We start from the raw sequence: 40,657 nt of genomic DNA on the forward strand, positions 1-40,657 counted from the left end.
TTAAATTGCTTTAAAAAATCTTCGTTCAATAAATCTTCTGGTTTCATAAATGTGTAAAATTTAAAATTAATAAATAAAAAATCTCAGGCTAAATATTAACCTGAGATTTTAAAACTTACACAGTTTATGAGATACTGCCTAAGAAAATAGTTGGTTAGTTACTAAACTATTGGTTGGCATATTTTATTTTGGTGAATAGGATAAATCTGGACGCATTTCGCCACTCAATTCTTCCATTCGTGTTGTATACTCCATAACTTTATTAAAAACGTCCCATCTATCTGGTCCTAAAACGTCTTCATTCGCCTTTCCTCTTGTAGCTGAATCTATTTCGTTTTTAGCAGAAACAGAAACCATATAAAAGTTTTCCATTTGCCCGAAACCGTTTCTATATACACGATAATATTCTTTAGAGCCTTTTGCAGCAAAGAATTCTTTAACCGCTTTCATGCCTTCTCGCATGGCTTTAGCATTTTCGGGCGTATAATACATATAAAACCATTTTCGGTAGTTTTCGCCTTCTGGAGCTTCTGCAACACCCTCAGGCATGTATGATAGTTTGGAATCTCTTAATATTATATAAGAACCATGTGTGTCATAACAGGTATCGAATTCTTCAAACATTTTACCAAAATCATCTCCCATGGCCTCTGCCATATCTGCCATAGGACGCTTATCTACATCTGCCATGTTCTCTATAGGAGTAATATAATAATACTTTAAATCATTTGTGCTGGCAGCAGACCAAGTGCTTTGTACATTGTGTTTTACACACGCTGCATTAAATGCTTTGGCAATTTTCTCGTATTGCATTATTTTAGAAGGCTTTACATTATCTTGATGGATAAGATAGGCTTGTTGTGCTTGAGTAATATTAAAAGTGAAGCATAAAAATAATGCGAGTATTAGTATGGATTTAATTGTTTTCATAATTGGTGGTTTTAATGGGTATTGGTTAAAAAGTTATTCTTCCTTGGATTCGTTCTCAGCTAACGTAGCCTCAATTTCTGATATCGTTGTACCAATTCCAGCAGTATCATAATAGGCGTATTCTTGAACAATTTTACCATCGGCAAACTCAACGGTTAAATGCACAGGTATGACTAATTGTTTTTCAGTAACTTTTGCTTTTCCACCCCAGTTACCCCAATAGTTAACCCAAGTTTTACCTTGTTTATCAACTACCATTTCATAGATATTTCCTTCTTTTCCAAATCCATAAGAAGAAAAATTTGAAAGCATGCCCTTCATCCCTTCTATCATTTGATCAGGCGAAGCGCCTTTGTTAGTGTTGTGGAATATTTTGGCAGTATCTGCAAAATTAGATTTCCAAGTCGTCCAGTCTTGATCTTCATAGGCTTTTATACCTGCTTTTACAGTTTCAATTTCTGGGGAATTTTCGAAGTAACGTTGTTGTGGCTTTTCTTGACAGGCTAGAAAAAGGACAATGACAAGTACTAATAAAAAAAGTTTTTTCATTTGATTTATGGTTTAAAAGGTTAGTATTCATATTTAACCATAAACAAACACAAAAAATATTTTTTTTGGAAGGCAAAATTAATATGTAGAGCCGGGGAGACTCTTAGGGAGTTCCTAAAGTAATTAAAAAAAATGAATTATGGAAATAATATATTTTCTAACCCTTTTCAAAAAAACTAAAAACATTACCGCCATAACTTTTTGAATATGAAAAGTTTTCAAGTTTTGATAGCTCAGTATGTTTTGAATGTTCTACGATGAGTAAGCCTCCATCAAGGAGTAAATTATTTTGGAAAATAAGCTCTGGAATTTTAGCAAATTGCTCATCAGAAAAATTGTAAGGCGGATCTGCAAAAACGACATTAGCAGGGTTTAATCCCTTTTCTAAAAACTTAAAAACATCACTTTTAATGGTTTGAATGGGCATATCAAAAGTTTCAGCTGTTTTATTTATAAACTTAATGCATCCAAAATCTTGATCTACACAAGTAATTTGCTCTGTCCCTCTAGAGGCAAATTCGTAGCTAATATTACCGGTACCAGCAAATAGATCTAAAACAGAAATATCATCAAAATAATACAGGTTGTTTAAAATATTAAACAGGGATTCTTTCGCCATGTCTGTAGTTGGGCGAACCGGTAAGTTTTTTGGTGCTATAATTTTTCTACTTTTATATAATCCTGATATAATTCGCATTAAAAACTTTTTAGTAAAGTGAAATTAGAATAGTTTGCTTTTGGTTTATCTACATATTCAAAATCATATTTTATAGTGCCTAAACTTACATTTCGGATATATTTATAAATGATGTTATACAATTCATCATGTTCATGAATAGCGCCAATTAAAATTAAATTTAGCGTTTCTGGGTCAAGATTTAATTGTTCTGCTGTGAAGAGTAAATAATAAATAAAATCTTCTTTTGAATTGTAAGTGAAGTTATTTGAAAGCAATAACTTGTTTTTTTCAAGGACTAATATTTCAAAATGATCAAAACTAACATTCACATAAACCTTAGTGGATACTGAATCTACTTCCATTTTTAAAATAGATTCTATTAAAACAGAAGTAACATGCTTGAATGTAAAGGTTCCGAATTTATCATAAATAAAGTTGTTAATATTTATGTATGGTACATAAACGTTAACGCTATTATTTTCTGCAATAACATCGTAAGCAATAAAATCTGATTTAAGAATCTTAGCGTTAAATTTTAAATAATCAGCTAAATGATTTTTATTAAATAATGACTTTGGAACTAATGTAGATAACTCATTATCATGAATAATGGTAACGTTAGAAAAATCATTATTTAAAAGGGCTTCATTTGTAAATATAGTTTTCAATTCATCTAAAACCTTTAAAGGATTTAATTGTTTTTCAAAATGAAACTCGTTTAAGGAAACAATAGTTTTAGAAGCTGTGTTTAGTATACAAAAAGAAAGTCCACTCAAACCTAGTTGAATGGACAAATCTAAATGCGGTAGTTTATTAGAACTATTATTCGTTTTCGCCATAAGTTTTTGGCCAGTTTCCGTTGGTTTTAACCTCATCCATCGAACCTACTTTTAAAGCATCACCGTTAACACCATCAACAGATACAACTTGATTCTCTTGACTTATTAAGTCTTTATTTTGATCACTTAAAATAACACTCTTTTTAACTGATACTTCAAACACAGGTATGTTTAAAGAATTTTGTTGAATTAATCCAGATTGCAATTTAAATTTCGCACCTTCTTCGCCTACAGGTACATTCATCATGGTTTTATAGCGGTCAGAATTTTTAAATAATGAATCTTTTACAGAAACAGTTCCTAATGTATCAACAATTAAAATATCTTTAAATGTATCAACCCCGTATCTTTTAGTTAAGTCTACATCAATAATACTAGAGTCTCTACGTTGTGTAATGGTATATTCAGCAGTATCAATAAACTTTACAAGCTTATCAAAATCATTTGCGAATGAACCAGTAACTTGTTTATGGGCTAATTGAGCATCTCTAATATCCTTTAAGCTTTCAATAACAACAGCATAACGCTTATTTTTTAATTTGTTAAATTGTATAGGCTCGTAAATAGACATATATGTCTGATAACCTAAAAATGCAATTAACAACCAAAGTGCAATATTTAAAAAAGGTTTAAACTTGGTAGGAATAAATTTGTCAACTAACTTAACTAAGCCAATTGTAACTAAAATAACTGCAACCGCAATAAGAATAAAATTTAACATAGTATGTTATTTAATTTAAAGTTTAATGAATGGTATTTAGCAAATCTACAATTTTTTTTTATTCGTTAAAACCAAAGTACATAAAAATCATTTCTATATTTGAATAAATTATTAATAGTCTCCTTACTAAATGACTTCATCGGAATTTTATTCGCTTATAAAACAACAGTTTCCGTTTCAACCTACAGTAAAACAAAACATTGTTTTGCAGCAATTATCAGCTTTTATTTTTTCTAAAACCCCAAACGCCCTCTACCTTTTAAAGGGCTATGCCGGAACGGGGAAAACAACCATAGTTGGTGCTATAGTTACTAATTTATGGAAAGCAAAAAAAAGTGCTGTTTTAATGGCGCCAACAGGGCGAGCTGCCAAAGTAATTTCTAATTATTCGAATAAAGAAGCATTTACCATTCATAAAAAAATATATTTTCCTAAAAAAGAAAAAGGCGGTGGTGTTAAGTTTATTCTTCAACCTAATAAGCATAAAAACACTATTTTTATAGTAGATGAGGCTTCTATGATACCTGATACTCCCGGAGAATCAAAATTATTTGAAAATGGCTCTTTGCTGGATGATTTAGTTCAGTATGTTTATTCTGGTCATCAATGTAAATTACTTTTAATTGGAGATACCGCTCAATTGCCACCTGTTAGATTAGATTTAAGTCCTGCTTTAAACGAAAATACATTAGCACTTAATTATAACAAAGAAGTCACTAGAATGGAACTTGATGAGGTGGTAAGGCAAGAAGAAGGTTCTGGTATTTTAGCTAATGCCACCATGTTAAGAGAAACGCTATCTGGTAGTTTTTTTGAATCATTTAAGTTTGATTTATCTGGGTATAAAGATATTATTAGGCTAGTAGATGGTTATGAAATTATGGACGCTATAAACGATTCGTACAGCCATTTAGGAAAAGAGGAAACAGCCATTATAGTTCGAAGTAACAAGCGCGCCAACCTTTATAACCAACAAATTAGAAATAGAATTCTCTTTAACGAGCATGAATTAACCGCAGGAGATTACTTAATGGTTGTTAAAAATAATTATTTCTGGATAAAACCAACTAGTGATGCTGGATTTATAGCAAACGGCGATATTATTGAAGTTTTAGAGATTTTTAGTATCCAAGAACTTTATGGTTTTCGCTTTGCGGAAGTAAAAATACGCATGGTAGATTACCCAAAAATGATCCCTTTTGAAACCGTTTTACTTTTAGACACTATTCATGCAGAAACACCTTCGTTACCCTATGAAGATTCAAATAGATTGTATCAAGAAGTTATGAAAGATTTTGAAGAAGAAACCACTAAGTATAAAAAGTTTTTAAAAGTAAAAGGCAATAAACATTTTAATGCTTTACAAGTAAAATTTTCTTATGCCATAACCTGTCATAAATCTCAAGGCGGGCAGTGGCGCACCGTTTTTGTAGAACAACCTTATCTGCCAAATGGTATCGATAAGGAATATTTACGCTGGTTGTATACAGCCGTAACCAGAGCCAAAGACAAATTGTATCTCATTGGTTTTAAAGATGAATTTTTCGAGGAAAAGTAAATAAAATCTCTAGTTTTTCTGTCTTCCGTCATTTGTTATCTGTCAATTTTATTTTTTTTGGCGCACCCCAAAAGGGTCGGGCTATACGTTACAAGTCCGCGCACCTCCTTCGTCGGGCTGTGGGCTTTCCACTGCTATCCCTTGCGCACTTATCCGCTAAATTAAAACTCAAATTAAAGCGTAATTGTCATTTAAAAGCTTTCAGTCTTTACCACTTAAAAAGAAAACCTTAAAAATCTTTGTAAATTAGCAATCTATCTCAGTCTTAAATAATTATTAATTTAAAAAATTCCGTTTTATAATTAATTGCCTTATGACTTTCGAAACCATAATAAGTATTTGCCTCGGTGTTGGTTTATCAGCATCCGTAGGTTTTAGAGTGTTCTTACCATTATTTGCGTTAAGTTTAGCAGCTTATTTTGATGTTTGGCAACTTAATGAAACTTGGGAATGGATAGGTAGTACAGCTGCTTTAATTACTTTAGGCGTCGCTACAATAGTCGAAATATGTGCTTACTTCATCCCATACATTGATAATTTATTAGACAGTATAGCCATTCCGTTAGCAGCATTAGCAGGAACTGCCATTATGTTATCAACTGTTGCAGATTTAAGTCCTGTAATTACTTGGGCGTTAGCAATAATTGCTGGTGGTGGCACAGCGGCTGCAGTAGCAGGTACCTCAGGAACAACACGCTTAGCATCTACAGCAACAACAGGTGGATTAGCAAATCCATTAGTTTCAATTTTAGAAACCGGAACTTCTGTAGTCATGTCGGTTATTTCAATATTTCTTCCTATTCTAGCAGCAGTTTTAGTAATTATTATACTATTTGTAATTTTTAAATTATATAAGAAGTTTAAATTCCAAAACCAATAATAATTGGCTATTTTTGATTTTAGATTTAACAAAAAACAAAATTTAAGCTCGTGAAAATAATCTCAATGATTCCAGCTCGATATGCTGCTTCGCGTTTTCCTGGAAAACTTATGCAAGATCTAGGGGGTAAAACCGTTATTCAAAGAACTTATGAAGCTACCGTTGCTACAAAATTATTTGATGATGTATTTGTGGTTACTGATAGTGCTATTATTTACAACGAAATTGCTAATAATGGCGGGAAAGTTATAATGAGTAAAAAGGAACACGACTGTGGTAGCGATAGAATTGCTGAAGCTGTTGAGTCTATGGATATTGACATTGTTATTAATGTTCAAGGCGATGAACCTTTCACTGATAAAGAATCTTTAGCAAAACTTATTGAGGTTTTTAAAAACGACGATAATAAGACCATAGATTTAGCCTCTTTAATGGTACATATTACTGATGAAGATGAAATTAATAATCCAAATACAGTAAAGGTTGTTATAGATCAATCAAATTTCGCACTTTATTTTTCACGCAGTCCAATTCCATTTCCAAGAGATAAAAACACAAGAATAAAGTATTATAAACATAAAGGTGTTTATGCGTTTAGAAAAGAAGCTATTTTAGATTTTTATAAACTACCCATGCAATCTTTAGAAGCCACTGAAAAATTAGAGCAATTACGATATTTAGAATACGGAAAGCGGATTAAAATGGTTGAAACCAATGTTCAAGGTGTAGAAATAGATACGCCTGAAGATTTAGAACGCGCAAAGAAACTATGGAAATAGATTATCAAAATATTAAAGTTATTGGCTTTGATGCTGATGATACACTTTGGGTTAATGAAACCTATTTTAGAGAGGCTGAAATAGCATTTACTAAACTTTTATCTCAATATGAAACACCAAACAAAATAGATCAAGAGCTTTTTAGAATGGAAATAGATAACTTACCGCTATATGGTTATGGTGTTAAGGCCTTTACACTATCTATGGTTGAATCTGCTTTAGAATTATCCAATTACAATATTTCAACAAAAACTATTGAAGCGATATTAAACATCGGAAAAGATATGTTGGATAAACCTGTTGAATTATTAGATGGTGTGGAAGAGGTTTTAAAAGTATTGTCAAAAAAATATAGACTAATATTAGCTACAAAAGGCGATTTATTAGATCAAGAACGAAAGTTAGAAAAATCTGGACTAACCGATTATTTTCATCATATAGAGGTATTAAGCGATAAAAAAGAGAAAAATTATTCAAGATTATTAAATCATTTAGATATTAATCCTTCTGAATTTTTGATGGTAGGAAACTCTTTAAAATCAGATGTTTTACCATTGGTAAATATAAAAGCACATGCGATTCATGTTCCTTTTCATACCACTTGGGCTCATGAAGAAGTAACTGAAGAAGAGAAAAACGGTAAAGCCTATAAAACACTTAATAGCCTAAGGGATATTATTAAATTAATAGATTAATTTTTGTATTATTATATTTAACAAGTTAATTTGACTTAAAATGATTAAAAATATTATTGTAAAAGTGCTGTTATTTTTAATGAAATTCTGTGCTAATAAATCCTAGTAGAATTTAAAATAATAGTATTTTTACAAATCGTAATAGAAATATGTTAGATGGGATATAAAAACTTTCCAATGGTGCCAAGAGTTATTTTTGGCAGAGGTAGTTTCAATCAAATAAACGAAGTTTTAGCGTTAAAACGCTTAAGCATAAACGCTCCTTTTATTTTCTTAGTTGATGATGTGTTTAGAAATAATCCGAACATCACTTCAATACTATCATTATCATATGATGATAGGATTATTTATGTATCTGCAAAAGAAGAACCAAAAACCTCACAAGTAGATCAACTTGTTGAAGACATCATATTAAAATCAAAACAACGCCCTTCAGGTATTATAGGCATTGGTGGTGGTACTGTTTTAGATCTAGCTAAAGCCGTAGCTATCATGTTAACTAATGAAGGTGGAGCAAAAGATTATCAAGGTTGGGATTTAGTAAAAAATCCAGCAATATACCATGTAGGTATTCCAACCATATCTGGTACAGGTTCTGAAGTCTCAAGAACTACAGTATTAACGGGGCCAGAAAGAAAACTAGGAATTAATTCTGATTACACCCCTTTTGATCAAGTTATTTTAGATTCAGAACTTACTAAAGAACTTCCAAGAGACCAATGGTTTTATACAGGAATGGATTGTTATATTCACTGCATTGAATCATTAACTGGAACATATCTGAATACATTTAGCGAAACCTATGGCAACATGGCTTTAGATTTATGCAAAGAGATATTCTTAGATGGCAATCTTACTGAAATAGAAGCACGGGATAAACTCATGATGGCCTCATGGCATGGAGGCATGAGTATTGCATATTCACAAGTTGGTATTGCACATGCCATGAGTTATGGCTTATCCTACTTACTAGGTACAAAACATGGGATAGGTAATTGTATTGTGTTTGACCATTTAGAAGATTATTATCCAGAAGGTGTTAAAGTTTTCAAACAAATGAAAGCTAAACATAACATTACTTTACCTCAAGGTATTTGTGCTGATTTAGCCGATAGAGAATTTGATATTATGATTAATGTAGCTTTAAGTCTTGATCCACTTTGGGAAAATGCCATTGGTAAAAACTGGAAAAAAATTATCACAAGAGAAAAATTAAGAACATTATATCAAAAGATGTAATATGCAATGGTTAGCCAAATTTTTTTATTTTAAAATTTTAGGTTGGCAAGTTGTTGGTAACACTACTTTCTCTAAAGAAACTATAAAAAAAGCCGTAATTATTGCTGCACCCCATACCAGTTGGCATGACTTCTACATTGGTGTTCTATTGCGGGCTGTAACTGGAGTAAAAACAAATTTTATTGGAAAAAAAGAGCTTTTTGTTTTTCCTTTAGGGTGGTTTTTCAGAATACTAGGAGGCGCTCCAATAAACAGACAATCAAACGAGAATAAAGTTGAAGCTATCGCTAAATTATTCGAGGAATACGATGAATTTAGAATGACACTAGCTCCAGAGGGTACAAGAAAAAAAGTAACCACGTGGCGAACAGGTTTTTACTATATTGCAAAACAAGCTAATGTTCCGATTATTATGTTTACGCTCGACTTTGAAAATAAACAGAATAAAATTTCAGAGCCGTTTTATCCAACCAATAATGTTGAGGCAGATTTTGAATATATGCGTAGTTTTTACAAAGGCGTAAAAGGCAAGATTCCTGAGTATTCTTAATGTCATTTTTAATTTGGCACAGAAATTGCAGAAAAAAGTATGAGCACATGAAACATAAAGTAAACAATTGATTGTTCCTAAAAAGAAACATGAGGCTACCCCAAAACAAAAGCTACTCCAATTACGAAGTAGCTTTTTTGTTTTTAGTATAAATAGGATTTTTACTATTTTATTTCTTTAACAGCATTATCTATGAGTGTTCTTAAATGTTGTTTGTGAGCTCTAGAAGCTATATTCCCAGAAGGTGCAGCCATAGTTCTAATCGCTTTTAAATTATATAAAGCCATAGATTTAGAATTATGTGTATATCTGCTACTTTGTTTTCCAGTTAATATATTAATCAACATATTGGTGTATTCCAATTGTAGGTTTTGTCTAAATGAATTAACAGAACTATAGATGTCAGATTTAAAAATAGCATGATTTAAATCTGTCATAAAAGTAGACAACTTATATGTATTCCCATAAAGTTCAGAATCTGTTATACGTTGTAATGTATTGGGGTGTAAAAGATGACCTAAGACTCTTTTTTGATAATTTAAAACTTGATTATGAATTTTTGGATCTTCTTGAGAGTAATCAAAACCACGGCGTTGTCTAGCTATATAATTGTATAAATCATTAGGTACATCAAAAGCATCAGGTGCAAACATATAGGTCTTTAAAGCGTTCATAGCTCTTTTTTGATCTTCTAAGCTTACTGGAGTGTAAGGTTGTGTTTCTCCTTCTTGTCCTGCCATAGCACGATCTACATAAACTCCACCAATATATCTAGAAAAAACATTTCCAGCGATTGCTTTTTGATTACTAAGTGAATAATATACACGTCTTAATTCATGATAGGATTGTCCTTCTCTAGTGAATTTAGTTTTTGCTTCTTTTAAAAGCTCATTAGATAACTCAATACGATCAATAAAATAGGTGACTGGATCACTTGATTGATCAAAAACCATAACTCTTGGGTCTATACCTGTGCTGGAAGAACGCATATCATCCGCATCATTACCAAATATATGTTCTGGTTTTGTAGATTCATTTAATAAGGCTTGACGATCCGCTTCTGTTTTAAATGGGGTATATCCTAATTGAATTGCCCAAACATCATAAGGACCAACAGTAACATCATCATATTGTCCTTGCTTGCTTCTGTCTTTAGTAACGTTTGTAATAGCATAATCCATTATAGAGGCGGTTAAACATTTACCTTCTATGAATTCAGGATCAGCTAATTGAGCAGGAGTAAATAATTGGCTGGCCTTCATATTATGGTTTAGTCCTAACGTATGGCCGACTTCATGTATAATTAATCCAGTAATAGTTTCTTTTTGTAAACGTTTTATTTGGGTATCCGAAGCGCTAAAAATCATTGCTGCCGATTTTGCAAAATGATAATTTTGTATTACGCCTTCCCTTAGTGTACAATTCATTTCAGTTTCATAGTCATCAGATTTAAAATCGTTATTACCTCCGCTAGATTCATATAGTTTCGAGTTAAAACCACTACCAGTTATCATTGTATATTCTAACATAATATCTGCTCCAAAAATCTCACCTGTTTTTGGGTTTTTCAAACTTGGCCCATAGCCACCAAAAGGAGGTTGTGGTGAAGCCGTCCATCGTAATACATTATACCTTATATCGCCTGCATCCCATTCCGCATCGTCAGGTTGTTGTTTAACTACAATAGCATTTTTAAAGCCTGCTTTTTCAAAAGCTTTGTTCCATTCTAAAACTGCATTTTTAATAGTTTCTCGCCATTCTACAGGTGTAGAGTTTTCCATCCACCAAGTAATTGGTTTTACCGGTTCAGAAAGCGCTTGTTCAGGATTTTTCTTTTTTAAATGCCACCTATTAATTAAATCCCGATAGGGTGTTGAACTTGCAGAAGTTTGGTCAGTCACTTCATTTGTAAAATAACCCACTCTAGGGTCATCAAATCGCGGTTCATAATCATTTTTGGGCATTGCAATTAAACTATGAAACACTTTAATACTTACGTTCCTACCATCTGAAACAGCATTAGAACCAGCATTTAATAAAGATGATGTCGAATAAACATATTCCACTTCTAAATTTGTGTTTTCAGGATAACTTTTAATATCGTTTATTTTAGTTTTTCCTTTATCCAAACCTCCTAATTTAAAAGCAGTGGGAGAGGTTCCTGGTCTTGCGGAAGGTTTTATCTGTATAAACGTTTCTTTTAAAAACAAATCATCGGCTTTTATTAAATAGAGTCCACGCTCTTTATCATGAGCTTCAATTTTTAAGCTAGCCATAATGCCTTTACTGATATTAGCATCTTTCGATTTTGAAATGGCATTATCAGGATCAAAATAAAAGGATGTATTTTGAGTTATGAATTCAATTTTATCAAAAAACTTTTCAACCTTAAATACTTTAGATCCTCTGTAAGACCCTCTGTTTATTCTACCTGCATCCATTACCCCATCAGCAATTTGTGCAAAATGAATATACTCTTTTTCTAATTGATTTTTAGAGATTACCATTTGTGTCGAACCAGTAATCGTATCCTGATAAATAGTAAATAAACCTTCAATTTTTTTACTTGATTTTGTTAAGTCCTTTATGCTTTTCTTTTTAGCTTTTTTGGGAGCTTTTGTAACAACTTCTGTGTCATCTTTTTTCTTTTTTTTCTTTTTCTTTTGAGCTTCTGTGTTTTGAGGTATCAGAAATAAAACCATAGCCATAATTAAGCAACAATACTTAATAGCATTTTTTGTAAACATCATACTTTTAAAAGATTATTAGGGAAAACCCTTGATTATTTAAATTAGTCGGTTTAAAAGTAAAAAGAAATAAATCCATTTGTATTTAAATAAAAGTTAAAATATTTATAGGTCGGTTTAATTATATATCTTTATAAACTATGATTAAAGACACAAAAATAGCCGTATTGATAGATGGAGATAACATTCCATCAAAATATATAACAGAGATGATGGAGGAAATCACTAAATATGGTACACCTACGATAAAACGTATTTATGGTGATTGGACAAAACCGCACTTAAGCAAATGGAAAAATGTATTGTTAGAAAATGCTATTACACCTATACAGCAATACGGGTATACTACGGGTAAAAATGCGACCGATTCTGCTATGATAATAGATGCCATGGATATACTATACTCCGAAAAAGTTAATGGGTTTTGTTTAGTGTCTTCTGATAGTGATTTCACAAAACTAGCTACGCGTTTACGTGAAGCTGCCATGGTAGTTTATGGAATGGGTGAGAAGAAAACACCAAATCCATTTATAGTAGCATGTGATAAATTTATTTATTTAGAAATTCTTGCAAGTGATGAGGATGTTGAAAAGGATAAAAAAGGAAGTAAAGCTAAAAAAGCAAATTTATATAACATTACACCTAAAGTAATTAAACTTCTTCAACATTCTGTTGATGATGCTTCAGATGATGATGGATGGGCATTCCTTGGTGATGTTGGCTCTTTAATACTTAAAAAACAACCTAATTTTGACGCTCGTAACTTTGGATTTCAAAAACTAACACCACTTTTTAAATCGCTTCCACAATTTGAAATGGAAAGACGTGACCAAGCCAATACGCGTTTCAAATTGATTTATGTTAAAAATAAAGATTAGATTTCCCCTAATATTTTATCCATTATCCAACTGGTATGTAACGCAGTTTTTCCAGTAGAGGGGTGCAGTTTTATTTTGCTATTAAAAAAATCACTTATATTTTGAACATGGAATTCCTGAATGTGTTTTGGGTTTTCTATAAAAAGTTCTTCATTTTTTGTATCACTTTTTAAGATGATTGGATTATCGTGAAACACGGAAAATTCAATTGTACCTTTACTTCCAAATATGGTTACGGTATCTAAGTGGCTATTACTTCCAAAATTCCAAATTCCAGAACCTGTAATCCCTTTTTTATGTAACCACGAAGCCGTTACAGCATCTTTAGAAGAATACAACCCTTGTTGATTTAAGCTAAATCCTTTCGCATCAACAACATCTCCTAAAAAAAAGGTAAATAAATCTAATCCATGGCTAGCTAAATCGTCAAAATATCCAGCAGGAGCCACTTTAACATCTGTTCGCCAATTATAAATTTTAGATGTATCTATTTTACTAGCTGGTTTACTTAAATGTGCACTTATATGTCTTACATCACCTATATAATTATTAGCTAACCATTCTTTAACTTTTAAAAAACGAGGTAATGAACGTCTGTAATATGCAACAAACAAAGGAATACTTCTCGCTTCAAAAGCTTTTTGAATTTCTAAACTTTCAGCATAACTAGGTGATAAGGGTTTTTCAATACAACATGGTTTACCAGCTTTTGCAACTTTTAAAGCGTAGTATTGATGAGTATCTGGAGGTGTGGCAATGTAAACAGCATCAATATTTGGGTCGTTTATTAAAGCTTCAGCATCGGTAAACGTCTTTTGTATGTTATGGCGTTTTGCATAGTCTTCAAGTTTTTCTTCATTACGACGCATCACTGCTACAACATTAAAACCTTCTGTTTGTTGAAAAGCTGGACCACTTTTAACTTCTGTTACACTTCCGCAGCCAATAAATCCCCAATTCATAATATTACGATTTTAAAAATATTCCTAATGTCACTTCGAACGCAGTCATGAACTTCAAAACATAGAAATATTATAGGTTTAAACTGCGCGCTCAACAAGATCCTTCGTTTTTGTAAGTATAAAATGTATTAATCTGTACTTTCTTCCATAGTATGATATACGTTTTGCACGTCATCATCTTCTTCAAGTTTTTCTAGTAACTTTTCAACATCTGCAGCTTGTTCTGCTGAAAGCGGTTTAGTAACCTGCGGTATACGCTCAAATCCAGATGATAAAATTTCTATTTCGCGGTTTTCCAATTCAGCTTGAATAGCTCCAAAACTTTCAAAAGGAGCATATATTAAAATTCCATCATCATCAGCAAAAACCTCTTCTGCTCCAAAATCAATAAATTCTAATTCAACTTCTTCAGGGTCTAAACCTTCAGCATCAATTCTGAAATTACAGGTATGGTCGAACATAAAAACCACAGAACCCGATGTTCCTAAACTACCATCACATTTATTAAAATAACTGCGTACATTAGCTACAGTTCTGGTATTATTATCAGTGGCCGTTTCAACTAAAACAGCAATACCATGAGGTGCATAACCCTCAAAAATAACTTCTTTATAATCGCCTTGCCCTTTTTCACTTGCTTTTTTTATGGCGCGTTCTACATTATCCTTTGGCATGTTTACAGATTTTGCATTCTGTATAACCGCTCTTAACCTAGAATTACTATCTGGATCTGGACCACCTTCTTTTACTGCCATAACAATATCTTTACCAATACGTGTAAAGGCTTTGCTCATAGCAGACCAACGCTTCATTTTTCTCGCTTTTCTAAACTCGAAAGCTCTTCCCATAATTTGAAGTTTTATTTTTTTTATTCCCTTAAAAAAAAGAATCTTTAATTTTATTCATGCAAATTTAAAAAAAACTAGTAATCAAAATAGAGCTTACCTAGTTTAATTTTTTTGAATGTTTTGACGGCTTATTACCAAATGTTTTATTCCTCATCGGGTTCAACAATATGTTCAATGGCTTCGGCTAATTTAAAATCTTTATTTGTTACACCTCCAGCATCATGCGTAGATAATGATATGGTAAGCACATTATAGACATTGCTCCAATTTGGATGATGATTTAAGGCTTCACATTCAAAAGCTATTCTACTCATGGCACTAAAACAATCTTTAAAGTTTTCAAATTCAAACTCGCCGTGTATAGCGTTATCATAATATTCCCAATCAGGAAAACGAAGTATTTTTTTTTCTATATCTTCTTGTGAAAGTTTACTCATAATATCTAAGGTTTATTTTGAATTACAATGTAATCATTTCAAGAATTATTATCAATTATAATTTTAAATCAGCTAATATAGCTTCACTTTTAATTTGAAGATGCTTTGGCAGTTTATTAAACTTTGGAAGCACAGCTAAATATCGATCATCATTGGTGGTATAAACACGTTTATAAATTGGTTTATTTTCAAATTCTAATGATGCAATAATTTCTTTGATAAAATCCTCATGATGAACCAAATCGTTACTTCCTAAATGAAAAATACCGTATTTATTTCTATTAATGATATAATGAATTTGTTGCGTAACTTTTGAATCTGTAGTCACATTCATTATTAAATTAGGAAACACTTCGATAGGTTCTTTTTCATTTATAAACTTAATTATTTCTTGAACTCTTGGAGATTGCGCACCAAAAACCATAGGTAGCCTTAAAATAGCAACTTGTTTTTTGGGTAAGCGTAACAACATGTTTTCGATTTTTATTTTAAAATGCCCATAAATACTATTGCTATAGGTTTTATCTTCCTCGTAACTTGGATATTTAATATAAGCATCAAAAACGTTGGCAGATGATAGAAAAATAATTCTAATTTTATTTGCAAAAACATATTCTGTAAGATGTTGATGCATCAATACTTGCTTTGAAAAATCACCCCGAATCGTTGAAATAATTATAGTAGGTTTAACAATATCTAAAATTTCATAAATATCATCTTCTTCAATATTATATTGAAAAAATTGATGATTTTTTTCAAACTGTTTACTGGTTGTATAGTAAGTGGCAAAGGCTTTAAAATAGGGGTAAAGCTCTTTATAAATAGCGCTTCCTAAAAAGCCACTAGCACCTATAATTAAAATTCTATGTTTATTTTCTCGTTTTATCATACATCATAATCTACATCTAAAACACTTTAAAAAACAGATAGTTTTGCTTTAGTAGTAAATTGCTCTAAAGCTAACATACCTAATTTAGAATTTCCTTTTTTATTAAGCCCTGGAGCCCATGTTGTAATTACAAAATGATCTGGTAATAATGCTACAATACCACCACCAACACCACTTTTTCCTGGTAAACCAACCTCGAAAGCAAACTCTCCAGCTTCATCATAAAACCCACAGGTAAGCATTAATGCATTAATACGTTTTACTTGTTTATCATTTATATGCAGTTTATTTCGCAAACATTTGCCATTATTTGCAAATAAATAAAATGCGTTGGATAATTGACTACAGGTCATCTCTAAAGAACATAGATGAAAGTAGAAATCTAAAACATCCTCTACCAGATTATTCAAGTTTTTGAAAGATTTTAAAAGGTTAGCCGCTGCATAATTTTTAAAACCCGTTATTTTTTCTGAATGCGCTACATCTTTATTAAAACTAATAGTAACATCACCAGTAAGTTCTCTTACATACTTTAAAAAATCTTCTTTAGGATTTTTTAAATTTGAAACTAAAATATCCGCAATAACAATGGCTCCTGAATTGATTAGCGGATTTCTAGGAATCCCATGTTCAATTTCTAATAAGGCTAATTGATTAAATGGATGACCTGAAGGTTCTACACCTACACGTTCCCAAGTTGATTCGCCAATAAGAGCCATGGCTTTTGATAATGCTAAAACTTTTGAGATACTTTGAGTAGAAAATGGTTTTTTATAATCGCCAACACCATAACTCTTCCCATCTGAAGTTCTTAAATGAATACCGAAATTTCCCTTATCTATATGCGCTAATTCAGGAATGTATGATGCTATGGTTCCTTTATCAGAAACATTTATAGTGTCTTGATAGATAGCCTCTAAAATCGCTTGAAAATCTGGCATATTAGTGTTTGTAGAATGGTAATTTAACTACTGTTGCAGGAATAGTTTTTTTTCGAATTTGAATATTAATTTTACTATTTATATCAGTAAAAATCGTTGGAACATAACCCAAACCGATACCTTTACCCAAAGATGGACTCATGGTACCCGAAGTTACTATACCAATAGTTTTTCCATGGCCATCAACGATATCGTAACCATGACGAGGAATCCCTCGCTCATTTAACTCGAAAGCAATAAGTTTACGTTCTGGTCCACGTTCCTTTTCAGCTTTTAAAGCTTCAGAATTTGTGAAGTTTTTTGTGAACTTTGTTATCCAACCCAAACCAGCTTCAATAGGTGAGGTGGTGTCATCAATATCATTTCCGTATAAGCAATACCCCATTTCTAAACGTAAGGTATCACGCGCTGCAAGTCCAATAGGTTTAATACCAAAATCTGCTCCAGCTTCTAGAACTTTCTCCCAAATTTGTTTTACTTCAGAGTTTTTACAATAAATTTCAAATCCGCCACTTCCAGTATAACCTGTAGCAGAAATAATAACATGCTCAATCCCTGCAAAATCACCAACTATAAAATTATAAAATTTAATAGCAGATAAATTATGACTAGTAAGACTTTGCATGGCTTCAATAGCTTTAGGTCCTTGAATAGCTAATAAAGAATAGATCTCACTTAAATCGCGCATCGTAGCACCGTTTTCATTTTTAGATCTAATCCAATTCCAATCTTTTTCAATATTGCTCGCATTAACAACTAATAAAAAAGCGTCATCTTTAATTTTATAAATAATTAAATCATCTACAATACCACCATCATCATTAGGTAAACAACTGTATTGCGCTTTTCCAATGATTAATTTTGAGGCGTCGTTACTTGAAATTCTTTGAATCAATTCGAGTGCATGTTTACCTTCTATTAAAAACTCCCCCATGTGCGATACATCAAATACCCCAACTGCATTACGAACGGTTTCGTGTTCTGCATTTACACCTTCATATTGTACAGGCATATTGTAACCTGCAAAAGGGACTATTTTAGCACCAAGAGCTTTGTGAGTTTCTGTTAAGGCTGTGTTTTTCATTTACAGTTGGTTTATGATTAAGATGAAAACAAATGTATTGAAAATTTATATGAACGCTTTCGCGGAAAGATTAAAAGGTTTGTTAAAGTTGTGATGGCTATTTTGCTTTAGCTAGGGGTTATAAAAGACTAATATCTTAAAACAAGAGTTAGTAAGATAATCCTCAATTAGAGACTTAACCTGAAAGTTTTAACAAGTAAGCGAGTACTAATTGCAAGGATTCTAAAAAAATCAATTCTATAATTGCTCATAAATTAAAGAATGACAAAATAATGCTATTTTAGTAAAAAAGATTTCAAATCATCATAAGTAGAAATAACAACAGATTCTTTTTTACCACCCATAACCGATTGAATTTGTTCTGGTAAAGGCTGCTCTTCTTTAATAACATCTTCAACCACATCTAAAAATTTAGTTGGATGAGCGGTTTCTAAAAAGACACAATGTGCGTTTGGGTTTTCTTTTAAATGCGATTTACAACCTAAATAACCAACAGCACCGTGAGGATCGGCTACGTAATTGTAATTGTTGTAAATCTCCAGCATTGCTTCACGAGTTTCATCATCGGTAAAACTGTATGACGAAACGTTTTCTTTTAAGGTTTCAAACTTATTTTTATAAATCTCTTGAATACGTATAAAATTACTTGGCGCACCAACATCCATGGCATTACTTATAGTTTGCACTGATGGTTTTGGTTCGTATAATTGCGATATTAAATAACGCGTTACGACATTATTTGCATTGTTAGAAGCTACAAAATGTTTCATTGGTAAACCTAATTGCTGTGCCATCATTCCTGCACAAACGTTTCCAAAGTTTCCGCTTGGTACAGAAAATACAATATCATTATGTTGCTTATGGAGCTGCTTGTAAGCAAACATAAAATAGAATAATTGCGGTAACCAACGCGCCACATTAATAGAATTCGCAGATGTTAATTGCATTTTGCTAGTAAGCGTTTCATCCAAAAATGCCGTTTTAACCATGGCTTGGCAATCATCAAACGTACCGTTTACTTCTAAGGCTTTAATATTTTGACCTAATGTAGTTAATTGCATTTCTTGAATATCGCTCACTTTTCCGCTAGGGTAGAGTATCACCACATTTACACCTTTAACACCCAAAAAGCCATTGGCAACAGCTCCACCAGTATCACCAGAAGTCGCCACTAACACGGTAACTTCATTTGTGTTATCCTTATTGAAATAACCTAAACAACGCGCCATAAAACGTGCTCCTACATCCTTAAATGCCATGGTTGGGCCGTGAAACAATTCTAAGGTAGAAATATTATCATTTAGTTTCACAACAGGAAAATCAAAAGATAAGGTTTCTTCAACTATCGTTTTTAAAATACCTTCTGGAATTTCTGGAGACACAAATTGTTTAATAGCCTCAAACGCAATTTCAGAATGCGATAAATTATCAAAGTTGTCCCAAAATGCTTTTGGTAAGGGTGTGATACTTTCAGGAAAGTACAATCCTTTATCAGGCGCTAAACCTTTTATAACGGCATCTTTAAATGTCGTGTTTGGTGCTTTATGATTGAGTGAATAGTAATTCATTTTATTCGATTATTTTTACACCTTGAGTGTTTATTTTTGATACGTGCATTTCGAATTTAATTCCAGTTTCAGAATAGATATTCTCAATTGCATCTTTCACATTTAAAGCAGTTTGCATACTTTTACTTAATGAAAATATAGAAGGGCCAGAACCTGATATTCCAGCGCCTAATGCACCACTTTCCAATACTGCTTTCTTAACATTATCAAAATGCGGAATTAATTTACTTCTATGTGGTTCGACAATCACATCGTTTAATGAATCGCTTATTAATTCATAATCGCTAGTATGCAACGCATGCACTAAACTTCCTAAATTTGCCCATTGCGTAATCGCATCACTTAAATCCACTTTTTGTGGCAGTAAAGCACGAGATTCTGAGGTTTTAATTTCAATTTGCGGATGAATAATGGTAGCGTATAAATCATCGGGTGTTGGGATTTCTAATATCTGCAAGGGTGATATGCTTTTTACTAATGTAAAGCCACCAAAAAGGGCAGGAGCAAGATTATCAGCATGTTCACACTTACTTGCTAAAGCTTCACCTTTAATTGCAAATGCTGTAAGTTCTGTTTTATTGAATGGTCTTCCCAAAAGCTCATTCATACCAAAAACACTACCAACGGCACTCGCAGCACTACTGCCAATACCACTTCCAGGTTTTATATTTTTATAAATCTCAATTTCGAAACCAAAGTCAATATCAAGCGTTTCGTACATCGCTAGAGCCGAAACACCGGCAACATTAAGTTCTGTCGCATAAGGCAAATCAAAACCCTCAATACGGGTTATAGCAATCCCTTTTTTCTCAACTTTTCTGATCACCATTTCATCTCCAATACTGTCTAAGCAAAAGCCCAAAACATCAAAACCACAAGACACATTGGCCACGGTAGCAGGAGAAAATATTTTTATTTCATTCATCTTTTCTATTAAATAACCTTCGGCTGCACTAGAGCAGGAAATAGCACTTTCTTTGTGTAATTCCATGATATTAGTCGTTTCCTAATCTAATAATATCTGCAAACAAACCAGAGGCCGTTACATCTGCACCCGCACCAGCGCCTTTAATTATCATGGGTTGTTTTGGGTAACGTTCTGTATAGAACATTACAATATTATCACTTCCTTCTAAATTATAAAAAGGATGGCCTTCTGGAATTTCTTGCAAACTAACACTTGCTTCGCCATTATCAAATTTTGCTACATATTTTAATTGACAATGGTTCGCTTTCGCGGAAGCATACAATTGTTGGTAGTGTGCCTCATCATCAATTAAAGTTTGATAAAAATCATCAACAGTATCACTTTTTAAACCTGCTTCAGAAAGGAACGATGTGTTTTCAATATCTTCTAAATTCATTTCAACACCACTTTCTCTTGCTAAAATCAAAATCTTACGTGCTACATCAACACCACTTAAATCAATTCTCGGATCAGGTTCTGTATAGCCTTCAGCTCCAGCTTGCTTTACCACATCATGAAATTTTGTAGAATTATTGAAATTATTAAAGACAAAATTTAAACTTCCAGATAAAACGGCTTGAATAGAATTAACTTTATCACCAGACGCTATTAAATTACTCAATGTGTCAATAACAGGTAAACCGGCACCAACATTTGTTTCAAATAAGAATGGCGCATTATATTCTAACGATAATCTTTTTAATTCTTTGTAATTATTGTAATCACTAGAACAGGCAATCTTATTACAAGCCACAATTGCAATACTTTCTTTTAAATACTGTGCATATAAATCGGCTACATTCTTATTTGCTGTAACATCGACAAAAATACTATTACGTAAATTCAATGCTTTGGTATTTTCTAGAAAGCCTTGCAATGATGCTTTTTCACCATTTGCTAATTGCGTTTTCCAATCTTTTAGATTAAGACCAGTTTCATCAAAAATCATGGTCCTAGAATTTGAAAGTCCAGCAACTCTAAGATTAATTTTTAGGTTTTCTTTTAAATATTTTTTCTGCTGTTTTATTTGTTCAACCAAACGCTCACCAACATTACCAACACCCGTTATAAATACATTAAGTTGTTTTGTTTCAGATTCAAAAAACCGCTCATGTAAAGTATTTAAGGCTTTCTTGACATCCTTTTCATCTATAACAGCAGTAATATTTTTTTCTGAAGCCCCTTGAGCAATAGCCCTTATATTAATATTGTTTCGACCCAAGCTACTAAACATTTTACCACTAATGCCTTGGTGATTTTTCATGTTATCGCCAACCAAAGCAATTATGGATAATCCAGTTTCAACAATAATGGGTTCAATCTTTCCTAGTGCAATATCATTTTCAAAAATAACATCAATTGCTGCCTTTGCGTTTTCAGCTTCTTTTTCGTCAATACCCAAACAAATGGAATGTTCTGAAGACGCTTGCGTAATCATTATCACATTTATTTTTTCTTGAGACAAGGTTTCAAATAATCGCTTCGAAAACCCAGGAATACCTACCATTCCAGTACCTTCTAAAGTCAACAACGCAATATTACTTATGTTGCTAATGCCTTTTACTGGTGACTTAGATATTATTTCCTCATTCGAAATAACCGTACCAATAGCATTAGGTTCCAAAGTGTTTTTAATATGAATTGGAATATCTAAACTCAATACCGGTTGTACCGTTGGTGGATATAATACTTTAGCCCCAAAATGCGATAATTCCATAGCCTCTTGATATGAAATTTTATCAATTGGGTAGGCTTGTTTTACTAATTTTGGATTCGTTGTATACATGCCACTTACGTCTGTCCAGATTTCTAATTGCTCAACATGTAAAGCCGCCGCTACTATGGCTGCTGTAAAATCTGAACCTCCACGACCAAGCGTCGTGATTTCTCCTAGTCTTGATTTTGAAATAAACCCAGGCAGGATTGTAATATTCTCTTTAGCAGATTTAAAATAATCGCGGATATTTTGGTTTGTTATACTGTAATCAACTTCTGCTTTGGTAAAGTTAGAGTTTGTAATAACCAACTCTTGAGAATTTTTTCTATCAGCAGAAAGCCCTCTGTTTTTCATGGTTTCTGCTATAACAAAAGATGATAAAAGTTCGCCATAGCTTACCAATTTATCTGATGTTTTAGGAGATAATTCATTGATTAAATAAATACCTTCTAATAAACTTTTTAAAGCGTCTAACTTCCCTTCAACATAACTTAAAATTGAATCATTATTACTAGGATTTAGTTTATTTATGATACTGAAATGTCTTTCTTTGATACCCTCAAAAGTCTCAATAAAAGAGCGGTCTTTGTTTTGAGCTTGCTTTCCTGCTAGAAGTAATTTATCAGTGATGCCACCAACAGCAGAAACCACGCAAACTACGGCATCAGTTTTGCCATAATTTTCTAAAATACTAATAACGTTATTTATGTTTTTTGAAGAACCTACTGAAGTTCCTCCAAATTTTAAAACCTTCATGTTTTAATGCATTGAAAAATTAAAAATAATACTTGAAATATTGTAATTTTTGAAATTACAAAGATAGCCTGAAGAATATATAACTAGCAACCCCAAAGGGTTGTTGTATTTGTAGTTGAACCAAAACAAGCAACTGTTCCTTTTGTAAAAAAAGAAATAACTGTACTTATATTTTGGTTTAAATGATTCATTATAGTGTTAAAATATATTTCAAAAGTATTACTTTTAGCCTTATAAAAAAACTAAAATAAGTTTTTTACAATATTCTTATCTTCAATCACAATTCGTTTATAAATAACGACTAATTGTTATAAGAAATGAAAAATCTATAATTGCATTTACATGAAACTTCCATAACAAGAATTCGATATGAAAGCGAATGACTAAATGGAAGTATAGTGTGACCACCAAAAAAAGAATAATATAGCATATGAAAGTATTTTCTAAAGAACAGATTTACGAAGGAGACGAACTAACTGCCGAGCGCCAAAAGATTACGTCAACCGATTTAATGGAACGTGCTGGAACTCAAATTTTCAACTGGATGCACGCTAGAATGCAAGGTGCACAGGTGCCCATTCATGTATTTTGCGGAATAGGAAATAATGGGGGTGATGGATTAGTAATTGCTCGCCATTTAATAACCCATGGTTATAACGTAAATACTTTTGTAATTAATTGCAGTAATAAACGCTCAAAGGATTTTTTAGTTAATTATGATCGTATTAAAAATGTTACTAAAAAATGGCCTGTTCTTTTAAATTGTGCTGAAGATTTTCCAGAAATACAACCTGATGATATAATTGTTGATGCTGTTTTTGGTATTGGTTTAAATAGACCAGTGGATCAATGGGTTAAAAAATTATTTATGCATTTTAGAGCTAGTAAAGCGTATACATTATCTATAGATATTCCTTCTGGACTATTCGTTGATAAATGTGTAGATGATGAAGATGCCGTAGTTTGGGCTGGTTTTACTTTAAGTTTTGCATCTCCAAAATTAGTCTTCTTTTTACCTGAAACGGCAAAATACACGGTGCAATGGGAAGTTTTAGATATTGGACTAGATCAGGAATTTCTTTTTAAGACAGAGACAGAAGTTGAATTAATAGGGAAACTGGAAGTACTACCTAATTATATTCCTCGTGAAAAATATTCGCATAAAGGACAATTTGGTCATGCATTAATTATTGGTGGTAGTTATGGTCAAATAGGGGCGGTAACATTGGCAAGTCGAGCAACGCTATCTGCTGGCGCTGGTTTAGTTTCTGCTTATATACCAAAATGTGGATACCATGCTATTCAATCTTCATTTCCGGAGGCCATGGTGATTACGGATAGTGATGAAGAAAAAATCACATCGATAAAATTTGATATTAAACCTACAGTAGTTGGGTTTGGAATAGGAGCAGGGACGGATACCCAAACGGTATCGGCATTTACTGCTTTTTTAAAAACTAATAAGTCACCATTAGTGATTGATGCTGATGGTGTAAATATACTTTCAAAAAAGAAAACTTTATTAAAATTATTACCTGAAATGACCGTTTTAACACCACATCCTAAAGAGTTAGAGCGTTTAATTGGCACTTGGAAAGATGATTTTGATAAATTGAAAATAGTAAAAGCCTTTTCAAAAAAACATAACGTTATTATCGTGATAAAAGGAGCAAATAGCATTACTGTTTTCGACAATAAACTTTATATAAATACCACTGGAAATCCTGGACTATCCACGGCTGGTAGTGGTGATGTGCTTATGGGAATCGTTACTGGATTAATTTCTCAGGGTTATAATCCTCTAGTAGCAACAATTTTTGGTGTGTATTTACATGGAAAATCTGCTGATATTGCTGTTGAAGATTTTGGATATCAAAGCTTAATTGCTAGCCATGTTATAGATTATTTAGGAGAAGCATATATAGACTTGTTTAAGCAACCAGAACAACCACCACAATCTCAAGAGGAAGAAGAACAAGAAGACGTACAGGGATAAAAAAAGCCGCAACATGCGGCTTTTTAGACAGTCTCTTTTTATAACACTAAATTAAACTATATGTTGAGTTCGTTAAACAGTTCAATTAATTTTTTACTTGATGGTCTTGGTGCATTCGAATCTACAATATTTCCTTTATCATCAATTAAAATAAATCTTGGAATCCCTTGAATTTGATAGTCTTGAATAAATTTAGATTTCCAATCGTTATCTGCAAATAATTGCATTCCAACCAATTTTTTTTCATCAATCATAGCTTTCCATTTGTCATGATCTTTAGCTTGGTCTATAGAAATACTTACGAACTCAATATTTTTTCCATGATACTTTTCTTCAACCTCTTTTAAAAATGGAATTTCTTGTTTACATGGTCCACACCAAGTTGCCCAAACATCAACATAAACATACTTTCCTTTTAAATCATCTAAAGAAGTTTTTCCTCCAGCATAATTTTCATAACCAACAAACTTAGGAGAAGGTTTTCCTTCTGCAAGAGCAGTTAAGTTTTCATACTTCTTAGTTATCAATTTATTATTCTTTTCATTTGAAGAGTTTTCAGAAAACAACTTATAAAAAGCATCTACATCTTTAGAATAAGACATATTATAATTGGCATAATCAAACAACAATGTATTTTTTATATACTCACTTTCAATCAAACTTACAGTTTTTAGAAAAGCCATATCATAAGCTAAAGAATCTTTTTCGCTTAATTTAAACGCTTTATCTCCATAGTAATCGTTTACAATTCCTTTATAATTGTTTGAAAACTTAAAATCTTCATCATTAGTATAATCTACATTTTTAACTTTTTTCAAAAACTCATCAGATACTTTAAAATCTTGTTTTTTAGTGAAATAACTATGCGCTCTTTGATAACTATTCAATTTACTTAAATAGCCATAATTGATGTCTCTTTTTTCTTTTGCTATAAACTCACTCGGTAAGTCTTTGGTATTATTCAATAAATCTTCTTGAGATTTTTTAAAAACCAACATACTTTCTTTGTAATCTCCTTCATTCTTCACAAAAATTTCAGCGCTCTTTTTCGAAAGTTCAATTTCTCCATTTCTTTTAGAAACTAAATAGTTGTTAATTTCAGAACCAACTCCAGTAATTGTTAATGTATTTGTAAAGTCTTTTGCATCATAGGTAATGTTTAAATTATAACCAGGTTCAACTTTAAGGAATACAGGGTTTTTACTATCAAAAAGTATGTAGGTATTTAAATCTGTACTTAATGTATCGGTAAAAGTACCATCAGGAGCAACATCTATTTTTTCTTCAACTGTTCTATCTTCACTATTTATAGTCAAGTTTCCAGCCTGTTTATTAGTTATTTTACCAGAAATAATGGCATAATCAGGTTGTGTTTCTTCTTTACATCCAATTAGAGCTATTGCAAAAGCAATATAAAATATTTTTTTCATTTTTATATTTTTTTCAAGTTCAAAAGTAGGGAATTGCTAAATCGCTTCAACTTATTTTTATAAATTATTAACATTTAGCTATTAGGAAAAGTTACTATAGATTATGAGTTAATTGCTCATAATCAACAATTTTAGGTATAATATTCAAAGTGAATAATTTTTCCTGAACATTCATTATTGTTTTTTCATCAATTAATTCTTGAGACCACTCCGTAATATTCAACCATTCCTGTACATCCTCTAACTGTTGTTCATAACGATTCGCAATAGTTTTATCAATGTAAGGAATGTCTTTAAATTCTATAGTTGTGTTGTTTATAATATTTAAAATCGATTTTAATTCCTTCTTATTAGATTCAATAAAATCTTCTCTCACGGCAATCACAAAACAGGGCCACGGAGAAGGGCAGTTATCAATACGTCTAAATATACCAGTATCTACTAAAGGTTTGGTTGTGAATTTTTCCCATAAAAAATAGTCAGCGACCCCTTCAGTTAAACCCTCTACAGCGCCATCTAAGTTTTTTATGACTTCAAAATCTAAATCTTTTTCTAAATTCCATTCATTATTTTCAGCATTTATATAGGCCATTAAGTGAGACCCAGATCCATATCGACTAATAGCTGCTTTGGTGCCTTTTAATTCTTCTACCGTTTTGTAATTTGAATGATTTGCCACATGAACTCCCCAATTTAGTGGTGTTTGTACAAAGGTTTGCACAATTTTACTCGGGTTTCCGTCTATAATATCTTTGATGATGCCTTCTGTTAAAATAACAGCAATATCGATATCACCATCACGCAACGCTTTACACATTGCTCCAGTACCACCATAATAATCGTGCCAGCGTAAGTTTATATTTTCCTCTTTATACTCGCCATTTTTTAATGTTAAATACCAAGCTAAATTAAAATGTTCTGGCACACCGCCAACGTTTACTTTCTTCATTAAATCAATTGGTTTATTCTGTAATTTTGTTTAGTGTATAAAAGATAAGATTATCTATAGTCTTTGCAGGGTTTTTACTGAATGTGCCAGATGCTCTATTAGCAATAATTGCATTTATAGACATGGCTTCATGCCCTAATAGTTTGGACAACCCATATATAGCTGACGTTTCCATCTCAAAATTTGAAATCATTACATCGTTAAATTTAAAAGCATCCATTTTAGAATTCAATTCGGAATCTTGAATGGGTAACCTTAAAATTCTACCTTGGGGGCCATAAAAACCACCAGCAGTAGCGGTTAACCCTTTATGTGTTTTATTGCTTTCTAGTTTCTTTAGAAGTTTTTGGCTGCCTTCAACAACAATAGGTCTTGCCTTGTATGTATGCCAATTAGTTTGCTTTATAAAAGCATCCTCTATATCTGGATTATTAATGGCGTTTATTTGGTACGCATGCAGCATCCCATTAATATCTAGCCCATGGGTGCTTAAAACAAATTCATCTACAGGGATATGTTTTTGTAAAGAACCCGAAGTTCCAATTCTAATAATATTTAAAACAGTAAGCTCTTTTTTTACTTTTTTTGTTTTTAAATCAATATTAAAAAGAGCATCTAATTCGTTTACAACAATGTCTATATTATCTGGTCCAATACCTGTTGAAATAACACTAATTCGTTTCCCCTTATAAGTCCCTGTATGTGTTTTAAACTCACGTTTCTGTGTTTTGAACTCGATGGTATCAAAAAGTTTTGATACTTTACTTACACGGTCTTGATCGCCAACAAAAATAATTGTTTTTGCAATCTGCTCAGGTTTTAAATTTAAATGATAAATACTACCATCTGGATTTAAAATAAGCTCGGATTCTTTAATGGGCATTTGTTGCGGATTTAATCAGTTTATTTTCAGGTTTACTAAATTGAAATTCTATTTTTTTTACGCCTCCGTATATCATGCCATTATCAATCTCTAGCGCGAAATTATGTTGAGCTAGAATGGCTTCATGACCTTTTCTATTAAGTTCTATCTTTTCGTCTGTGATATCGTAGAATACTTCCAATTGATCTATAATTCTAGATAACTGAAGATCGCCATAACCATAATACCCTTGATAATTTAGGGCATAACCCAGCAAATGATTTTTAGATGTAATACTATATTTATTAATAATTTCAAGGATGTTTCTTTCTAAATTATTTAGACCATCAGAAGAATCTGGAAAGCGTTCTAAATGTGCTTTTAAGCAATTGCTTAAGTATTCAAACGATGAAGGTTTTACAATATATGGTTTGAGTAAATTATGATCTATTCCGCAGTAAATTCCCCAAACTGTTGTTGCTATATCAATATCCTCTTTTTTAAGAAGTACTTTGTTTTTGTAGTGATTAAATAGTTGAGCTGAGTTTAATTCTAATAAAGACTTCAAGTTTTTGCTGCCTTCAACTCGACCACTACAAACAAGGTAAATAGGGAGTTCGATTTTTTTCTGTTTTATAAAACTTATAACTGCAACCATATTAATGTGGCAAAATAAATCATAATCAAACCATAATACAATTTCAGAATAATGTTTAGTATGATTTAATTTATCGAGTTCTGAAGTAATCAAATCGAGGTCTAAATCAATTCCATAAAATTTATCGAAAAAATCTTTTCTGGTTTCTAAAAATGATTCAGAAGCAACCATTTCTGAAGTTGGACCTTCACATAATAGCTCTTGCCATGTTAATTTTTCGCCTTGTATCTTTAAGTCATCAATAATAGTATTTAACTTAGTACCATTAGTTATATGTAATGTTTGATTGCTCATAATTTATCCACCTACTCGTTTCACACTAAATCCTTTATCTTTTAGCATCTGCATGATTTTGTCTCGAAAATCACCTTGGATAATAATTTTATCATCTTTAAAACTTCCGCCAACACTAAGTTTCTTTTTAATCTCTTTTGCAAGTATTTTAAAATCTTCTGTCGCTCCAGTATAGCCTTCAAGTATTGTAATTGGCTTGCCTTTGCGCTTTTCGTATTTACAGAGTATAGGGTCATCCTGTATCCAAATACCAGAAGTGTCATTTATATCAGAAATTGTCTCTTCTTCGGTATGCTCAGGAAATAAATTTTTTAATTGATCTTTTAAATCCATGAATTATTTTTTAATAAGGCCTAATTCAATTAAGCGTTCGTTTAAAAATTCCCCAGCAGTGATATCATCAAAGCGTTTAGGATTTTCTTCATTTATACAACCTTCTAAAACATCTAATTTCATTTCACTAATAGGATGCATGAAAAAAGGAATAGAATAGCGTGATGTTCCCCAAAGTTCTTTTGGTGGATTTATGACTCTGTGTATTGTAGATTTTAGTTTATTGTTGGTATGTCTTGAAAGCATATCCCCAACATTTATCATGACTTCGTCTTTTTCTGCAATAGCGTCAATCCATTCACCTTTATGATTTTGAACTTGCAAACCACGTCCTTGAGCTCCCATTAAAAGCGTGATTAGGTTAATATCGCCATGTGCAGCAGCACGAACAGCCTCCTCTGGCTCTTGGGTTATTGGTGGATAATGAATGGGTCTTAAAATAGAATTTCCATTATAAATATATGCATCAAAATAAGTTTCCTCTAAACCCAAGTGTAAAGCCAGAGCTCGTAAAACGTACTTAGCTGTTTTTTCAAGCATTCTGTAAGTTTCCTTACCAACTTTATTAAATTCTGGTAACTCCTTTACAATAACATTATCAGGGTATTCAGCTTTTAATTTTTCATCATCGTCAACATATTGCCCAAAATGCCAAAACTCCTTTAAATCTCCTTCTTTCTTACCTTTTGCACTTTCTTTTCCAAAAGATACATAACCGCGCTGTCCGCCAATACCTGGTATTTCATATTTACGTTTTTGCTCAGTTGGTAAACTAAAAAAGTTTTTAACCTCTTTGTATAAATTATCGACTAGCGTATCATCAAGAAAATGACCTTTAAGTGCCACAAAACCAATCTCTTCGTAAGCTTTTCCTATAGCATCTACAAAGTTTTGTTTTCTAGTAGGATCTTCAGATAAGAAATCTTTTAAATTAACACTGGGTATAGCGTTCATAAGATGTAATTTTTAAAATGTCGATTAAACAAATGTACAAAAACAATCAAATTAATATATGCTGAGTTATATGCAATTTTTAACATTAATAAATCCTATTTATACTATATTTGATAGTCAAATAAGTATTTTTTTATGAAAATAACAAAAACTTCATCTAACATAAACTACTCCATCGAAATGCTAGATGCAGATACACTTCTATCATTATACAGGAACATGTTAAAACCTAGATTGATAGAAGAAAAGATGCTTATTTTATTAAGACAGGGTAAAATTAGTAAATGGTTTTCTGGTATTGGTCAAGAAGCCATTGCTGTTGGCGTTACTATGGCGATGCATAAGGATGAATATATTTTACCTATGCATAGAAATTTAGGTGTTTTTACTACTAGAAATATTCCGCTTTATAGATTATTTGGCCAATGGCAAGGAAAAGCATCTGGTTTTACAAAAGGTAGAGATAGGTCCTTTCATTTTGGTACACAGCAGTATAAGATTGTGGGTATGATTTCGCATTTGGGTCCGCAATTAGGTGTTGCAGACGGTATAGCATTAGCTTCAAAATTAAAAAACAAACATCAAGTTACAGCTGTCTTTACAGGCGAAGGCGCAACTAGTGAAGGCGACTTTCATGAAGCTTTAAATGTAGCTTCAGTTTGGCAATTACCTGTTTTATTTTGTGTTGAGAATAATGGTTATGGTTTATCAACACCAACAAATGAACAGTACAATTGTAAGGATATTGCAGATAGAGGTTTGGGTTATGGAATGGAATCTCATATTATTGATGGTAATAATATTGTTGAAGTATATACCAAAGTGAATGCATTAGCTGAAACTATTAGAAAAAATCCAAGACCTATATTATTAGAGTTTAAAACCTTTAGAATACGAGGACATGAAGAGGCGAGTGGGACAAAATATGTGCCTCAAGAGCTTATGGATATTTGGGCTGCTAAAGATCCGCTAATAAATTTTCAAGCCTTTTTAAAAGAAAATAATATTTTAACTGAGAATGACGAAGTCGCAATTAAAGAAAAAATCGTTCATGAAATAAATGAACATTTAGAAGTCGCTTTCGCGGAAGAAGATATTATTCCTAATAAAAATGAAGAGTTAGGTGATGTTTATAAATACAATGATTATCAAGAAGTTAATTCTAAATCAAATAGAAAAGAAGTCCGATTTATAGATGCTATTTCTGATAGTTTGAAACAAAGTATGTCGCGTCATGAAGATTTAGTAATCATGGGGCAAGACATTGCTGAATACGGAGGAGCTTTTAAAATTACACAGGGCTTTTTAGAACTATTTGGAAAAGCACGCATACGAAATACACCTATTTGCGAATCAGCTATTATTGAAGTTGCTATGGGGTTATCCATTGCTGGAATAAAAAGTGTTGTTGAAATGCAATTTGCAGATTTTGTGACCTCTGGGTTTAATCCTGTAGTCAATTATTTGGCTAAATCGTATTACAGATGGAATCAAAATGCAGATGTAGTTATACGAATGCCTTGCGGAGGTGGAATTGCTGCTGGACCGTTTCATTCGCAAACAAACGAAGCTTGGTTTACAAAAACCCCCGGATTAAAAGTTGTATACCCAGCATTTCCTTATGATGCCAAAGGGTTGTTAAACACCGCAATTAACGATCCAAACCCCGTATTGTTTTTTGAGCACAAAGGGCTATATAGAAGTATTCGTCAAGAAGTTCCTGTCGATTATTACACCATACCCTTTGGTAAAGCGGCACTTTTAAAAATGGGACATGACATCACTATTATATCGTATGGGGCTGCTATTCATTGGGTTTTAGAAACCTTAGATAATAATCCTGATATTTCAGCAGATGTTATAGATTTAAGAACCCTTCAGCCTTTAGATGTTGAAACCATTTATAATTCGGTAAAGAAAACAGGGAAAGCTATTATTCTGCAAGAAGATTCTTTATTTGGTAGTATTTCTAGTGATATTTCAGCTGAAATTATGGAACATTGTTTTGCTTATTTAGATGCTCCCGTAAAACGTGTTGCTAGTATAGAAACACCAATCCCTTTTGCGAAGCCACTTGAAAATCAATATTTACCAAAAAATAGATTTGAGAACGAGTTAAAAGCACTTTTAAAGTATTAATAATTAATACCTTCATCCGAGAAATTCTTACCGTAACTAAAAAAATGCGATGTATGATATAGACCTCGCATGTACTTCAGATACTAATTTTGTCTAGCACATAATTATAGCTTTTATATGTTATTGCTACATATAAGTCGGAAAAAAACCATAGCTATAAGGTTTTAAATTAGTGTGCGTAACGCTTTGTGCCTTGCCAAACACCATTGTTAGTCATTTGAAAATCTATAATACGCTTACTGGACAATATATTTTCTTGTGTTATAGTACCTAATTGCCTAGATATTTTAGTAATTGATTTCATTTTTAATTGATTTAAAATAGATTGATGAAAGATTTTGATTCAAAAGACGCTACTATGATCTATAGCGTCTTTTGGTGTTCCATTGGCTACTTCTAGTGCCATTTAAAGTCCCTGTTAATGCATTGCTGTTTAAAGTTCTCATAATTTTTGATTTTGATTGATTAATTGATTTTGATTGATGAAAGTTTTTGATTTAAAAGGCGCTACTATGATCTATAGCGTCTTTTAGTGTTCCATTGACTACTTTTAGTGCCATTTAAAGCCCCTGTTAATGCATTGCTGTTTAAAGTTCTCATAATTTTTCGTTTTTGATTGATGTTTTAATTATGGTTCAAATATATTTTAAAACCTTAGTGGTTAGTAATTTAAATATCCGAACTGTTGTTTTATTATGCTGAGCTGTTAATTATCTATAACGTCTTCTAATATTCCATTGGTTACTTTTAGTTTCGTTTAAAGTTCCTGATAATTGATTGTTGTTTAAAGTTCTCATAATTTTTTATTTTAATTGATGATTAATTATTTATTGTTTTTCGATTATACTAGATAGACGACCATAAATTAATTTTGTTACAGTACTATGTATAACAAAGTAATAAATTAACAAATTTTAACAGTTTAGACTCGTAGGGAAGAAGAAAATAGTAGAAATGATAGCTTTTAGGAACGGTTATTGTTAAACCATTATTAAATAATATGTTTAAAATGGTTGTATTTCTAAGAAAGAAATATCTTTGAAAAATAAATACGACTTCAATCCAAATTAAAGATTAGCTTAAATTGATGAAATCTTATATTTTTTTTCTTTTTTTTATATGCATCTCGCTATCTACTCATGCCCAAATAGATAGTAAAAAGAAATCTATATCTATTCCTGCTGTTGAAAGCAAAAAAGATACAGCAGAAACAAGTCCGTTAACACCATCACAACCAATAAAGGATAACAATACTTTTGGTATGAATAGACCAAAAGTGGCTCCGAATTTAGGAATGCCTAAAAAAGAGTTTTCAATGTTTCCGCAGGAAAAATTTGGAAATCCAGGAGAATTATACACAAAGAATCTTGATAAATTAGAAAAAGAACTTTTACCAGAAGGACATGGTTTATATAGTGGTTTAAAAGAAGATGCCTATTGGGGAGATTATACAACTAAATCAAAATATATTGATATAGGTTACAGAGACCACGGGCGTATTGATGGCGATTTACTTCGTGTATTAGTTGATGGCGATGTTATACAGTCTAATATTTCGTTAGTTGGAAGTTTTCAAGGGTTTAGATTAAATCTGAAAGAAGGTTTAAATAAAATTGAGTTCTATGCTATTAATGAAGGCGATTATATTCCAAACACCGCACAATATAGAATTAAAGACGAATGGAATAAAGTTATTTCTGGTAAAATATGGGCACTTTCTAAAGGTGTAAAAGTGACTATTATTATTGTGAAAGAGTAATATTTTACTTTTTTTTACTGAAAATTAGCTTGAATGGTAAAACACTACATATCTCTTACTTTTATTTTTCTGTTTTCTATTTCAAGTTTTTATTAAGTGAAGGAAGGTAAAGAAATTAGAGTTTGTAATAATTTAAGAGATAATTCCATTAATTAACTTCAATTCTTCGGTACTAAAATCTAAATAATCTAAAGCTTTTACATTTTCTTTTAATTGGTTTGAAGAGCTTGCTCCAACCAAAACGGAGGCTACTTGAGGCTGTCTTAATATCCAAGCAATAGCCATTTGAGATAGTTTTTGTCCGCGGTCTTCTGCTAAAACATTCAGTTTTTGAACTTTTCCGATATTATTAGAAACAGTTTCCTTATTTAGATAGGTTAAATCTTTAGCAGCTCTTGAACCTTTAGGAATCCCGTTTAAATATTTATCAGTCAACATACCTTGTGCTAAAGGCGAAAAGGCAATACAACCCACACCATTATTTTCTAAAGTATCAAGAAGACCATCTTCAACCCAACGATCAAACATGGAGTATCTAGCTTGATGTAAAATAAAAGGCACCTTTAACTCTTTTAAGAGCTTAGCTGCTTTTTTAGTGTCTTCAGAATTGTAATTTGAAACACCAACATATAATGCTTTCCCTTGGCGAACAATATCTGCTAGTGCGCCCATAGTTTCTTCTAAAGGCGTATCTGGATCTGGTCTGTGATGGTAAAAAACATCAACATAATCTAAACCCATACGTTTCAAACTTTGGTCTAAACTAGCGATTAAATATTTTCTTGAACCTAAATTACCGTAAGGTCCAGGCCACATATCATAACCAGCCTTTGTAGCTATAAATAATTCATCTCTATAAGGCTTAAAATCTTTCTTAAAAATAGTTCCGAAATTTTCTTCAGCAGACCCATAAGGCGGTCCGTAATTGTTTGCTAAATCAAAATGTGTAATCCCTAAATCAAAAGCAGTTCGTAATATATCTCTACCATTTTGAATGGCATCAACAAAACCAAAATTATGCCATAAACCAATAGACATAGCAGGAAGTAGCACTCCGCTTTGTCCTGTTCTGTTGTATGTCATTTCATTATATCTGGCCTCATTCGCTAAATAGTTTTTTACTCCTGATTTGTCGTTAATCTGCATATTAAAAAAATTTACATAACAAATGTAATGAAAACAAAAAAGCCTTTCAATAACATTATTAAAAGGCTTTTCATAAAGCGTCTAGTTTTTTAATTTTATCTTTATACCATCTAAGAATGCATAGTAATTTATAATCTTAGCGCTCTTCTAAATTTTTGTTACAGGATATCATTAAAAAAAGCTAAAATTTTCATGACTAATTTCTTATCTCTTGAAGTTTTGAAGTTAATTCGTCTTTTATCATACTATTCTCAGTACTTAAAGGTAATCGATTAGCATTCAATAAATTTGGATTTTCCAAACGGTTATTACTTAAATTATATAAGGCTTCAGAACCATTATTGAAATAAATATATTTATGAGTGGCATTTCGTACTGTATAGTCATTGTTTTCTGTGTAGGTATACGCTCTTTTTTCTGAGCTAGAATCACTTAAAAGACCTTTAAAACTTTTACTATCATGAACATCGGTAGTTCCTGCACCAGCAATATCAGCAATTGTAGCGTATAAATCAGTGGTGTTTATAAGTGCATCTTCACTAGCATTGATTCTGGAAACGTTTTTTCCTGAAATAACCATAGGCACATTCACACCGCCTTGATAAATACTGCCTTTTGCACGTCTGGAATTATATTCTTGGGCAACTTTTCCGGGCGTACCATTATCGCCCATAAAAATAATAACTGTATTTTCTTTTTCTGCATCTGAAAGTGAATTTATGAGTCTGCCCATTTCTGTATCTAAAGCTTCAAGAGCAGCCATATAATAGGGAAGTGGATTTGCATCAATACTTCCTTGATCTGAAGCTAATGTACTTTGCGAGTGTAAATCACTTGGTGGTAAGTGAAACGGTGTATGAGGGGCATTATATGCTAACCATAAAAACCAGGGTTTTGATTGTTGATTAACCCAATCAATAGCTAAATCGGTAAATTTTGAAGTTGTATAATCTGTTGAAGCACTTGTTGTGCCGTTAACATTTAATGTCCAATTGTTATAAGAAGGCACACCACCACCCATAAAACCTGCAAAATAATTAATACCCATATCGTTTGGGTGGCTCGTATCTCTTGATAAATGCCATTTTCCAATAACAGCATGTGCATATTCATTATTAGTATTATTATCTAAATACTTTTGCAATGACGTTTCAGAGGTTGAAAGCGGATCATCTACCGCCAAAACATTGGTCCTCAACCCATATTTCCCAGTAATAATACCTGCTCGTGTTGGCGTACAGGTTGGATTAGACCATAAATTATTAAACTTAATGCCCGAATCTATTAAATTTTGAAGGTTGGGCATATTCGGTTTTACACTACCAATATTATAGCCTGGACAAGCATCTAACCCCATATCATCTGCAATAACAAGCAGAATATTAGGGGCGTAATTTGTGTTTCCCATTTCTTCCATTTTGGTATCATCATCAACTGTAGTATAAGAATCTTTACTACAAGCCAATAAAATAAATATTGATAAGAATAATACATATTCGAGTTTCATAAGGGTAACTAATTTGTGTTTCAATAGTTTAGATGCTATTTTTAAAATTAACTTGTGTTAAACTTAAGAAATATTTTTAGTGTTGTTGATATTACTTGAATAATTTCATAGTAATCATGATTGAGAAACCCTTTAAAGGTGTTATTTTTGTTCGTTGCAAAAATTAAAGTATGTCAGTTACAAAAGCAGAATTAGAATTAGAAGAAAGAGCAGAAGGTAAAAATTTATACAGTTACCAAAAAGGTGCTATTGATAAAATTTTCACAGCTTTTGAGGAATCTCCTGAAGATTATCACTTGCTTTATCAACTGCCAACCGGTGGTGGTAAAACGGTGATTTTTTCTGAAATAGTAAGACAGTATTTAAAAACTCACAAGAAGAAAGTTTTGGTGATGACACACCGTATTGAGTTGTGTAAGCAAACATCAAATATGCTTACAGAATTTGGTGTACACAATAAAGTGGTCGATAGTAAAGCAGATTTAAGTGATCAAGCAGAGTTTAGTTGTTTTGTAGCTATGGTTGAAACCTTAAATAACAGACTTAATGATGATAAGTTAGATATCTCAGATATAGGCTTAGTTATTATTGATGAAGCGCATTACAATTCGTTTACAAAACTCTTTAAATTTTTTAGTAAATCCTTTATTTTAGGGGTTACTGCAACACCTTTAAGTTCTAGTATTGAATTACCAATGACTGACAATTATGATGAATTAATTGTTGGTGAAAGTATTGAGTCACTTATTGAAAATGGCTTTTTAGCGCGTGCTGAAATGTTTACTTATAATGTTGGCCTAACCTCTTTAGTAGTTGGAGCTAATGGTGATTACACAGTTAAATCATCAGAAGACCTGTATACTGATAACGATATGTTATCTAAGCTGTTACATGCCTATGAAGAACGTAGTAAAGGAAAGAAGACACTAATTTTTAATAACGGTATAACTACATCTTTACATGTATACGACACCTTTAGAAGAGCTGGCTATCCTGTAGCACATCTAGATAACACAAATACAAAAAAGGAGCGCGCCATGATACTAAAATGGTTTAAGCAAACACCTGACGCTATATTAAGCTCCGTAAGTATTTTAACAACTGGTTTTGATGAACCTACGGTTGATAGTATTATACTTAATAGAGCAACAAAATCGTTAACGCTTTATTATCAAATGATTGGTCGTGGATCTCGTATTCTAAAAGATAAGAAAACATTTTCGGTTATTGATTTAGGAAATAACTTCCATAGGTTTGGGCCATGGGGTGATGGTCTAGATTGGCAGCGTATTTTTAAATCGCCAACATATTACTTAGATGCTATTTTAAGTGATGAAGAATTAGAAAGCAATTTTAGATATGAAATGCCAGATGCTTTACGTGCTGAATTTTCAAAATCCGAAGATGTTCATTTTGATATTCAAAAAACCTATGTAGATTCTATAAGAAACGGCGAATCTTCAAAAGTTGTTTTAGAACGATCTATCGAGCAGCATGGTAAAATTTGCATTGAAAATAGCGAAGATGTTTATGATGCACTGGCATTAGCAAAACAACTTGGTGATGATATAGACTTTAGAATACAACGTTACACCAAGTGTATCAGTAAAAGCACTTACAATTTTGTGGATTGGTTAAAAGGTGACTACAGAAAAAAACTTAATTCTTATTTACGACAAAATTTTGATGAGGTGTTTGAACAAATCCATGGATTTCCTCCTGAGGATTAATGTCTTTTAAAATCCTTTTAATTTCTATCTTCAATTCATTCATTATATTTTATGATAGTGAATAATTTATGACTTAATATCGCTATTAACACACAACCTTCCATAACTTCTTTAATCAACAGCATCAAGTCTTATTATTAAACTTGAAAGCAACAAAAATATATATGTAAACTGATGAATATCATAGGGTTAAGTCACGGTCTTGTGTAACTTACTAGATAAAATATAAACATATTCAGATGGATACCTATAACATCAAAGATGGCCCTAAAGATGGAAAAAAAGTATTTAGGAAATTAGGAACATGCTCACGTACCTTTTTTCATATCCTAAATCGAGAATTCGGACACCCAAAAGCGTTAGAAGAACGTGCTGCTGATGCGTTAGCAGGAGGAATCATGCAGAAAGGACATCAATGCGGCATGCTTTGGGGTGCTTCTATGGCTGCAGGAGCTGAGGCTTACAGAAAATGCAAAAATCAAAATGAAGCTATTGCAGTTGCTGTAAATGCTACACGAAAATTGATGGTATCGTTTTCAAATAGAGAGCTAACTATAAACTGTAGAGCTATTACGCATTGTGATTTTTCAAGCAAATTAAGTATGGCTAAATACGTTTTCTCAGGTCGGTTTTTGCATTGTTTTAACCTTGCTGAACAATGGGCTCCAGAGGCAGTGCAATCTGCTATTGAAGTTTTAACAAAAAAAGAAATCAAATCTTCAATTGAATATATGAGTTGTGCTACTGAAGTGGTAAAGCGTATGGGTGCAAGTGATGAAGAAATGATTATCGTGGCAGGTTTTGCGGGCGGACTAGGATTAAGTGGTGCAGCTTGTGGTGGACTAGCGGCGGCGGTATGGATGAAATCTCTTAAATGGTGTAGAGAAGTAGAAAAAAAATCATCATTAACAAATTCCTATGCCAAAGAAACATTAGATATGTTCTACGAAAAAATGGATTCAAAAATATTGTGCTCTGATATTACGGGAGTTCGTTTTAAGAATATGGATAATCACACAAAACATATCAAATATGGTGGTTGTAAACATCTCATTGAAACACTAGCATATTCTTGATTTCTAAAATAACCTTAGTTAGATGGAATTACTAAATGAATATTTTACACCTTGGATAATATCTAATAGTGTTGCTATTTCAATTTTGATATGTGCTATTTTAAGACCTAAATTAGCACGATTGTTATTTGTTTTGCTATTTCTATGGGCGTTCTGGTTAAACTATACCACAGCTCAAACAAGCCCCAACGATTATATAGAATATGCTAAATTTACGCCGTTTCATTTATACGCTGATTTTATTAATGGATGGTTTAAATCTCATATCGTTTCTATGGTAACCTATATTGCAATTGGGCAGGGTTTAATTGCCATAGGTATGATGTTGAAAGGTTGGATGGTACGTCTAGCATGTATAGGTGCCATTCTCTTTTTTCTAGCTATTTCACCACTTGGTATTGGTTCGGGGTTTCCATTTTCACTTATTTCTATAGTGTCGATTTATGTTATCCTAAAAAAAGATGATTTAAATTATACCAATTATATTTTAAAACAAGCCTTAAAAGTTTCAGTATAGAATTCTGATTTGACTATATTCATAATATTTTGATTATTGATTTCATTTTGCACAGTTATGTGCAGCCATTTCTTTAGCGCTTGGATATTTACAA

At 32.1% G+C, this 40,657-nt stretch carries 37 protein-coding genes; 13 read left to right on the top strand and 24 right to left on the bottom strand.

Annotation, left to right across the window (positions count from 1 at the left end):
* Positions 1–183: 183 nt before the first annotated feature.
* The 5 genes from P8K68_RS02805 to P8K68_RS02825 form a co-directional block, all read right to left on the bottom strand.
* The gene (locus tag P8K68_RS02805) at positions 184–930 is read right to left on the bottom strand and encodes a hypothetical protein (protein WP_300247985.1); all 747 of its coding nucleotides are present in this window, start codon (positions 928–930) and stop codon (positions 184–186) included.
* A 33-nt stretch (positions 931–963) separates the two neighbouring features.
* Positions 964–1,479 (bottom strand): nuclear transport factor 2 family protein, encoded by a 516-nt coding sequence (locus P8K68_RS02810; RefSeq protein WP_300247987.1) that lies wholly within the window; start codon positions 1,477–1,479, stop codon positions 964–966.
* Positions 1,480–1,636: 157 nt separating this feature from the next.
* Positions 1,637–2,176: a 16S rRNA (guanine(966)-N(2))-methyltransferase RsmD gene (gene rsmD / locus P8K68_RS02815; RefSeq protein WP_300247990.1), complete on the bottom strand. Its 540-nt coding sequence runs from the start codon at positions 2,174–2,176 to the stop codon at positions 1,637–1,639.
* Positions 2,176–3,033 carry a DUF3822 family protein gene (locus P8K68_RS02820; RefSeq protein WP_300247991.1) on the bottom strand — a complete coding sequence of 286 codons (858 nt, stop codon included), beginning with the start codon at positions 3,031–3,033 and terminating at the stop codon, positions 2,176–2,178. The genes rsmD and P8K68_RS02820 overlap by 1 nt, the downstream gene beginning before the upstream one ends.
* A complete protein-coding gene (locus P8K68_RS02825; protein ID WP_300247993.1) occupies positions 2,981–3,718 on the bottom strand; it encodes a hypothetical protein in 738 nt (245 codons plus the stop codon). The genes P8K68_RS02820 and P8K68_RS02825 overlap by 53 nt, the downstream gene beginning before the upstream one ends.
* Positions 3,719–3,848: 130 nt before the next feature.
* On the opposite strand from P8K68_RS02825, the gene P8K68_RS02830 reads away from it, so the two are divergent.
* The 6 genes from P8K68_RS02830 (at position 3,849) to P8K68_RS02855 (ending at position 9,419) form a co-directional block, all read left to right on the top strand.
* A complete protein-coding gene (locus tag P8K68_RS02830) occupies positions 3,849–5,276 on the top strand; it encodes an ATP-binding domain-containing protein (protein ID WP_300247995.1) in 1,428 nt (475 codons plus the stop codon).
* Between the two features lie 313 nt (positions 5,277–5,589).
* Positions 5,590–6,156, top strand: coding sequence for a DUF4126 domain-containing protein (locus tag P8K68_RS02835; protein ID WP_300247997.1), 567 nt, complete (start codon positions 5,590–5,592; stop codon positions 6,154–6,156).
* 65 nt (positions 6,157–6,221) lie between these two features.
* Complete coding sequence (gene kdsB, locus P8K68_RS02840; protein ID WP_300248056.1) at positions 6,222–6,935, top strand: 3-deoxy-manno-octulosonate cytidylyltransferase; 714 nt, start codon at positions 6,222–6,224, stop codon at positions 6,933–6,935.
* The gene (locus P8K68_RS02845; protein WP_300247999.1) at positions 6,926–7,630 is read left to right on the top strand and encodes an HAD family hydrolase; all 705 of its coding nucleotides are present in this window, start codon (positions 6,926–6,928) and stop codon (positions 7,628–7,630) included. The genes kdsB and P8K68_RS02845 overlap by 10 nt, the downstream gene beginning before the upstream one ends.
* A 156-nt stretch (positions 7,631–7,786) precedes the next feature.
* Positions 7,787–8,869, top strand: coding sequence for an iron-containing alcohol dehydrogenase family protein (locus tag P8K68_RS02850; protein WP_300248001.1), 1,083 nt, complete (start codon positions 7,787–7,789; stop codon positions 8,867–8,869).
* A gap of 1 nt (position 8,870) precedes the next feature.
* A complete protein-coding gene (locus P8K68_RS02855; protein ID WP_300248003.1) occupies positions 8,871–9,419 on the top strand; it encodes a 1-acyl-sn-glycerol-3-phosphate acyltransferase in 549 nt (182 codons plus the stop codon).
* Positions 9,420–9,583: 164 nt separating this feature from the next.
* Here the strand turns inward: P8K68_RS02855 and P8K68_RS02860 are convergent, their stop codons facing one another.
* Entirely contained in the window at positions 9,584–12,169 is a 2,586-nt protein-coding gene (locus P8K68_RS02860; protein ID WP_300248005.1) for a zinc-dependent metalloprotease, read from the bottom strand.
* Between the two features lie 137 nt (positions 12,170–12,306).
* Here P8K68_RS02860 and P8K68_RS02865 point away from each other — a divergent pair, with 137 nt between their 5' ends.
* Positions 12,307–13,044: an NYN domain-containing protein gene (locus P8K68_RS02865; protein ID WP_300248007.1), complete on the top strand. Its 738-nt coding sequence runs from the start codon at positions 12,307–12,309 to the stop codon at positions 13,042–13,044.
* Here P8K68_RS02865 and P8K68_RS02870 read toward each other — a convergent pair.
* From P8K68_RS02870 to thrA, 9 genes are all read right to left on the bottom strand, one after another.
* A complete protein-coding gene (locus P8K68_RS02870) occupies positions 13,041–14,006 on the bottom strand; it encodes a Gfo/Idh/MocA family oxidoreductase (RefSeq protein ID WP_300248008.1) in 966 nt (321 codons plus the stop codon). The two genes, P8K68_RS02865 and P8K68_RS02870, sit on opposite strands and share 4 nt — an antisense overlap.
* 128 nt (positions 14,007–14,134) lie before the next feature.
* The gene (locus P8K68_RS02875) at positions 14,135–14,854 is read right to left on the bottom strand and encodes a YebC/PmpR family DNA-binding transcriptional regulator (RefSeq protein WP_300248010.1); all 720 of its coding nucleotides are present in this window, start codon (positions 14,852–14,854) and stop codon (positions 14,135–14,137) included.
* A gap of 143 nt (positions 14,855–14,997) precedes the next feature.
* Entirely contained in the window at positions 14,998–15,291 is a 294-nt protein-coding gene (locus P8K68_RS02880) for a 4a-hydroxytetrahydrobiopterin dehydratase (RefSeq protein WP_300248012.1), read from the bottom strand.
* Positions 15,292–15,346: 55 nt separating this feature from the next.
* Positions 15,347–16,180, bottom strand: coding sequence for a sugar nucleotide-binding protein (locus P8K68_RS02885; protein ID WP_300248014.1), 834 nt, complete (start codon positions 16,178–16,180; stop codon positions 15,347–15,349).
* 26 nt (positions 16,181–16,206) lie between these two features.
* Positions 16,207–17,121 carry a glutaminase gene (locus P8K68_RS02890; RefSeq protein WP_300248016.1) on the bottom strand — a complete coding sequence of 305 codons (915 nt, stop codon included), beginning with the start codon at positions 17,119–17,121 and terminating at the stop codon, positions 16,207–16,209.
* Between the two features lies 1 nt (position 17,122).
* The gene (gene gcvT, locus P8K68_RS02895) at positions 17,123–18,205 is read right to left on the bottom strand and encodes a glycine cleavage system aminomethyltransferase GcvT (RefSeq protein WP_300248018.1); all 1,083 of its coding nucleotides are present in this window, start codon (positions 18,203–18,205) and stop codon (positions 17,123–17,125) included.
* A 275-nt stretch (positions 18,206–18,480) separates the two neighbouring features.
* On the bottom strand, positions 18,481–19,773 hold the full coding sequence (gene thrC / locus P8K68_RS02900; protein WP_300248020.1) for a threonine synthase: 1,293 nt from the start codon (positions 19,771–19,773) through the stop codon (positions 18,481–18,483).
* A 1-nt stretch (position 19,774) separates the two neighbouring features.
* A complete protein-coding gene (locus P8K68_RS02905; RefSeq protein ID WP_300248058.1) occupies positions 19,775–20,698 on the bottom strand; it encodes a homoserine kinase in 924 nt (307 codons plus the stop codon).
* A gap of 70 nt (positions 20,699–20,768) precedes the next feature.
* Complete coding sequence (gene thrA, locus P8K68_RS02910) at positions 20,769–23,213, bottom strand: bifunctional aspartate kinase/homoserine dehydrogenase I (RefSeq protein ID WP_300248022.1); 2,445 nt, start codon at positions 23,211–23,213, stop codon at positions 20,769–20,771.
* A gap of 430 nt (positions 23,214–23,643) precedes the next feature.
* On the opposite strand from thrA, the gene P8K68_RS02915 reads away from it, so the two are divergent.
* Positions 23,644–25,209: an NAD(P)H-hydrate dehydratase gene (locus tag P8K68_RS02915; protein ID WP_300248024.1), complete on the top strand. Its 1,566-nt coding sequence runs from the start codon at positions 23,644–23,646 to the stop codon at positions 25,207–25,209.
* Between the two features lie 56 nt (positions 25,210–25,265).
* Here the strand turns inward: P8K68_RS02915 and P8K68_RS02920 are convergent, their stop codons facing one another.
* The 6 genes from P8K68_RS02920 to P8K68_RS02945 form a co-directional block, all read right to left on the bottom strand.
* Positions 25,266–26,639 (bottom strand): TlpA disulfide reductase family protein, encoded by a 1,374-nt coding sequence (locus tag P8K68_RS02920; protein WP_300248026.1) that lies wholly within the window; start codon positions 26,637–26,639, stop codon positions 25,266–25,268.
* A 94-nt stretch (positions 26,640–26,733) separates the two neighbouring features.
* Positions 26,734–27,588 carry a substrate-binding domain-containing protein gene (locus P8K68_RS02925; protein WP_300248028.1) on the bottom strand — a complete coding sequence of 285 codons (855 nt, stop codon included), beginning with the start codon at positions 27,586–27,588 and terminating at the stop codon, positions 26,734–26,736.
* Between the two features lie 13 nt (positions 27,589–27,601).
* On the bottom strand, positions 27,602–28,471 hold the full coding sequence (locus P8K68_RS02930; RefSeq protein WP_300248030.1) for a nucleoside phosphorylase: 870 nt from the start codon (positions 28,469–28,471) through the stop codon (positions 27,602–27,604).
* A complete protein-coding gene (locus tag P8K68_RS02935) occupies positions 28,461–29,402 on the bottom strand; it encodes a DUF1835 domain-containing protein (RefSeq protein ID WP_300248032.1) in 942 nt (313 codons plus the stop codon). Before P8K68_RS02935 ends, P8K68_RS02930 begins: the two co-directional genes overlap by 11 nt.
* Before the next feature lie 3 nt (positions 29,403–29,405).
* Positions 29,406–29,735: a translation initiation factor gene (locus P8K68_RS02940; protein WP_300248035.1), complete on the bottom strand. Its 330-nt coding sequence runs from the start codon at positions 29,733–29,735 to the stop codon at positions 29,406–29,408.
* A gap of 3 nt (positions 29,736–29,738) precedes the next feature.
* Positions 29,739–30,689 (bottom strand): 2-oxoglutarate and iron-dependent oxygenase domain-containing protein, encoded by a 951-nt coding sequence (locus tag P8K68_RS02945; protein ID WP_300248037.1) that lies wholly within the window; start codon positions 30,687–30,689, stop codon positions 29,739–29,741.
* A 135-nt stretch (positions 30,690–30,824) separates the two neighbouring features.
* On the opposite strand from P8K68_RS02945, the gene P8K68_RS02950 reads away from it, so the two are divergent.
* Complete coding sequence (locus P8K68_RS02950; RefSeq protein ID WP_300248039.1) at positions 30,825–32,828, top strand: dehydrogenase E1 component subunit alpha/beta; 2,004 nt, start codon at positions 30,825–30,827, stop codon at positions 32,826–32,828.
* A 169-nt stretch (positions 32,829–32,997) separates the two neighbouring features.
* Here P8K68_RS02950 and P8K68_RS02955 read toward each other — a convergent pair whose 3' ends face one another.
* Complete coding sequence (locus P8K68_RS02955) at positions 32,998–33,132, bottom strand: hypothetical protein (RefSeq protein ID WP_300248040.1); 135 nt, start codon at positions 33,130–33,132, stop codon at positions 32,998–33,000.
* A gap of 783 nt (positions 33,133–33,915) precedes the next feature.
* Between P8K68_RS02955 and P8K68_RS02960 the strand changes: the two genes are divergently transcribed.
* Positions 33,916–34,587 (top strand): hypothetical protein, encoded by a 672-nt coding sequence (locus P8K68_RS02960; protein ID WP_300248042.1) that lies wholly within the window; start codon positions 33,916–33,918, stop codon positions 34,585–34,587.
* Positions 34,588–34,719: 132 nt separating this feature from the next.
* Here P8K68_RS02960 and mgrA read toward each other — a convergent pair whose 3' ends face one another.
* On the bottom strand, positions 34,720–35,733 hold the full coding sequence (gene mgrA, locus P8K68_RS02965) for an L-glyceraldehyde 3-phosphate reductase (RefSeq protein WP_300248046.1): 1,014 nt from the start codon (positions 35,731–35,733) through the stop codon (positions 34,720–34,722).
* Positions 35,734–35,929: 196 nt separating this feature from the next.
* Positions 35,930–37,240 carry a sulfatase-like hydrolase/transferase gene (locus tag P8K68_RS02970; RefSeq protein ID WP_300248048.1) on the bottom strand — a complete coding sequence of 437 codons (1,311 nt, stop codon included), beginning with the start codon at positions 37,238–37,240 and terminating at the stop codon, positions 35,930–35,932.
* Between the two features lie 170 nt (positions 37,241–37,410).
* Here P8K68_RS02970 and P8K68_RS02975 point away from each other — a divergent pair, with 170 nt between their 5' ends.
* The 3 genes from P8K68_RS02975 (at position 37,411) to P8K68_RS02985 (ending at position 40,563) form a co-directional block, all read left to right on the top strand.
* The gene (locus P8K68_RS02975) at positions 37,411–38,970 is read left to right on the top strand and encodes a DEAD/DEAH box helicase family protein (protein WP_300248050.1); all 1,560 of its coding nucleotides are present in this window, start codon (positions 37,411–37,413) and stop codon (positions 38,968–38,970) included.
* A 239-nt stretch (positions 38,971–39,209) separates the two neighbouring features.
* Positions 39,210–40,046 carry a C-GCAxxG-C-C family protein gene (locus P8K68_RS02980; RefSeq protein ID WP_300248052.1) on the top strand — a complete coding sequence of 279 codons (837 nt, stop codon included), beginning with the start codon at positions 39,210–39,212 and terminating at the stop codon, positions 40,044–40,046.
* A 22-nt stretch (positions 40,047–40,068) separates the two neighbouring features.
* Positions 40,069–40,563 (top strand): hypothetical protein, encoded by a 495-nt coding sequence (locus P8K68_RS02985; protein WP_300248054.1) that lies wholly within the window; start codon positions 40,069–40,071, stop codon positions 40,561–40,563.
* Positions 40,564–40,657: the final 94 nt, after the last annotated feature.

This window comes from Algibacter sp., from assembly GCF_029245835.1.
Lineage (GTDB): Bacteria > Bacteroidota > Bacteroidia > Flavobacteriales > Flavobacteriaceae > Algibacter_B.

Coding starts and splice junctions, on each gene's coding strand:
- thrC (WP_300248020.1), bottom strand. CDS start 19,773: ATGAATTACTATTCACTCAATCATAAAGCACCAAACACGACATTTAAA.
- P8K68_RS02820 (WP_300247991.1), bottom strand. CDS start 3,033: ATGAGGTTAAAACCAACGGAAACTGGCCAAAAACTTATGGCGAAAACG.
- P8K68_RS02975 (WP_300248050.1), top strand. CDS start 37,411: ATGTCAGTTACAAAAGCAGAATTAGAATTAGAAGAAAGAGCAGAAGGT.
- P8K68_RS02875 (WP_300248010.1), bottom strand. CDS start 14,854: ATGGGAAGAGCTTTCGAGTTTAGAAAAGCGAGAAAAATGAAGCGTTGG.
- P8K68_RS02935 (WP_300248032.1), bottom strand. CDS start 29,402: ATGAGCAATCAAACATTACATATAACTAATGGTACTAAGTTAAATACT.
- P8K68_RS02950 (WP_300248039.1), top strand. CDS start 30,825: ATGAAAATAACAAAAACTTCATCTAACATAAACTACTCCATCGAAATG.
- P8K68_RS02825 (WP_300247993.1), bottom strand. CDS start 3,718: ATGTTAAATTTTATTCTTATTGCGGTTGCAGTTATTTTAGTTACAATT.
- rsmD (WP_300247990.1), bottom strand. CDS start 2,176: ATGCGAATTATATCAGGATTATATAAAAGTAGAAAAATTATAGCACCA.
- P8K68_RS02955 (WP_300248040.1), bottom strand. CDS start 33,132: ATGAAATCAATTACTAAAATATCTAGGCAATTAGGTACTATAACACAA.
- kdsB (WP_300248056.1), top strand. CDS start 6,222: ATGATTCCAGCTCGATATGCTGCTTCGCGTTTTCCTGGAAAACTTATG.
- P8K68_RS02810 (WP_300247987.1), bottom strand. CDS start 1,479: ATGAAAAAACTTTTTTTATTAGTACTTGTCATTGTCCTTTTTCTAGCC.
- P8K68_RS02920 (WP_300248026.1), bottom strand. CDS start 26,639: ATGAAAAAAATATTTTATATTGCTTTTGCAATAGCTCTAATTGGATGT.
- P8K68_RS02960 (WP_300248042.1), top strand. CDS start 33,916: ATGAAATCTTATATTTTTTTTCTTTTTTTTATATGCATCTCGCTATCT.
- P8K68_RS02845 (WP_300247999.1), top strand. CDS start 6,926: ATGGAAATAGATTATCAAAATATTAAAGTTATTGGCTTTGATGCTGAT.
- P8K68_RS02925 (WP_300248028.1), bottom strand. CDS start 27,588: ATGAAGAAAGTAAACGTTGGCGGTGTGCCAGAACATTTTAATTTAGCT.
- P8K68_RS02930 (WP_300248030.1), bottom strand. CDS start 28,471: ATGCCCATTAAAGAATCCGAGCTTATTTTAAATCCAGATGGTAGTATT.
- P8K68_RS02880 (WP_300248012.1), bottom strand. CDS start 15,291: ATGAGTAAACTTTCACAAGAAGATATAGAAAAAAAAATACTTCGTTTT.
- P8K68_RS02905 (WP_300248058.1), bottom strand. CDS start 20,698: ATGAATGAAATAAAAATATTTTCTCCTGCTACCGTGGCCAATGTGTCT.
- P8K68_RS02980 (WP_300248052.1), top strand. CDS start 39,210: ATGGATACCTATAACATCAAAGATGGCCCTAAAGATGGAAAAAAAGTA.
- P8K68_RS02945 (WP_300248037.1), bottom strand. CDS start 30,689: ATGAACGCTATACCCAGTGTTAATTTAAAAGATTTCTTATCTGAAGAT.
- thrA (WP_300248022.1), bottom strand. CDS start 23,213: ATGAAGGTTTTAAAATTTGGAGGAACTTCAGTAGGTTCTTCAAAAAAC.
- gcvT (WP_300248018.1), bottom strand. CDS start 18,205: ATGAAAAACACAGCCTTAACAGAAACTCACAAAGCTCTTGGTGCTAAA.
- P8K68_RS02890 (WP_300248016.1), bottom strand. CDS start 17,121: ATGCCAGATTTTCAAGCGATTTTAGAGGCTATCTATCAAGACACTATA.
- P8K68_RS02805 (WP_300247985.1), bottom strand. CDS start 930: ATGAAAACAATTAAATCCATACTAATACTCGCATTATTTTTATGCTTC.
- P8K68_RS02865 (WP_300248007.1), top strand. CDS start 12,307: ATGATTAAAGACACAAAAATAGCCGTATTGATAGATGGAGATAACATT.
- P8K68_RS02970 (WP_300248048.1), bottom strand. CDS start 37,240: ATGAAACTCGAATATGTATTATTCTTATCAATATTTATTTTATTGGCT.
- P8K68_RS02850 (WP_300248001.1), top strand. CDS start 7,787: ATGGGATATAAAAACTTTCCAATGGTGCCAAGAGTTATTTTTGGCAGA.
- P8K68_RS02885 (WP_300248014.1), bottom strand. CDS start 16,180: ATGATAAAACGAGAAAATAAACATAGAATTTTAATTATAGGTGCTAGT.
- P8K68_RS02940 (WP_300248035.1), bottom strand. CDS start 29,735: ATGGATTTAAAAGATCAATTAAAAAATTTATTTCCTGAGCATACCGAA.
- P8K68_RS02915 (WP_300248024.1), top strand. CDS start 23,644: ATGAAAGTATTTTCTAAAGAACAGATTTACGAAGGAGACGAACTAACT.
- P8K68_RS02870 (WP_300248008.1), bottom strand. CDS start 14,006: ATGAATTGGGGATTTATTGGCTGCGGAAGTGTAACAGAAGTTAAAAGT.
- mgrA (WP_300248046.1), bottom strand. CDS start 35,733: ATGCAGATTAACGACAAATCAGGAGTAAAAAACTATTTAGCGAATGAG.
- P8K68_RS02860 (WP_300248005.1), bottom strand. CDS start 12,169: ATGATGTTTACAAAAAATGCTATTAAGTATTGTTGCTTAATTATGGCT.
- P8K68_RS02855 (WP_300248003.1), top strand. CDS start 8,871: ATGCAATGGTTAGCCAAATTTTTTTATTTTAAAATTTTAGGTTGGCAA.
- P8K68_RS02830 (WP_300247995.1), top strand. CDS start 3,849: ATGACTTCATCGGAATTTTATTCGCTTATAAAACAACAGTTTCCGTTT.
- P8K68_RS02985 (WP_300248054.1), top strand. CDS start 40,069: ATGGAATTACTAAATGAATATTTTACACCTTGGATAATATCTAATAGT.
- P8K68_RS02835 (WP_300247997.1), top strand. CDS start 5,590: ATGACTTTCGAAACCATAATAAGTATTTGCCTCGGTGTTGGTTTATCA.